The following is a 57,671-nucleotide window of genomic DNA, read 5'->3' on the forward strand; positions in this document are numbered from 1 at the left end:
GGCGGGCATTGTCCCATATCTTGCGGCGTTGGGGCGGGAGGCTTCGCCGCCGGCAAGCCGGCTCCTGGCAAACCACCGCGTAACGCTTTCGCTGGCTTGCCAGCGAAAGCGATCTGCCGCCAATAAAAAAGGGAGGCCTTTGCGGCCTCCCTCTTTCACACTGCGCGAATCGCCGTTACAGGCTGGAGATCCGTGCGTGCTGCTCCGCCAGCTTGCCCAGGGCCTGTTCGGCCTCGGCCAGTTTGGCGCGTTCCTTCTCGATCACTTCGGCCGGGGCCTTGTCGACGAAGGACGGGTTGGACAGCTTGCCGCCCACTCGCTGCACTTCGCCTTGCAGGCGCTGGATTTCCTTGTCCAGGCGCGCCAGTTCGGCGCCCTTGTCGATCAGGCCGGCCATGGGCACCAGCACTTCCATCTCGCCCACCAGGGCCGTGGCGGACAGCGGCGCTTCGTCGCCGGCAGCCAACACAGTGATGGACTCGAGACGGGCCAGCTTCTTCAGCAAGGCTTCGTTCTCGGTCAGGCGACGCTGGTCTTCGGCGCTGACGTTCTTCAGGAACAGGGCCAGGGGCTTGCCCGGGCCGATGTTCATTTCCGCGCGAATGTTGCGAGTGCCGAGCATCAGGCCCTTGAGCCATTCGATGTCGTCCTCGGCGCCTTGGTCGATGCGGGTTTCGTTAGCCACCGGCCAAGGTTGCAGCATGATGGTCTTGCCGGTGCTGCCTGCCAACGGCGCCAGGCGCTGCCAGATTTCCTCGGTGATGAACGGCATGAACGGATGCGCCAGGCGCAGCGCCACTTCCAGCACGCGCACCAGGGTGCGACGGGTGCCGCGCTGGCGTTCAACCGGCGAGTTCTCGTCCCACAGCACGGGCTTGGACAGCTCCAGGTACCAGTCGCAGTACTGGTTCCAGATGAACTCGTACAGGGCCTGGGCGGCCAGGTCGAAACGGAACTGGTCGAGTTGGCGGGTGACTTCGGCTTCAGTGCGCTGCAGCTGCGAGATGATCCAGCGGTCCGCCAGGGACAGCTCGTAAGCTTCGCCGTTCTGGCCGCAGTCTTCGCCCTTGTCCAGTACGTAGCGCGCGGCGTTCCAGATCTTGTTGCAGAAGTTGCGGTAACCCTCGACGCGGCCCATGTCGAACTTGATGTCGCGACCAGTGGTGGCCAGGGAGCAGAAGGTGAAGCGCAGGGCGTCGGTGCCGTAGCTGGCGATGCCGTCGGCGAATTCGGCGCGGGTCTGCTTCTCGATGGCTTTCTGCAGTTTGGGCTGCATCAGGCCGGTGGTGCGCTTCTGCACCAGGGTTTCGAGGTCGATACCGTCGATGATGTCCAGCGGGTCGAGGACATTGCCCTTGGACTTGGACATCTTCTGGCCCTGGCCGTCGCGGACCAAGCCGTGCACGTACACGGTCTTGAACGGAACCTGCGGCGTGCCGTCTTCGTTCTTCACCAGGTGCATGGTGAGCATGATCATCCGGGCGACCCAGAAGAAAATGATGTCGAAGCCGGTGACCAGCACGTCGGTGGGGTGGAAGGTCTTGAGGAAGTCGGTCTGCTCCGGCCAGCCCAGGGTGGAGAAGGTCCACAGGCCCGAACTGAACCAGGTGTCGAGCACGTCGTTGTCCTGCTGCAGGGCAACGTCCGGGCCGAGGTTGTGCTTGGCCCGTACTTCCGCTTCGTCGCGGCCGACATAGACTTTGCCCGACTCGTCGTACCAGGCCGGAATGCGGTGTCCCCACCACAGCTGGCGGCTGATGCACCAGTCCTGGATGTCACGCATCCAGGAGAAATACATGTTCTCGTACTGCTTGGGCACGAAGGCGATGCGGCCGTCTTCCACGGCGGCGATGGCAGGTTCTGCCAGCGGCTTGGTGGAGACATACCACTGGTCGGTCAGCCACGGCTCGATGACGGTGCCGGAACGGTCGCCCTTCGGCACTTTCAGCGCGTGGTCGTCGACGCTCACCAGCAGGCCGGCGGCGTCGAACGCGGCCACGATCTGCTTGCGTGCTTCGAAGCGGTCCAGGCCCACGTACTCGGCCGGGATCTTGCCGTCGATGCTGTCGTTCAGGCTGCCGTCCAGGTTGAACACTTGGCAGGCCGGCAGTACGGCGGCGTTCTTGTCGAAGATGTTGAGCAGCGGCAGGTTGTGGCGCTTGCCGACTTCATAGTCGTTGAAGTCGTGGGCCGGGGTGATCTTCACGCAGCCGGTGCCGAATTCGGGGTCGCAGTAATCGTCGGCGATGATCGGGATGCGGCGGCCCACCAGGGGCAGCTCGACGAATTTGCCGATCAGGGCCTTGTAGCGCTCGTCTTCAGGGTTCACCGCGACGGCGGAGTCACCGAGCATGGTTTCCGGACGGGTGGTGGCGACGATCAGGTAGTCGTTGCCTTCGGCTGTCTTGGCGCCGTCGGCCAGCGGGTACTTGAGGTTCCACAGGAAACCCTTCTCGTCGTGGTTTTCCACTTCGAGGTCGGAAATCGCCGTGTGCAGCTTGGTGTCCCAGTTGACCAGGCGCTTGCCGCGGTAGATCAGGCCGTCTTCGTGCAAGCGCACGAAGGCTTCCTTCACCGCTTCCGAGAGGCCGTCGTCCATGGTGAAGCGCTCGCGGCTCCAGTCCACGGAGGAGCCCAGGCGGCGGATCTGGCGGCTGATGTTGCCCCCGGACTGATCCTTCCATTCCCAGACTTTCTCGAGGAATTTTTCCCGGCCCAGGTCATGGCGATTCTGGCCCTGGGCTTCGATCTGGCGCTCCACCAGCATTTGCGTGGCGATACCGGCGTGGTCGGTGCCCGGCTGCCACAGGGTGTTGCGACCCTGCATGCGGCGGAAACGGATCAGGGCGTCCATGATCGCGTTGTTGAAGCCGTGGCCCATGTGCAGGCTGCCGGTGACGTTCGGCGGCGGGATCATGATGGTGTAGGAGTCGCCCGCGCCTTGCGGGGCGAAGTAGTTCTCGGACTCCCAGGTCTGGTACCAGGAAGTTTCAATGGCGTGCGGCTGGTAGGTCTTATCCATGCGCGGCGGGACCCTATTGGCATTTATTCAGGAAAAGCCGGGAAGTATAGCGGAGGGGGGCGGCAGCAAGCCACCAGCGGCAAGCGACAAGATGGCCCGGCCCGGCTTTTGCGTGTGGCTTATGGTTTGCCGCTGGTGGCCGCTGCGAGCAGGCGTTCCAGGCGGGCGTCGAGGCGACGCTTGATCTCGGTTTCGATATGCGGCGCGAAGTCGTCGATCACGTCCTGCATGATCAGTTGTGCGGCGGCGCGCAGTTCGCTGTCCAGGTGCAGCAAGGCATCGGCGTTGTTGCTGGCGGTGGCAGGCTTGGCGACGGGGGCCGCCGCTGCAGGTGCTAGAGCGGGTGTTGCCGCTTGAGCCGGCGCGGGGGTGGCCACTTGCGCCGGGGCTGGCGCGGGTTGCGCCTTGGCGGGTGCGGCAGGAGCGGCTTGGGCAGCGGCCGGCTGCTGGTTGCCCACCATATCGAACAGCAGGGGAATCTGTACTTCGCTGCTGACGGTCTCGGTCAGCAGTGGCGGTTGCAGGTTTTCATCGCCGAGCAGTTTACGGATCGACTCGAGGTCATCCAGCAGGTGCGCGGGCTTTTGCAGCGGATTGGGAGTGTCCATCGGGTGCTCAGAGTCGCTGTAAACGGTGATCTTGCAGAGGATAGCCCTGTTCGCGATAGAAACGGAAACTCTCGCGGGCCGCCTGACGAATAGCGGGGTCTTCCACCACCACCTCGGCAATCCGGGCAAAACGCGGGGCGAAGGCCGGCACTTTCAGGTCCAGGTTCACCAGCAGGTCATTGTGGGGGCCGGGGTCCTGGCCGAGGCCGAGGACGATCAGGCTTTCGGGTTCGCTTTCCGCCGGGCCGTGGGGGACGAAGGTTTCGCCCTTGAAGCGCCACAGGCGGGCATCGAGCTCGTCCCGTTGCTCTGCATCGCTGCAATGCAGGTAGATGCGGTGGCCCATGCGCCAGGCCTTGTCGGTGAGCTTGCAGGCAAAATCCAGGCGCGCCGCAGGGTCCGCGCTGGGAAGAATATAGAAGTCGACTTTGGTCATTGGGCTTCCTGAGCCGAGGAGGGCTCCGCCTTCATGCGGCGCCCCCTGCGGTCATGGTTTTCAGGCTTTGGCGCGGTCCAGCAGGTATTGGGTCAGCAGGGGGACCGGACGGCCAGTGGCGCCTTTGTCCTTGCCACCGCTGGTCCAGGCAGTGCCGGCGATGTCCAGGTGCGCCCAGTTGAGGTTCTTGGTGAAGCGCGAGAGGAAGCAGGCGGCGGTGATGGTGCCGGCCTTCGGCCCGCCGATGTTGGCGATGTCGGCGAACGGGCTGTCCAGTTGCTCCTGGTACTCGTCGAACAACGGCAGTTGCCAGGCGCGGTCGTCGGCTTGCTGGCCGGCGCTGAGCAGTTGGCCGATCAGTTCGTCGTTGTTGCCCAGCAGGCCCGAAGTATGGGCGCCCAGGGCGACCACGCAGGCGCCGGTGAGGGTGGCAATATCGATCACGGCCTGTGGCTTGAAGCGCTCGGAGTAGGTCAGGGCATCGCACAGCACCAGGCGGCCTTCGGCGTCGGTGTTGAGGATCTCCACGGTCTGCCCGCTCATGGTGGTGACGATGTCGCCAGGACGCGCGGCGCCACCGCTGGGCATGTTCTCGGCGCAGGCCAGGATGCACACCAGGTTGATCGGCAGCTTCAGCTCCAGCACGGCGCGCAGGGTGCCGAACACGCTGGCGGCGCCGCCCATGTCGTACTTCATTTCATCCATGCCGGCGCCCGGCTTGAGGCTGATGCCGCCGGTGTCGAAAGTGATGCCCTTGCCCACCAGGGCGAACGGCTTCTCGGACTTCTTGCCGCCGTTGTACTGCATGACGATCAGGCGTGGCGGCTGGTCGCTGCCCTGGCCCACGGCATAGAACGAGCCCATGCCCAGTTCCTTGATCTTCTTCTCGTCGAGGACCTCGACCTTCAGGCCCTTGAACTCCTTGCCCAGGGCCTTGGCCTGTTCGCCGAGGAAGGTCGGGTGGCAGACGTTCGGCGGCAGGTTGCCCAGGTCGCGGGTAAAGGCCATGCCGTTGGCGATGGCCTGGGCATGGGTTACGCCGCGCTGGACTTCGGCTTCGGCGGCCTTGATGGTCAGCAGGGTGATTTTCTTCAGGGCGCGGGGCTCGGCCTTCTGGCTTTTGTAGCGGTCGAAGACATAACCACCGTCCACCAGGGTTTCCGCCAGCAGGCGGGTCTTGCCGTAGCTGTCGCGGCCCTTGACCACGACTTCATCCAGCGCCAGCACGGCGTCGCTGCCGCCCAGGCCCTTGAGGGTGGTGAGCACGCCGCTGATGATCTTGCGGAACGGGCGGTCGCCCAGTTCGCCGTCCTTGCCGGTGCCTACCAGCAGCACCCGCTCGGCCTTGAGCTTGGCCACGCCGTGCAGCAGCAGGCTCTGGCCGACCTTGCCGGCCAGGTCGCCGCGCTTGAGTACGGCGCTGATGGCGCCGCCGCTGAGTTCGTCGAGTTGCTTGGCAACGTTGCCGAGTTTGCGGCCTTCGCCGACGGCGACCACCAGGGTGGCGGTCTTCAACGTTTCCGGGCTAACGCTTTTTACAACCAGTTCCATGTCTGGGTCCCTGAATAAATGGTCAAAGAGCGCAGGAGGCTGTCCTGCGCCGAGCTTATCTATATAGAAGAAGACGCCGCATGCTGCCGACGACAAAGCCGCCAGTTTGAACCTCGCCGGTCGCGGCTGACAACCCTCGCATGGGCCAGTTTCGGCGCATTAGAGCGCTGGGTGAGCATCCTCCGTGACAGGCGCGCGCAATCACAGGATAATGCGCCATCTTTTTTCGGCGGCCCTGCGTCTGGGGTCGGCTCGATACGTTTGCTTGTTCGGCCGCCTTAGCCTGACAACCCTGGAGTGTCTGGTTTGATCGTCTTTCGTTATCTGTCCCGCGAAATCCTGCTGACCCTGAGTGCCGTGAGCGCGGTATTGCTGGTCATCATCATGAGCGGGCGCTTCGTCAAGTTCCTCGCGCAAGCCGCCTCGGGGGCCCTGGATCCGGGCTCGCTGTTCCTGATCATGGGTTTTCGACTGCCGGGCTTCTTGCAACTGATCCTGCCCCTGGGGCTGTTCCTCGGCATTCTCCTGGCTTACGGCCGGCTCTATCTCGAAAGCGAGATGACCGTGCTGTCGGCCACCGGCATGAGCCAGCAACGCCTGTTGGGCATAACCATGATCCCGGCGGCCCTGGTGGCCCTGCTGGTGGCTTGGCTGAGCCTGAGCCTGGCGCCCCAGGGTGCCAACCAGTTCCAGCTGTTGCTGAACAAGCAGGATGCCCTGACCGAGTTCGACACGCTGGTGGCGGGGCGCTTCCAGGCGCTCAACGACGGTACCCGGGTCACCTACACCGAGCAGTTGTCCGAAGACCGAACCAACCTGGGCGGCGTGTTCATTTCCGAGAAGCGCCTGGGCCAGCAGAAAAAGGACGAGGGCATTTCGGTGCTGGTGGCCGAGAAGGGCCATCAGGACATTCGCCCCGACGGCAATCGTTACCTGATCCTGGAAAACGGCTATCGCTATGACGGCAACCCGGGCGAGGCCAACTACCGGGTGATCAAGTACGACACCTACGGTGTTTTGCTGGAGCGTCCGGACGTCAGCGACGAAGTCACCGATCGCGATGCCATGCCCACCGCTGACCTGATCGGCAAGGATGACCTGCGAGCCCGTGCCGAGCTGCAATGGCGCCTGTCCCTGCCATTGCTGGTGTTCATCGTGACACTGATGGCGGTGCCGCTGTCCCGGGTGAACCCGCGCCAGGGCCGCTTCCTCAAGCTGATCCCGGCGATCCTGCTGTACATGGCTTACCTGACCATCCTGATCGCCGTGCGCGGTGCACTGGAGAAGGGCAAGATTTCCCCGGCCCTGGGGCTGTGGTGGGTGCACCTACTGTTTCTGTTGATCGGCCTCGGCCTGATGTATTGGGAGCCGATGCGCTTGAAAATGGCGAGTCGTCGCAGCGTGAAGGAGATGGCTCGTGGTTAAGCTCGATCGCTACATCGGTAGCAGTGTGTTCATGGCTATCCTGGCGGTCCTGGGGATCATCCTCGGGCTGGCCTCGCTGTTTGCCTTCATCGATGAAATGGGGGCTGTCAACGAAACGTATACCGTGGTGGATGTAATGAGCTACGTGGCCCTCACTGCGCCGCGTCGGGTCTATGAAATGCTGCCGATGGCAGGCCTGATCGGCTGCCTGATCGGCCTTGGCAGCCTGGCCAGTAACAGCGAGTTGACCATCATGCGCGCGGCCGGTGTATCGGTGGGCCGTATTGTCTGGGCGGTCATGAAACCCATGCTGGTACTGATGCTGGTGGGCGTGCTGGTGGGTGAATACGTAGCGCCGGCCACCGAGACCCAGGCCCAGGCCAGCCGGGCCCTGGCCCAGGGTTCCGGCGATGCCCAGAGTTCCAAGCACGGCCTGTGGCACCGCCAGGGCGATGAATTCATCCATATCAACGCAGTGCAGCCCAATGGCCTGCTCTATGGCGTGACCCGCTACCACTTCGATGACCAGCGCCACATGCTGTCGTCGAGTTTTGCCCGCCAGGCCCGTTTCCACGAGGACTACTGGCAGTTGACGGATGTCACCACCACCTACTTCCGCGACGGTCATACCGAAGTCATCAGCGTGCCCGGCGAACGTTGGGATGTGGCCTTGAGCCCGCAACTGCTGAGCACTGTGGTGATGGCGCCGGAATCCCTGTCCATCAGCGGCCTGTGGGGCTACATCCACTACCTGGCCGACCAGGGCCTGAACAACGGTCGCTACTGGCTGGCGTTCTGGGTCAAGGTCCTGCAACCGATGGTGACGGCGGCGCTGGTATTGATGGCCATTTCCTTCATTTTCGGTCCGCTGCGTTCGGTGACCCTGGGTCAGCGGGTATTCACCGGCGTACTGGTGGGTTTCACCTTCCGCATCGCCCAGGATCTGCTGGGCCCTTCGAGCCTGGTATTTGGCTTTTCGCCGCTGTTCGCGGTGCTGGTGCCTGCGGGTATCTGCGCGGTGGCGGGCGTCTGGCTGTTGCGCCGGGCCGGCTGATTCCGCGGCTTTGCCAGGGTCTTGACGTAACGCCCCGGTCCTTGGATCGGGGCGTTTTTGCATTTGACAAACGCTGACAGGCGAGCGTGACGCTTGTGCCGAGTATCAGGTACAATTCCCGGCTATTTTTCGGCGGGCCATGCCTGCAGCCTTTTTGAGTGTTCATCCGTGAGTGATTTGAGTCATATCCGCAATTTCTCCATCATCGCCCACATTGACCATGGCAAGTCGACTCTGGCCGATCGCTTCATCCAGATGTGCGGCGGCCTGGCCGAGCGCGAAATGGAAGCCCAGGTTCTGGACTCCATGGACCTTGAGCGTGAGCGCGGGATCACCATCAAGGCCCACAGCGTCACCCTCTATTACAAGGCCCGCGACGGCATTACCTACCAGCTGAACTTCATTGACACCCCGGGCCACGTGGACTTCACCTACGAAGTCAGCCGTTCCCTGGCGGCCTGTGAAGGTGCATTGCTGGTGGTGGACGCCGGCCAGGGCGTCGAAGCCCAGTCGGTTGCCAACTGCTACACCGCCATCGAGCAAGGCCTGGAAGTGATGCCGGTGCTGAACAAGATCGACCTGCCACAGGCCGATCCGGAGCGGGTCAAGGAAGAGATCGAGAAGATCATCGGTATCGATGCCACCGACGCCGTGACCTGCAGCGCCAAGACCGGCCTGGGCGTGGACGAGGTGCTCGAGCGCCTGGTGACCACCATTCCGGCACCGACCGGCAACATCGAAGACCCGCTGCAAGCCCTGATCATCGACTCCTGGTTCGACAACTACCTGGGCGTCGTGTCCCTAGTACGTGTACGTCATGGCCGGGTGAAGAAGGGCGACAAGATCCTGGTCAAGTCCACCGGCAAGATCCATCTGGTGGACAGCGTTGGTGTATTCAACCCGAAACACACCGCCACCACCGACCTCAAGGCCGGTGAAGTGGGCTTCATCATCGCGGGCATCAAGGACATTCACGGCGCGCCCGTGGGTGACACCCTGACCCTGAGCTCGACCCCGGACGTTGAAGTGCTGCCGGGTTTCAAGCGCATCCAGCCCCAGGTCTACGCCGGCCTGTTCCCGGTCAGCTCCGACGACTTCGAGGATTTCCGCGAAGCCCTGCAGAAGCTCACCCTCAACGACTCTTCCCTGCAGTACACCCCGGAAAGCTCCGACGCCCTGGGCTTCGGCTTCCGCTGCGGGTTCCTCGGCATGCTGCACATGGAGATCATCCAGGAGCGCCTGGAGCGCGAGTACGACCTGGACCTGATCACCACCGCACCGACGGTAATCTTCGAGCTGCAACTGAAGAACGGTGAAACGATCTACGTCGACAACCCGTCCAAGCTTCCGGATCTGTCGGCGATCGAAGACATGCGCGAGCCGATCGTGCGGGCCAATATTCTTGTGCCGCAAGAGCACCTGGGCAACGTCATAACCCTGTGCATCGAGAAGCGCGGCGTGCAGCACGACATGCTGTTCCTCGGCAGCCAGGTCCAGGTGACCTACGATCTGCCGATGAACGAAGTGGTCCTGGACTTCTTCGACCGCCTGAAATCCACCAGCCGCGGCTATGCTTCGCTGGATTACCATTTCGATCGTTACCAGTCGGCTAATCTGGTGAAACTGGATGTGCTGATCAACGGTGAGAAGGTCGACGCCCTGGCGTTGATCGTGCACCGTGACAACGCCCACTACAAAGGGCGTGCGCTGACCGAAAAGATGAAAGAACTGATTCCTCGGCAGATGTTTGACGTGGCAATCCAGGCCGCCATTGGCGGGCAGATTGTGGCGCGGACAACCGTCAAGGCGCTCAGAAAGAACGTACTGGCCAAATGCTACGGCGGCGACGTTAGCCGTAAGCGCAAGCTGTTGGAAAAGCAGAAGGCCGGTAAGAAACGCATGAAGCAAGTGGGCAACGTGGAAATTCCACAAGAAGCCTTCCTTGCCGTGCTCAGGTTGGATAGTTAGGTCCTATGTCACTAAATTTCCCGCTGTTGCTGGTCATCGCTGTCTTCGTTTGCGGTCTCTTGGCGTTGCTCGACCTGGTGTTCCTGGCACCGCGCCGGCGTGCCGCCATTGCCAACTATCAGGGCAGCGTCAGCCAGCCGGACGGGGTGGTGGTCGAGAAGCTGAGCAAAGAGCCGCTGCTGGTTGAATACGGCAAGTCGTTCTTTCCGGTGCTGTTCATCGTCCTGGTGCTGCGTTCGTTCCTGGTGGAGCCGTTCCAAATTCCATCGGGCTCGATGAAGCCGACCCTGGATGTGGGCGACTTCATCCTGGTGAACAAGTTTTCCTACGGGATCCGCTTGCCGGTGATCGACAAGAAGGTCATCGAAGTCGGTGATCCGCAGCGCGGCGATGTGATGGTGTTCCGCTACCCAAGCGATCCGAACGTCAACTACATCAAGCGTGTGGTCGGCCTGCCGGGTGATGAAGTGCGCTACACCAGCGACAAGCACCTGTTCGTCAACGGTCAGCCGGTGGCGGAGCAACTGGTGGGGGCTGAACCCGGCACCTTGGGCAGCGCCGAGCTGTACAAGGAAAAACTGGGCGCCGCCGAGCACTTGATCCGCAAGGAAATGAGCCGTTACCGGGCAACCCCGGACGGTCGCTGGGTGGTGCCGGCCGGGCACTACTTCATGATGGGCGACAACCGCGACAACTCTAACGACAGTCGCTACTGGGACGATCCAAGTATTCCCAAGGACCTGCTGGGCATGGTTCCCGACAAGAATATCGTCGGCAAGGCCTTCGCAGTCTGGATGAGCTGGCCCGAACCGAAACTCAGCCACCTGCCGAATTTCTCGCGGGTTGGCCTGATCAAGTAATCACACGCGGCGCTGTTGAACACAGCGCCGAATGCTTTTCTGGCTCTTGTATAAAACGGCCTTGCCCTTGGGCGACCCGTAACAGCCTTATCGCCAGAAGCATGCAGTCAACGATATTCAGGATGTAAATTTGAACACAGCGTTAATTGCCACCCGCACCTCGTGCGCGGCCCCTGGGATGGCGAGTTTCGGCAACGAAACCAGCGTGGGTAAACCGTGAGCGTTTCTTTGAGCCGTCTCGAGCGTCAGCTCGGTTATTCCTTCAAGGACCAGGAGCTGATGCTGCTGGCCCTCACTCACCGCAGCTTTGCCGGGCGCAACAACGAACGCCTGGAGTTTCTCGGTGACGCCATTCTCAACTTCGTTGCCGGCGAGGCGCTGTTCGAGCGCTTTCCCCAGGCCCGCGAAGGCCAGCTGTCGCGTTTGCGCGCGCGTCTGGTAAAAGGTGAAACACTGGCGGTGCTGGCCCGTGGTTTCGACCTGGGCGAGTACCTGCGCCTGGGCTCCGGCGAATTGAAGAGCGGCGGTTTCCGTCGTGAGTCGATCCTTGCCGATGCCCTGGAGGCCCTGATTGGTGCGATCTACCTGGACGCCGGCATGGAGACTGCCCGTGACCGCGTGCTGTCCTGGCTGGCCTCGGAGTTCGAGAGCCTGACCCTGGTGGACACCAACAAGGACCCCAAGACCCGGCTGCAGGAGTTCCTCCAGTCCCGCGCCTGCGAATTGCCACGTTACGAAGTGGTGGATATCCAGGGCGAACCGCATTGCCGGACATTCTTCGTTGAATGTGAAGTCACCTTATTGAATGAAAAAAGCCGAGGTCAGGGTGTGAGCCGCCGTATTGCCGAACAGGTAGCGGCCGCCGCAGCACTGATTGCCCTGGGCGTGGAGAATGGCCATGACTGATTCAACTGCAACACGCTGTGGCTATGTCGCCATCGTCGGCCGCCCCAACGTGGGCAAGTCGACGCTGCTCAACCACATCCTCGGTCAGAAGCTGGCGATCACCTCGCGCAAGCCCCAGACCACTCGTCACAACATGCTCGGGATCAAGACCGAAGGCGCCATCCAGGCGATCTACGTCGATACCCCCGGTATGCACAAGAGCAACGAGAAGGCGCTGAACCGCTACATGAACAAGACCGCTTCGGCGGCGTTGAAAGACGTCGACGTGGTGATCTTCGTGGTCGATCGCACCAAGTGGACCGACGAAGACCAACTGGTACTGGAGCGTGTGCAGTACGTGCAGGGCCCGGTAATCCTGGCGATCAACAAGACCGATCGCATCGAGGATAAGGCCGAGCTGATGCCGCACCTGACCTGGCTGCAGGAGCAACTGCCGAACGCCGAGATCGTGCCGGTCTCCGCCCAGCAGGGCCACAACCTCGAAGCCCTGGAAGGCCTGATCGCCAAGCACCTGCCGGAGAACGACCACTTCTTCCCGGAAGACCAGATCACCGACCGCAGCAGCCGCTTCCTCGCCGCCGAACTGGTGCGGGAAAAGATCATGCGCCAGCTCGGTGCCGAGCTGCCCTACCAGATCACCGTGGAAATCGAAGAGTTCAAGCAGCAGGGCAAGACCCTGCATATCCATGCCTTGATCCTCGTCGAGCGCGACGGCCAGAAGAAAATCATCATTGGCGACAAGGGTGAGCGGATCAAGCGCATCGGCATGGAGGCGCGCAAGGACATGGAGCTGCTGTTCGATTCCAAGGTCATGCTCAACCTCTGGGTCAAGGTCAAGGGCGGCTGGTCCGACGACGAACGCGCCCTGCGCTCGCTGGGCTACGGCGACCTCTGATGCACTTCGCCGGCAAGCCGGCTCCTGCACCTTCCTGTAGGAGCCGGCTTGCCGGCGAACAGCTGCAACCCCTTCTCCGGACCCGGTTCCCTCTCTTCCCCTGAGATCCCTCGCAACCATGTCCAGCAACGCCCCAGTCGGCCAACTCGCCTACGTCCTGCACAGCCGCGCCTACCGCGAAAGCAGTGCCCTGGTGGATTTTCTTACCCCCCAAGGTCGCCTGCGAGCGGTGCTGCGCAATGCCCGGGGCAAGGCCGGGACCCTGGCGCGGCCCTTCGTGCCCCTGGAGGTCGAGTTTCGCGGCCGTGGCGAACTGAAGAACGTCGGGCGCATGGAAAGTGCCGGCATTGCCGCCTGGCTCAATGGCGAGGCGTTGTTCAGCGGCCTCTATCTGAACGAGCTGTTGATTCGCCTGCTGCCGGCGGAAGATCCCCATCCTGCGGTATTCGACCACTACGCTGCCACGCTGCTGGCCCTGGCCGAAGGCCGTCCCCTGGAGCCTCTGCTGCGGGCCTTTGAGTGGCGCCTGCTGGATGACCTGGGCTACGGCTTTGCCCTGGACAGCGACATCCATGGCGCGCCCATTGCTGCCGACGGCCTGTATCGCTTACAGGTGGATGCCGGGCTGGAGCAGGTGTTCCTGCTGCAGCCGGGGCTGTTCAACGGCACCGAGTTGCTGGCCATGGCCGATGCCGACTGGAGCGCTCCCGGCGCGCTGTCGGCGGCCAAGCGCCTGATGCGCCAGGCCCTGGCGGTGCACCTGGGCGGCCGGCCCCTGGTCAGTCGCGAGTTGTTTCGCAAGCCTTAGTCTCCCCGTATGCTGTGCGCCGAATCTTCATTTATTCAGGAGCGCTTCCGTGACCACCAGCAATCGCATTCTTCTTGGCGTGAACATCGACCACGTTGCCACCCTGCGCCAGGCACGGGGCACCCGTTACCCGGACCCGGTCAAGGCAGCGCTGGACGCGGAAGAGGCGGGCGCCGACGGCATCACCGTGCACCTGCGCGAAGATCGCCGGCATATCCAGGAGCGCGACGTGCTGCTGCTCAAGGACGTGCTGCAGACCCGCATGAACTTCGAAATGGGCGTCACCGAAGAGATGATGGCTTTTGCCGAGCGTATCCGTCCGGCACATATCTGCCTGGTGCCGGAAACCCGCCAGGAGCTCACCACCGAAGGCGGCCTGGATGTGGCGGGGCAGGAGGCGCGGATCAAGGCGGCGGTAGAGCGGCTGTCGAAAATCGGTTCCGAAGTGTCCCTTTTCATCGACGCCGACGAGCGCCAGATCGAGGCCTCCAAGCGGGTCGGCGCGCCGGCCATCGAGTTGCACACCGGGCGTTATGCCGATGCCCAGACGCCCAGTGAAGTGGCCGAGGAGCTGCAGCGTATCGTCGACGGCGTTGCTGTTGGCCTGGCCCAGGGGCTGATCGTCAACGCCGGCCATGGCCTGCATTACCACAACGTCGAGGCGGTGGCGGCGATCAAGGGCATCAACGAGCTGAACATCGGCCATGCCCTGGTGGCACACGCTCTGTTTGTCGGTTTCAAAGGTGCGGTGGCTGAGATGAAGGCCTTGATCCTGGCGGCTGCGGCCAAGGCCTGAATCGCCTTCGCCGGCCAGCCGGCTCCTGCACAACCTGCGTAGGAGCCGGCTGGCCGGCGAATGCTTTTAAAGCGGCGGATTCTCTTCCGGCGGCTTGGTCTTGTTGACCCCGGGTACGTGCAGGTTGCCTTCGGCAACCTGGTCGCCTTCCAGCTGCGGCTGGGTCACCCAGGTGAGAATGTCGTAGTAGCGACGGATGTTGGCGACGAAATGCACGGGCTCGCCGCCCCGGGCATAGCCGTAGCGGGTCTTGCTGTACCACTGCTTCTGCGACAGGCGCGGCAGCATCTTCTTCACATCCAGCCACTTGTTCGGGTTCAGGCCCTCTTTCTCGGCCAGCTTGCGCGCATCGTCCAGGTGGCCGGTGCCGACGTTATAGGCGGCCAGGGCGAACCAGGTGCGGTCCGGTTCCTCGATCTTGTCGTCCAGCTGTTCCTTGATATAGGCCAGGTACTTGGCCCCGCCGCTGATGCTCTGCTTGGGGTCCAGGCGGTTGGAAACGCCCATGGCCTGGGCCGTGTTCTGGGTCAGCATCATCAGCCCGCGCACCCCGGTCTTGGAGGTGACCTCGGCCTGCCACATCGATTCCTGATAGCCCACCGCCGCCAGCAGGCGCCAGTCGAGCTTTTCCTGCTTGGCCGACGCCTTGAAGTGCTTCTCGTACTTGGGCAGGCGTTGCTGCAGGTGCTGGGCAAAGGTGTAGGCGCCGACATAGCCGAGCACGTCCACATGGCCGTAGTAGCGGTCCTTCAGGCGTTGCAGGGTGCCGTTCTTCTCGACCTTGTCGAGGAAACTGTTGATCTCGTTGAGCAGGCTGTTGTCGTCGCCTGCGGCCACGGCCCAGCTCTGGCTGCGGGCGTCGCCCAGGTCAAAGGCCACTCGCACATTGGGGAAGTAGACCTGGTTCATCGCCAGTTCGTTGGAGTCCACCAGGGTCAGGTCGATCTGCCCTTCGTCCACCATGCGCAGCAGGTCCACCACTTCCACGGCGTCCGACTCTTCGTATTCGATGCCGGGGTACTTGAGCTTGAGTTCCGCCAGTTGTTCGGCGTGGGTGCTGCCCTTGAGCACCATGATGTGCTTGCCCACCAGGTCTTGCGCGGTGGTGGGGCGGGAACGGCCATTGCGATAGATGACCTGGGGCGTGACTTCCAGATAGGGGTGGGAGAACCGCACCTGCTGCTTGCGCTGCTCGCTGCTCACCAGGCCGGCGGCGGCCAGTACCGGGCCCTTGGGCTGGCCCAGCTGGTCGAATAGGTCGTCGAGGTTGTCGGCGGTCTCGATCTTGAGCTCCACCCCCAGATCGTCGGCAAAGCGTTTCACCAGCTCGTATTCGAAGCCGGTTTCACCGTTACGATCCTGAAAGTAGGTGGCAGGGCTGTTACGGGTGACCACCCGCAGCACACCATCCTCCTTTACGCGCTCGAGCGTGCTGGGTTTCTCAACACAGGCGCCGAGCATCAGGAAGAGTCCGGTAACGATGAGCCACTTGGCGCAGCGCGGACGTAAAGCCATAGGGGAAAACATTGGCGCAGTATACGCAAAGGATAACGGCCGCCATATCTCGACAGCGAAGGGCTTGTCTGCTAGCGATGGTCGAGCCGGGCTGAAGGCCTCAGGAATGGGGCCTGGGCGCTGAATGTGACGTTTAAAATAACCACCGGCAATGACCCTGATGAGGCTTTGTTATAGGGGGCTGGCCCCGGGCCGACGTCCGGAGGCGCCCGGGGGTTGCGTTTCGAGTGCCGATGCCAGCGGTTTACGTTAGAATGCACGGCCTCAAAGCACACCCCCTTCCCGAGGCTGTCCCGAAGATGTTGATCCTGCGCGGCGCTCCTGCCCTTTCTGCCTTTCGCCACAGCAAACTCCTTGAGCAACTGAGCCAGAAAGTACCGGCTGTCAGTGGCTTGTATGCTGAATTCGCTCACTTCGCCGAAGTCACCGGCGTCCTGACCGGCGACGAACAGCAGGTGCTTGCGCGCCTTCTGAAGTACGGCCCCAGCGTTCCGGTACAAGAGCCGACCGGCCGTCTGTTCCTGGTCCTGCCACGTTTCGGCACCATTTCGCCGTGGTCGAGCAAGGCCAGCGACATCGCCCGCAACTGTGGCCTGGCGAAGATCCAGCGCCTGGAGCGCGGCATCGCCTTCTATGTGGCAGGTGAGTTCAGCGAGGCCGAGGCCCAGCTGATCGCCGACGCCCTGCACGACCGCATGACCCAGATCGTGGTGGCCAACCTGGAACAGGCCGCCGGCCTGTTCAGCCACGCCGAACCCAAGCCGCTGACCGCCATCGACATCCTCGGCGGTGGCCGTGCTGCGCTGGAGCAGGCCAACAGCGAGCTGGGCCTGGCCCTGGCCGAAGACGAAATCGATTACCTGATGAACGCCTTCCAGGGCCTCAAGCGTAATCCCCACGACATCGAACTGATGATGTTCGCCCAGGCCAACTCCGAGCACTGCCGCCACAAGATCTTCAACGCCAGTTGGGATATCGACGGCCAGAGCCAGGAAAAAAGCCTGTTCGGCATGATCAAGAACACCTATCAGATGCACAACGAAGGTGTGCTCTCCGCCTATAAGGACAACGCCGCGGTCATCGTCGGTTCGGTTGCCGGGCGTTTCTATCCGAACCCTGAGACCCGCCAGTACGGTGCGGTGCAGGAGCCGGTGCACATCCTGATGAAGGTCGAGACCCACAACCACCCGACCGCCATCGCGCCGTTCCCGGGGGCCTCCACCGGTTCCGGCGGTGAAATCCGCGACGAAGGCGCCACCGGGCGCGGCGCCAAGCCCAAGGCCGGCCTCACCGGTTTCACCGTGTCCAACCTGCAGATCCCGGGCTTCGAACAGCCGTGGGAAGTGCCGTACGGCAAGCCAGAGCGCATCGTCACCGCCCTCGACATCATGATCGAAGGCCCACTGGGTGGCGCGGCGTTCAACAACGAATTCGGCCGTCCGGCCCTGACCGGTTATTTCCGCACCTTCGAGCAATCCATTACCACGCCTCGTGGCGATGAAGTTCGCGGTTACCACAAGCCGATCATGCTGGCAGGCGGCATGGGCAACATCCGTGACGAGCACGTGCAGAAAGGCGAGATCACCGTCGGCTCCAAGCTGATCGTGCTCGGCGGCCCGGCGATGCTCATCGGCCTGGGCGGCGGCGCCGCTTCCTCCATGGCCACCGGCACCAGCTCGGCGGACCTGGATTTCGCTTCGGTACAGCGTGAAAACCCTGAGATGGAACGCCGTTGCCAGGAAGTCATCGACCGTTGCTGGCAACTGGGGGATAACAACCCCATCAGCTTCATCCACGACGTGGGCGCCGGTGGCCTGTCCAACGCCTTCCCGGAACTGGTCAACGATGGCGGCCGTGGCGGTCGCTTCGAACTGCGCAACATCCCCAACGACGAGCCGGGCATGGCCCCGCACGAAATCTGGTCCAACGAATCCCAGGAGCGTTATGTCCTGGCGGTGGGCGCTGCGGATTTCGAACGTTTCAAGGCCATCTGCGAGCGTGAGCGCTGCCCGTTCGCGGTGGTCGGCGAAGCCACTGCCGAACCACAGTTGACCGTGACCGACAGCCACTTCGGCAACAGCCCGGTGGACATGCCGCTGGAAGTGCTGCTGGGCAAGGCCCCGCGCATGCACCGTTCGGCCGTACGGGAAAACGAGTTGGGTGACGATTTCGATCCAAGCACCCTGGATATCGCCGAGAGCATCGAGCGCGTCCTGCACCACCCGGCCGTGGCCAGCAAGAGCTTCCTGATCACCATCGGCGACCGCACCATCACCGGCCTCGTGGCCCGCGACCAGATGGTCGGCCCATGGCAGGTGCCGGTGGCCGACGTGGCCGTGACCGCCACCAGCTTCGACGTCTACACCGGTGAGGCCATGGCCATGGGCGAGCGCACGCCGCTGGCCCTGCTGGATGCCCCGGCGTCCGGCCGCATGGCGATCGGCGAGACCCTGACCAACATCGCGGCCTCGCGCATCAACAAGATCAGCGACATCAAGCTCTCCGCCAACTGGATGTCCGCAGCCGGCCACCCGGGCGAAGACGCGCGCCTGTACGACACCGTCAAGGCAGTGGGCATGGAGCTGTGCCCAGAGCTGGGCATCACCATCCCGGTGGGCAAGGACTCCATGTCCATGGCCACCCGCTGGAACGAAGAGGGCGTGGACAAGAGCGTCACCTCGCCGCTGTCGCTGATCGTCACTGGCTTCGCACCCGTAGCGGACATTCGCCAGACCCTGACCCCGCAACTGCGCATGGACAAGGGCACCACCGACCTGATCCTGATCGACCTCGGTCGCGGGCAGAACCGCATGGGCGCCTCGATCCTCGCCCAGACCCACGGCAAGCTCGGCAGCCAGGCACCGGACGTGGATGATGCGGAAGACCTCAAGGCCTTCTTCGCGGTGATCCAGGGCCTCAACGCCGACGGTCACCTGCTGGCCTACCACGACCGTTCCGATGGCGGCCTGCTGGTCAGCGCCGTGGAAATGGCCTTCGCCGGCCATTGCGGCTTGAACCTGAGCCTCGACGCCGTGGCGGAAAACACCGCCGAAATCGCCGCCATCCTGTTCAACGAAGAGCTGGGTGCGGTAATCCAGGTGCGCCAGGACGCTACTCCGGACGTGCTGGCCCAGTTCAGCGCCGCCGGCCTGGGCGATTGCGTGGCCGTGATCGGCCAGCCGATCAACAACGGTGAAGTGAGCATCTCCTACAACGGCGAAAGCGTGTTCACCGGCCAGCGTCGCCTGCTGCAGCGTCAGTGGGCTGAGACCAGCTACCAGATCCAGCGCCTGCGGGACAACGCCGACTGCGCCGAGCAGGAATTCGACGTGGTACTGGAAGAAGACAACCCGGGCCTGAGCGTCAAGCTGGGCTTCGACGTCAACCAGGACATCGCCGCGCCTTACATCAAGAAAGGCGTGCGTCCACAGGTGGCGGTACTGCGTGAGCAGGGCGTCAACGGCCAGGTGGAAATGGCAGCGGCCTTTGACCGCGCCGGCTTCAACGCCATCGACGTGCACATGAGCGATATCCTCGCCGGTCGTGTCGACCTCAACGACTTCAAGGGCATGGTTGCCTGCGGTGGCTTCTCCTACGGCGACGTACTGGGCGCTGGTGAAGGCTGGGCCAAGTCGGCGCTGTTCAACAGCCGTGCGCGGGATGCCTTCCAGGGCTTCTTCGAACGTACCGACAGCTTCACCCTGGGTGTGTGCAACGGTTGCCAGATGATGTCCAACCTGCACGAGCTGATCCCGGGCAGCGAGTTCTGGCCGCACTTCGTGCGCAACCGCTCCGAGCAGTTCGAAGCGCGGGTGGCCATGGTCCAGGTGCAGGAGTCGAACTCGATCTTCCTGCAGGGCATGGCCGGTTCGCGGATGCCGATCGCCATCGCCCACGGTGAAGGCCATGCGGAGTTCGAAAGCGAAGAGGCATTGCTGGAAGCCGACCTGTCCGGTTGCGTGGCCCTGCGTTTCGTCGACAACCACGGCAAGGTTACCGAGCGTTACCCGGCCAACCCCAACGGTTCGCCGCGCGGGATCACCGGTCTCACCAGCCGCGACGGTCGCGTCACCATCATGATGCCGCACCCTGAGCGGGTGTTCCGTGCCGTGCAGAACTCCTGGCGCCCGGATGAGTGGAACGAAGATGGGGCGTGGATGCGCATGTTCCGTAACGCTCGGGTCTGGGTGAACTGAGGCTGATGTACAAGCTCAGCTTCTTCGTGCCCCCCAGCCATGTGGAGTCGGTCAAGAGCGCTGTGTTCGCCGCGGGCGGCGGACGCATCGGCGCCTATGACCAGTGCGCCTGGCAGGTGCTTGGCCAGGGCCAGTTTCGCCCGTTGGACGGCAGCCAGCCGTTTCTCGGGCAGACCGGCCAGGTGGAGCGGGTGGAGGAGTGGAAGGTCGAGCTGGTGGTGGCCGACGAACTGATTCGCGACGTGGTACTGGCCCTCAAGCAGAGCCATCCCTACGAAACGCCGGCTTATGAAGTCTGGCGCCTCGAAGCGTTCTGAGGTTATCCACAGACACAAAGCCCGCTGAACCGGCAACGGTCAGCGGGCTTTTTTGTGGGCCTTCGCCGGCCAGCCGGCTCCTACAGGAGCCTTGTAGGAGCCGGCTTGCCGGCGAAAGTGCCTTCAAGCACCTGCGCCGACCTCTTGGTGCAGCAAGCCCGTCAGCGCCACCTGCAAGCCCCCGGCCTTTTCGCCAATCAGCACGTGCCAGACGTCCCCTTCCATGCGCCGCATGCCCTGGCAGCCCAGCCCCTTGAGCGCCGGCTCCGACAGGCTGCGGCTATTGTTCACTCGCACTCGCAACCGGGTCAGGGCCACACAGTCCATCTGCACCAGATTGTCCCGACCGCCGAGGGCGTTGAGCCACTGCTGGGCTTCGTGGATGGAAATGTCGACCTGCGGGGTTTCTTCAACAGGCGCCTGTGCCACCGCAGCCCTGGCCGAAACGGGTGACGCCAGGCGGATCTCGTCGGCGATGCTGTCTGCCAGCGGCCCCACCACCACCTGCAAGCTGCCGCCCTTGCCGGGGCGCACCACGGCCATGGCGCCCAGAGCCTTGAGCTCGCTGTCCGAAGCCAGGTTGCGGTCTGCCAGTTCCAGGCGCAGGCGCGTAGTGCAGGCACCGACGGTAAGCAGGTTGCCGGCGCCACCCAGGGCCTTGATGTAGGCCGCGGCGCGCTGATCGACGCTCAGTTCAGTCTTTTCGCTGGAGGGGCTGTCTTCACGGCCCGGGGTCTTGAGGTTGAAGCGACGGATGCAGAAATCGAACACCAGGTAGTACACCACCGCGTACAGCAGGCCCACCGGAAACACCTTCCAGCCGTTGGTGGAGCGGCCCCAGCCCAGGGCCATGTCGATGGCGCCGCCGGAAAAGGTAAAACCCAGGTGGATGTTCAGCAGGTTGGTCAGGGCCATGGCCAGCCCGGTGAGCAGGGCATGCACCAGGTACAGCAGGGGGGCAAGGAACATGAAGGCGAATTCGATCGGTTCGGTGACCCCGGTCAGGAAGGATGTCAGGGCCATGGACAGGAAGATCCCGCCCATTACCTTGCGCCGTTCCGGCGGTGTGTTGCGGTACATCGCCAGGCAGGCGGCGGGCAGGCCGAACAGCATCATCGGGAACATCCCGGTCATGAACTGGCCGCCCTTGGGGTCGCCGGCAAAGTAGCGGGTCAGGTCGCCGGTGACCACGGCGCCGGTGCTCGGGTCGGTGAAGCTGCCGAAGATGAACCAGGCCATGTTGTTGAGGATGTGGTGCAGGCCGGTGACGATCAGCAGCCGGTTGAACACGCCGAAGACAAAGGCGCCGAAGCTGCCGCTCTCCAGCAGCAACTGGCCGAAGCTGTTGATGCCGTGCTGGATCGGCGGCCAGATCAGGCCGAACACCACCCCCAGGCCCACGGCGGTGAAACCGGTGGCGATGGGCACGAAGCGCCGGCCGCCGAAGAACGCCAGGTACTCCGGCAGCTTGATGTCCTTGAAGCGGTTGTACAGCGCGCCGGCCATCAGCCCGCTGATGATCCCGGCGAGCATGCCCATGTTGATGCTGGCGTCCAGCACCTTGAGGGTCGAGATCATTACCAGGTAGCCAATGGCCCCGGCCAGCCCGGCGGTGCCATTGTTGTCCTTGGCAAAGCCGACGGCGATACCGATGGCGAAGATCAGCGCCAGGTTGCCGAAGATCGACTGCCCGGCATCGTGGATGATCGCGATGTTCAGCAGGTCGGTGTCGCCCAGGCGCAGCAGCAGACCGGCGATGGGCAAGATAGCGATGGGCAGCATCAGCGCCCGGCCGAGGCGTTGCAGGCCCTCGATGAAATACTGGTACATGGCGTCTCTCCTGGAATTCTTGTTATGAGTGCAGAGGCCAAAGCCGTTCGCAGGCCTGACGGACTGTGGCGGCACCGGGCAGGTTGAGCAGCGGTTGGCTGAGCTGGCGGCACTGGCTGGCGTCCAGCTGGCGCACCCGGTCCTTGATCTCGCCCACCTGTGGGGGGCTGACCGACAGCTCGCTGACGCCCAGGCCAATGAGTACTGGTGTGGCCAGGGGATCGGAGGCCAGGGCGCCACAGACCCCGACCCAGCGACCATGGCGCTGGGCGCCGGCGCAGGTCTGGGCGATCAGCCGCAGCAGGGCGGGGTGCAGGGCGTCGACCCGTGCCGCCAGCCCGGCGTGGTCACGGTCCATGGCCAGGGTGTACTGGGAGAGGTCGTTGGTGCCGATGGACAGGAAGTCGGCGTGTTCGGCCAGTTGCTCGGCCATCAGGGCGGCGGCGGGGACTTCGATCATGACCCCCAGTTCCGGGCGCTGGCTCAGGCCCAGTTCGGCAGCGAACAGGTCCAGGCGCTGGCGAATGTGCAGCAGCTCGGCGACTTCGGTGACCATCGGCAGCATCACCCGGCAGCGTTGCACGGGGCTGACCTGGAGCAGCGCCCGCAGTTGTTGGTCCAGCAGTTCAGGGCGCGCCTGGGCCAGGCGGATGCCGCGCAGCCCAAGTACCGGGTTGGCTTCCACCGGCAGGGGCAGGTAATCCAGCTGTTTGTCGCCGCCGACGTCGATGGTGCGAATGATCACCGGCTTGTCGCCCATGGCGTTGAGCACTGCCTGATAGGCCTGGCGCTGTTCTTCTTGATCCGGGGCGGTCTGGCGGTCAACGAAGAGAAACTCGGTGCGCAGCAGGCCGACGCCGTCGGCGCCACCCTGGTGGGCGTCTCGGGCTTCATCGCTGGACGCCACATTGGCCGCCACCTCGATCTGCTGGCCGTCCTGGGTCAGGGCGGGCTCATGGGCTTTTTGCTGTTGCAGCGCATGGCGCTGGCGCTGGGTTTCACCGGCCCGTTGCACCTGTGCGATGCGCTGCGGGTCGGGCTCCAGTTCCAGGCGCCCGCCGTTGGCATCCAGCACCACCTGGCGGCCACTGTCGATGCGCAGCACTTGCGGGCCCAGGGCCACCAGGCAAGGCAGGCCTTTGCCCCGGGCGAGGATCGCCACGTGGGAAGTGGCACCGCCGGCGGCCATGCACAACCCGGCCACGCCCTGGGCGCTGAGTTGCAGAAGGTCGGAAGGGGTCAACTCCTCGGCGGCAACGATCGCCCCGGCTGGCAGATCGTAGTGCCAGGCCTCCCCCAGCAGGGCGCGCAGAACGCGCTGCTGCAGGTCCCGCAGGTCGTTGGCGCGTTCAGCCAGCAGCGTACTGCCCAGTTGCTGCAGGATCTGGCATTGCTCGGTAATCGCCGCGCTCCAGGCATGGGTGGCGGCGCGGCCCTGGGCAATGGAGGCTTCGGCGGCGTCCAGCAGGGTCGGGTCTTCGAGCAGCGCCAGGTGGGCGCTGAAGATGTCCTGTTCCTGCTGGTCGCGGCGTTGTTGAGCCTGCTCCAGGGTGTGGCGGATTTCCCCGCGCACCTGGTTCAGTGCGGTGCTCAATGCTTGCCGTTGAGGCTCGGGTGCATGCTGGCCATGATCCTCCGCCAAGACCATGGCGTTAAGCCGCACCAGGGGTCCGCACACCAGGCCCGGCGCGGCGCAGACGCCCGGCAGCACGCCGTCTTCCACGGGGCCTTGGGCGGCCGGGGCCGGTACCGGGGTTTCGCCATGGGCATCTGCGGCCATCGCGGTGCCGAGGGTCTGCAGCACCGCCTGCAGGGCATCCTGGCAATCGTCGCCCTGGCAACTGACCAGCACTTCTTCCTGTTCACCGATGCCCAGGCTCATCAGGGCAATCAGGCTGGTGCAGGGGGCGCTCTTGTCCTTGAAGATCAACTGCGAATGGCTGTTGAAGCTCAGGGCGGTCTGGCGCACCAGGGCGGCGGGGCGGGCATGCAGGCCGCCGCGATGGGCGACCTTGATCCGGGCGCTGGCCTGCTGCCCGGATTGCTCTTGCGCCAGCGGCTGCGGGCCCGCGTTGGCGCGCCGGCTGATGTGCAGCAATGGCTCGCCCACCTGGACTGTCGACAGGGTCAGCGGGCGCAGGTCGAAACCCTCGCCATTGGTCAGGATCAGCAGGCTGATCAGGCTTCGGCAATGCTGTGCCACGTGGTCCAGATCAACCCGCATCAAGGGCTGGCCGGCACGCACCTGCTGGCCTTCCTTCACCAGCAGGGCAAACCCCTCGCCCTGCAGTTCGACAGTGTCCAGGCCCAGGTGCAGCAGCAGTTCGGCCCCATTGGCGGCGCGCAGGGTGATTGCGTGCCCGGTACGTGCGACCTGGATCACCTGGCCGGCGCAGGGCGCATGCAGGGTGTCGTTGAGGGGATCGATGGCGATGCCGTCGCCCATGGCACCGCTGGCGAACACCGGGTCGGGCACGCTGCGTAGTGCTAGCACTGGCCCGCTTAACGGGGCACCGAGCGTCAGTTCGTTATTGTTGTTGTGCATGGCGCAGTACTCGTTGGCGATGGGGCTTAGTGAGTGCGGGTCACTTTGCTCAGGTGGCGCGGTTGGTCGGGGTCCATGCTGCGGGCTTGGGCGAGGCCGGCGGCCATGACGTAGAAACTCTGGATCGCCAGGATCGGGTCGAGTGCCGGGTGTTCGGCACGACTCAGGGTCAGGTCCCGTTCACCGATGTCGTCCGGAGCGGCCAGCAGCACCTTGGCGCCGCGCTGGCGCATGTCGGCGGCCAGGCTCAGCAGGCCGCCCTGCTCGGCGCCGCGGGGGGCGAACACCAGCAGCGGATAGTCGTGGTCGATCAGCGCCATGGGGCCGTGGCGGACTTCGGCACTGCTGAAGGCTTCGGCCTGGATGGCCGAGGTTTCCTTGAGCTTGAGCGCGGCTTCCTGGGCAATGGCGAATCCCGCCCCACGGCCGATCACCATCAGGCGCTGGCAATCGCGCAGCGCATTGACGGCCAGGCTCCAATCCTGGGTCGCGGCCTGGCGCAGGCCTTCGGGCAGGGCCAGGCCGGCTTCGAGCAAGCGTCCGTCATCATTCCAGTGGCCGATCAGTCGCGCGCTGGCACTGAGGGTGGCAATAAAGCTCTTGGTGGCGGCCACGCTCTGCTCGGCGCCGGCGTGCAATGGCAGGAAGAATTCGCTGGCCGCTTCCAGCGGGCTGTTTTCCGCGTTGACCATGGCCACGCTGAGGGCCCCGCGCTTGCGCAGCAGGCGCACGCTGTTTACCAGGTCCGGGCTTTGCCCCGATTGCGAAAAGGCGAACACCGCCTGGCCGCTGACCCGCAGGGGCGCCTGCTGCATGGTCACCACCGACATCGGCAGCGAGGCCACGGGAATACCCACTTGCTGCATGGTCAGGTAGGCGAAGTAGCTGGCGGCGTGGTCGGAGCTGCCCCGGGCCACGGTCATTGCCACTTGTGGCGGCTGGCGGCGCAGGCGGCCGGCGACCTCGATCAGCGCCGGGTCCAGGTGCTGCAACTGGTTGCTCGCGGCCAGGTGCGAGGACAGCGCCTCTTCAAGCATTTTTGAAGTCAATGTCTTCTCCTTCGACCATGACGGCGGTCAGTGTGAGTGCCCGGTCCAGGCGCACGCTGTCGGCCCAGCTGCCAGGTTGCAGGCGGCCGCGTTCAGGGATGCCGAGGTAGTCGGCGGGAAATTGCGACAGGCGCTGCGAGGCTTCGGCCAGGGGCAGGCCGATCTTCACCAGATTGCGCAGGGCCTGGTCCATGGTCAGGGTGCTGCCGGCCAGCGTGCCGTCGGCCAGGCGCACACCACCCAGGCACTTGGTCACGGTGTGGCTGCCCAGCTTGTATTCACCGTCGGGCATGCCGGCAGCTGCGGTGGAGTCGGTAACGCAGTACAGGCATGGGATCGAGCGCAGGGCCACGCGCATGGCACCGGGGTGCACGTGCAGCAGGTCCGGGATCAGCTCGGCGTACTGGGCGTGGGCCAGGGCCGCGCCGACGATCCCCGGCTCGCGGTGATGCAGCGGGCTCATGGCGTTGTACAGGTGGGTGAAACTGGTGGCGCCAGCGGCGAGGGCCGCCACGCCTTCCTCGTAGCTGCCCAGGGTGTGGCCGATCTGCATGCGCACGCCGCGGGCGCTGAGTTCGCGGATCAGGCCGTCGTGGCCGGCGACTTCCGGGGCGATGGTGATCACGCGGATCGGCGCCAGCGCCAGGTACTGCTCCACTTCCGCCAGCAGTGCGGTGTGGGCGAAGTTGGGCTGGGCGCCAAGTTTGCCGGGGTTGATGTAGGGGCCTTCCAGGTGCACGCCGAGCACTCGGGCGCAGCCTTTGGGGCGCTGTTCGGCATAGCTGCCCAGTTGCTCCAGGACCTGGCGGATTTCCTCGCTGGGGGCCGTCATGGTGGTGGCCAGCAACGAGGTGGTGCCGAAGCGCAGATGGGTGCGGGTGATGGTCTGGAAGGCATCGCGGCCTTGCATGATGTCCTTGCCGCCGCCGCCGTGCACATGCAGGTCGATAAAGCCGGGCAGCAGGTAGGGCAGGTCGTTGTCCGCCGGATTGCAGGGGCTGCCTTCGATGGCGATCACCTTGCCGTCCTGATGCAGCAGACGGCCGCGGACCCAGCCTTGGGGCGTGAGGATATTGTCTTCGGACATGGCGTTTCTCTGGCTCCGGAAGCGGGTTCAGCGTCGCAGTTCAGCGACGAAGTCGTAGTAGTCGTTGCGGCAGTAGGTGTCGGTGACCTCGATCGGCGTGTTGTCTTCCAGGTAGCCGACCCGGGTCATCAGCAACATGGCGGTGCCGGGGGCGATGCCCACCAGGGCGGCGAATTCGTCCGAGGCATTGATCGCCTGGATGTGCTGCAGCGCCCGCACCACGGGCTTGCCGATGCCATCGAGGTATTCATAGAGCGAATCCCCGACCGCTTCCGGCTGGGCGATGATGCTGGCCGGCAGGGTGCTCATCTCGATGGCCATCACTGTGTCATCGGCTTTGCGCAGGCGCTTGAGCCGCGCCACCTTGTCGTTAGGCGACAGGCCGAGGCGGATCAGTTCTTCATGGGTGGGCGGGGTGAGGGTGCGTTCCAGCCATTGGGAGCCGGGCACGAAACCCTTCAGGCGGAGCATTTCGCTGAAGCCGGAGAGCCGCGACAGCGGTTGCTCCAGGCGCGGGGTGATGAAGGTCCCCGAGCCCTGGCTGCGGCGGATCAAGCCCTGTTCGAAGAGCACTTCCAAGGCCTTGCGCGCGGTGACCCGGGAGATCCCCAGCAATTCGCTGAGGTTGCGTTCCGACGGCAGTGCCTGCTCGGCTTTCCACTGGCCGGCATGGATTGCCGCTTCCAGGTTGCGAGCCAGTTGCAGGTACAGCGGAGTGGGTTGGGAGTCGTCGGGGCGCAGGGCCAGGAGGTGATTCATCTGTAGGTTTTCCGATGCGGTTATTAGGTTGTTGTCGCCCGGTAGTGCCGAAAAACTAATACCACTTAGATACCATGTCAACGCCACTGGTCTGCTGAAGGTGGCGTAAATCCAGCGTTTACGGGGTGCTTTGAAGGGTAAATGATTAAAGTGGTATTAGGCAGGTCTGACTGCCATCGCCATGGCGTCGAGTGGCGACCCCTTGCGGGTCGCCAAGTGGTATGGGCGCAGTGGAAGAGCTGGCGGGGGTAAAAATATTTTTTGCGGAAGGGAAATTAAGGGCGGATCTCGATCATGGTGCCGTCCTTGACCAGGCCCCAGACCTCGCGCATGTCGACGTTGCGCATGGCGATGCACCCGTCTGTCCAGTCCAGGGTGTGGAAATACTGCTCCGGGAATTCTTCGGTGTCCGGGGTGCCGTGGATCATGATCATGCCGCCCGGGTCCACCCCTTCGCGCCGCGAGCGGGCGGCATCGGTGATGTTCGGATAGGAGATGTGCATGGCCAGGTTGTAGCGGTCGCTGGTCTTGCGCCAGTCGAGCCAGTAGAGGCCTTCAGGGGTGCGCTTGTCGCCCTCCATGAGCTTGGGACCCTTGGGTTTCTTGCCCAGGGATATGCGGTAGGTCTTCAGTGGCTTGCCACCGTTGATCAGTTGCAGTTGATGGGCGGACTTGAGCACCAGGACCTTTTCGATGACCTTGCCGTCCAGGGTTTCCACGGTGGAGGCCTGGCACACAGCAACGACGGAACAGCACAGCAGGGCAAGCAACCAGCGCATTGACACGATATCCCCAGGCGCACACAGATCCCGTGCACGTTTTATTGTTTAACTGATGGCAGGCTGAGAGAGCGGCGGAATGGATTCGGAGCGCACTTCAAAGGCTGCGGCCCGCCGGTCAGCGAAGAAGCATTCTAAGGTACGGCCGACGGTGCGGAAAGCCAGCTCGGACCAAGGGATATCGGCTTCGTCGAACAACTGCACTTCCAGGCTCTCGGGGCCAGCGGCAAAGTCCAGGTCGGCGAGCTCCGCGCGAAAGAACACATGCACCTGGCTGATGTGCGGCACGTCGATCAGGGTGTAGATGCTCAGGCCGCGCACCCGGGCGCAGGCTTCCTCGTAGGTTTCGCGAATGGCCGCCTGTTCGATGGTCTCGCCGTTTTCCATGAAGCCTGCGGGCAGGGTCCAGTAGCCCAGGCGCGGCTCGATGGCGCGACGGCACAGCAGCACCTTGCCCTCCCAGGTGGCAAGGCAGCCGGCGACGATATTGGGGTTCTGGTAATGGATGGTCTGGCAGTGGTCGCAGACATAGCGCAGGCGCGAATCGCCTTCGGGAATGCGCTGGGTCACCGGGTTGCCGCACTGGCTGCAAAATTTCATGTGGGGTATCCGAAAAGGCTGGGGCTATCTTGGCGCGCCAGCCCCGTTGTCGGCAAGTTGTCGTTAAGCGACATGCCCGGGGGCGGGGGTTGGGCCGAAGATTGGATTGGTGCATGATGCACGGTAGCCAACAGATCGAGATGCCTCATGCTGGACGAGCTACTTCATCGGGTAAGCCACTACACGCCGCGTACGCTGGAGACCGACCGACGTTTTCCCGAGGCTGCGGTGCTGGTGCCCATCACCCGCAGCGAAGAACCGGAACTGGTATTGACCTTGCGTGCCAGCGGGCTGTCGACCCATGGCGGCGAGGTGGCTTTCCCTGGTGGCCGGCGCGATCCGGAAGACCCGGACCTGATCTTTACCGCGCTGCGCGAGGCCAAGGAGGAAATCGGCCTGCCGCCGGGGCTGGTGGAGGTCATCGGGCCTTTGAGCCCGCTGATTTCCCTGCACGGAATCAAGGTCACGCCTTACGTCGGGGTGATTCCCGACTATGTCGAATACCAGGCCAATGACGCCGAGATCGCCGCCGTTTTCAGCGTGCCCCTGGAGTTCTTTCGCCAGGACCCCCGTGAACATACCCATCGCATCGATTACCAGGGGCGCAGCTGGTACGTCCCCAGCTACCGCTTTGGCGAGTACAAGATCTGGGGCCTGACCGCGATCATGATCGTCGAGCTGGTCAACCTGTTGTACGACGCCGGAATCAGCCTGCATCGCCCGCCAAAAAACTATATCGATACCTGAAGCCATCACTTCGCATGGCATAAACCCGCGGCTGCCTGAGCCATGAGGACAATAAGATGAAATACCGCCTGGGCGACGCCCGAGTCGAGACCCATCCACAGAGCTGGGTTGCCCCGAATGCCACGCTGGTGGGCAAGGTCAAATTGGAGGAGGGAGCCAGCGTCTGGTTCAACGCCGTGCTGCGCGGGGACAACGAACTGATCCTGATCGGCAAGCACAGCAACGTCCAGGATGGCACGGTGATGCACACCGACATGGGCTTTCCACTGACCATCGGTACCGGCGTGACCATCGGCCACAACGCCATGCTGCACGGCTGCACCGTGGGCGACTACAGCCTGATCGGCATCAACGCGGTGATCCTCAATGGCGCGAAGATCGGCAAGAACTGCATCATCGGCGCCAACTCGCTGATCGGCGAGGGCAAGGAAATCCCCGACGGTTCGCTGGTCATGGGCTCGCCAGGCAAGGTGGTACGGGAGTTGACCGAGCCGCAGAAGAAAATGCTCGAAGCCAGCGCCGCGCACTACGTTCATAATGCCCAGCGTTATGCCCGAGACCTGGTTGAGCAAGAACAATGACAGCCCCTGAAAGACCCGTCGCTTCGCCCTGCGTGAGCATCTGTGCCCTGGACGAGCAGGATATCTGCACCGGTTGCCAGCGCACGGTGGACGAGATCACCCGCTGGAGCCGCATGGACAACGCCGAGCGGCGTGCGGTCCTGGCCCTGTGCCATGAGCGGGCCAAGTCCAGCGGCTTGCTGTGGATGATCGGCTCCAGCTCGGCAAGTTGATCCGCTCGTTTCGCCAGCAAGCCGGCTCCTGCAATCTTGTGCAGGTGCCAGCGTGCTGGCGAAAGGGCTTCTTGGCCCAGCCCCGGGCCTGCAGTAACCTGTGCACCTTCCTGACAGGTACCCTTCGCCCCCATGTTCTTCCTGATCGCCTATATCAGCAGTGTCGTGCTGATCAACTACGCCTTTTCGTCTGCCCCGCATCTGGACATCATCTGGTCGGCCTGGGGCGGGTTGGTGTTTGTCCTGCGGGACATGGTGCAGACTCGTTTCGGCCACGGCGCCATCGTCGCGATGCTGGCGGCCCTGGTGCTGTCCTATGTGACCTCCGATCCGACCATCGCCCTGGCCAGTGCCACGGCATTCGCCGTCTCGGAATGCATCGACTGGCTGGTGTTCAGTATCACCAAGCGGCCCCTGCATGATCGTCTGTGGATCAGCTCGGCCCTGAGCATTCCCCTGGATACCTTCATCTTCTTCGGCATGATCGATGCCTTGACCCCTGGGGTGATCCTGACCGCCCTGGGTTCGAAGTTCGCCGGTGTCACCGTGGTCTGGCTGGCCATGGCCTGGCGTTTGCGCAAAGCGGCGTGCGCCGGCTGAGCCAAAGCCCGCGCTTCATGTAAAATGCCGCTCCCCATGGGTCGCCCGCCTGGCGCTCGGCCCTCGATGATCCGCTCCTTTGAGGACCTTCAGATGACTCGTATCGGAACTCCACTGTCGCCAACCGCGACCCGCGTCTTGCTTTGTGGCTGTGGTGAGTTGGGCAAGGAGGTGGTGATCGAGCTGCAACGCCTGGGTGTCGAGGTGATTGCCGTGGACCGCTACGCCAACGCTCCGGCGATGCAGGTGGCCCATCGCAGCCACGTGATCAACATGCTTGATGGCGCGGCGCTGCGGGCCGTGATCGAAGCCGAGAAGCCGCACTTCATCGTGCCGGAAATCGAAGCCATCGCTACCGCGACCCTGGTGGAACTGGAAGCCGAGGGCTTCACCGTGATCCCCACCGCGCGGGCCACCTCCTTGACCATGAACCGCGAAGGCATCCGGCGCCTGGCCGCTGAAGAGCTGGACCTGCCGACCTCGCCGTACCATTTCGCCGACACCTTCGAAGACTATTCCAAGGCCGTGCAAGACCTGGGCTTCCCGTGCGTGGTCAAGCCGGTGATGAGTTCCTCGGGCAAGGGCCAGAGCCTGCTGCGCAGCGTCGACGACGTGCAGAAAGCCTGGGATTACGCCCAGGAAGGCGGCCGTGCCGGCAAGGGCCGGGTGATCATCGAAGGCTTTATCGACTTCGACTACGAAATCACCCTGTTGACCGTGCGTCATGTGGGCGGCACCACCTTCTGTGCGCCGGTCGGCCATCGTCAGGAAAAGGGCGACTACCAGGAATCCTGGCAGCCTCAGGCCATGAGTCCCAAAGCCCTGGCCGAATCCGAGCGGGTGGCCAAGGCAGTCACCGAGGCCCTGGGGGGCCGCGGTCTGTTTGGCGTGGAACTGTTCATCAAGGGCGACCAGGTGTGGTTCAGCGAAGTTTCGCCGCGCCCACACGACACTGGCCTGGTGACCCTGATTTCCCAGGACCTGTCCCAGTTCGCCCTGCATGCGCGGGCCATTCTCGGCTTGCCGATTCCGCTGATCCGCCAGTTCGGCCCTTCGGCTTCGGCGGTGATCCTGGTAGAAGGCACATCCACCCAGACCGCCTTCGCCAACCTCGGTGCCGCCCTGAGCGAGCCGGACACTGCGCTGCGCCTGTTCGGCAAGCCGGAAGTCAATGGCCAGCGCCGCATGGGCGTAGCCCTGGCGCGTGACGAGTCGATCGAAGCCGCCCGGGCCAAGGCGACCCGCGCTGCGCAAGCGGTGGTGGTCGAACTGTAAAAAGCATCGCGAGCAAGCTCGCTCCTACAGCGTCCGGATTGAACCTGTAGGAGCGAGCTTGCTCGTGAAGCGGTCGCTCAAGCGACCCGATTCAAATCGTTATTGCGCGTTTCCTTCAGGCACAGCACCGCGATCAGGCTCAGGATCGCCGCCCCTGAAACATACCCCCCAACCCAGCTCAAACCGCCCATCGCTACCAGTTTCTGGGCGAAGAACGGCGCGGCCGAAGCTCCGACGATGCCCCCCAGGTTGTACGCCGCCGAAGCGCCGGTATAACGCACGTGGGTCGGGAACAGTTCCGGCAGCAGGGCGCCCATCGGGGCGAAGGTGACCCCCATCAGGAACAGTTCGATGCACAGGAACAGCGCCACGCCGGCGGTGGAACCCTGGGTCAGCAGGGGTTCCATGGTGAAGCCGGACAGAATCGCCAGCACGCCGCCGACAATCAGCACCGGCTTGCGCCCGAAGCGGTCGCTGGCCCAGGCCGATAGAGGCGTGGCCGCGGCCATGAACAGCACGGCGAAGCACAGCAGGCCGAGGAAGGTTTCCCGGCTGTAGCCCAGGGTAGCGACGCCGTAGCTCAGGGAAAACACCGTGGAGATGTAGAACAGGGCGTAGCACACCACCATCGACGCGGCGCCCAGCAGTACCGGCAGCCAGTACTGGCTGAAGAGTTCCACCAGTGGCATCTTCACCCGTTCCTGGCGTGCCACGGCGTTGGCAAAGACCGGGGTTTCGTGCAGCTTCAGGCGCACGTACAGGCCCACCATCACCAGGGCGGCGCTGAGCAGGAAGGGAATGCGCCAGCCCCAGGAGCGGAACTGTTCGTCATCCAGGCCCATGGCCAGGGCCAGGAACAGGCCGTTGGCAGCGAGAAAACCGATGGAGGGGCCCAACTGCGGGAACATGCCGAACCAGGCGCGCTTGCCTTCTGGTGCGTTCTCCGTGGCCAGCAGCGCGGCGCCGCCCCATTCGCCACCCAACCCCAGGCCCTGGCCGAAGCGCAGCACGCAAAGCAGGATGGGCGCCCAGGCGCCGATGCTGGCGTAGCCTGGCAGTACGCCGATCAGGGTGGTGCACACGCCCATCAGCAGCAGCGAGGCAACCAGGGTCGACTTGCGTCCGATACGGTCGCCGAAGTGGCCGAACAGTGCCGAGCCCAGGGGGCGGGCAAGGAAGGCGATGCCGAAGGTCAGGAACGCCGAGAGCATCTGGGCGGTGCCGGAGGTCTGGGGAAAGAATACCGGGCCTATCACCAGTGCGGCGGCGGTGGCGTAGACGTAGAAGTCGTAGAACTCGATGGCGGTGCCGATAAAGCTGGCAGTGGCCACCCGCGAGGCGGAATTGCTCGGTTGGGCAGGCGTGGTGGCGCTGTAGGCGGTGCTGGTCGTCATATGGTTATCCCTGACAGTCTGTGCTCCGGTGGAGCGAATTATTATGGTCGAGCACCCAGGGATGTGGGTTTGGCGCGGTCGTCCCTCGGGATGGGAGTGACGTCGAACAGAAGGGCTGGTTATCGGCAGGTTTGCGCTGGGTGCGGGTAGCACGCGGGTCTGCACAGGGCTTGGGTAAGCGGATCGATTATAGAAAGGCGGCTAACGATTCAACAAGGGGCTTGGCGGCTGCCGGGCTGGCGAGAAGGTTTTCGACCTTCAGGGGCGCCATTGGCTGCGGCGGCAGGCGATCAGATGCGGGCGGGGACGCTGCTGGTGTGCCAGATCAGTACGCGGCTGACGCGGTTTTCCTCGGTTTCGAGGATTTCCAGGCGGTAGCGGCCGATTTTCAGGCACACCGCGCTGTCGGGGATGGTTTCCAAGGCTTCGGTGACCAGGCCGTTGAGGGTCTTGGGACCGTCGCTGGGCAGGTGCCAGCCCAGGCTCTTGTTCAGCTCGCGGATCGATGCCGCACCTTCCACCACATAGCGGCCATCGGCCTGGGGGTGGATGTGCGGGTTGTCCAGGCTGTGCTCGCTTTCGAACTCGCCGACGATTTCTTCGAGGATATCTTCCAGGGTGACGATGCCCAGCACTTCGCCGTATTCGTCCACCACCATGCCCAGGCGCCGTTGCTGTTTGTGGAAGTTGAGCAGTTGCAACTGCAACGGGGTGCTTTCCGGGACGAAGTAGGGCTCGTGGCAGGCCGCCAGCAGGGCCTCCTTGGTCAGGCTGGCGTCCGGCAGCAGGTGACGGATCTGTCGGGTGTTGAGCACCGCTTCGACCTGGTTGATATCGCTGTGGAACACCGGCAGCCGTGTGCGTCGGTTCAGGCGCAGTTGGGCGATGATGTCCTCGATCGGGTCGTCCAGGTTGATACCGTCCACTTCGCTGCGGGGCACCAGGATGTCATTGACGGTGATGTTGTCCAGGGCGTGGATGCCGGACAGGGCATGTGGCTCCTGTGGCGTGGGCTCGTCGTCCAGCAGCGCCGGGTCGTCGTCACTGTGCTTGACCGCGCTGGCCTTGCGGGCAAACGGGCGCAGCAGCAACTGGCTGAGGGTGTCGAGCAGCCAGGCCAGGGGATAGACGATTTTCATCGGGATGAACAGCAGGCTGTTGCCAAAGCCCAAGGTACCTTCCGGGTAGCGCATGGCCAGAGCCCGCGGCAGGTATTCGGCCAGCACCAGCAGGGCGCAGGTGCTGATCAGGCAGGCCAGCCAGGGGCCATTTTCCGCCCAGTAGAACAGCGCTAGCAGGGTGCTGATGATTACGGCCAGGACCCGGCACAGGGTATTGCACAGGATCAGGCTTTCCTTGGGGAAGGCCAGGCGTGCCTGGGACTTGTCGCCATTGCGCGAGTTGCTGCGCAGGGTCAGCAGGTGCTGCTGGGCGGCATCGATAGCGGTGAACAGGCCCGACCAGACGATGAGCAGGGCGATTACCGCGAGCATGGGCCCGGTGGGCAGGGAGTCGGTCATGGCCGGTCGTCAGATGTGCAGGATGTATTCACGAACCAGCTTGCTGCCAAAGTAGGCCAGCATCAGCAGGCAGAAACCTGCCAGGGTCCAGCGAATTGCCTTGTGCCCGCGCCAGCCGAGGCGATTGCGGCCCCATAGCAGCACGCTGAACACTACCCAGGCCAGGCAGGCCAGCAGTGTCTTGTGCACCAGGTGCTGGGCGAACAGGTTCTCGACGAACAGCCAGCCGGAGATCAGCGACAGCGACAGCAGGGTCCAGCCGGCCCAGAGAAAACCGAACAGCAGGCTTTCCATGGTTTGCAGCGGCGGGAAGTTCCTGATCAGCCCGGACGGGTGCTTGTTCTTCAGCTGATGGTCCTGCACCAGCAGCAACAAGGCCTGGAACACCGCGATGGTGAACATGCCGTAGGCCAGGATCGACAACAGGATGTGGGCGAGGATCCCGGGCTCCTCATCGATCACCGGCACTGTGCCTGTGGGGACGAATTGCGCCAGTAGCGCGGTCAGGGCGCCGAGCGGGAATAGCAGTACCAGCAGGTTTTCCACCGGGATGCGCCAGCAGGCCAGCAGGGTCAGGGCGATGACTGCAGCGGCGATCAGGCTGGCGGCGCTGAAGAAGTCCAGGCCCAGGCCGACCGGAGTCAGCAAGTGGGTCAGCAGGCTGGCGGCATGGGCCAGCAAGGCCAGGATGCCGAGCGTAACCAGCAGGCGCTTGTTCGCCTTGGCGCCTGTGGCCAGGCGGGAGCCTTGGTAGAAGGTCGCAGCGGCATAAAGGACGGCGGCGGCGAGGGTGGGTAGCAAACTGGGTGACAAGGGGAGCATAAATCCTGTTAGGCAGGCCCGAAAGTCGCTGAGTTTGGCATAGAACCCAGAGCCCTGAAAGACCAGGCAAGCAGACGGCGAGGTGTCCGCCACGCACAGTCTTCGCTATAATCCGCGACCTGCCCACGCCGCAGGCTCATCGAGCACCTGTTTATTACGCTCTGGGCCGCCATTACCCCCGGTCTACCTTGGGCCTGAAAGGATCGAGCATGTTTGAAAACCTAACCGACCGTCTCTCGCAGACGCTGCGCCATGTCACCGGCAAGGCCAAGCTGACCGAGGACAACATCAAAGACACCCTGCGCGAAGTGCGCATGGCGCTGCTCGAAGCCGACGTTGCGTTGCCGGTGGTCAAGGACTTCGTCAACTCCGTGAAGGAGCGTGCGGTCGGCACCGAAGTGTCTCGCAGCCTGACGCCGGGCCAGGCTTTTGTGAAGATCGTCCAGGCCGAGCTGGAAAGCCTGATGGGCGCGGCCAACGAAGATTTGAACCTCAGCGCAGTGCCACCGGCCGTGGTGCTGATGGCCGGTCTGCAGGGGGCGGGTAAGACCACCACCGCCGGCAAGCTTGCGCGCTTCCTTAAAGAGCGCAAGAAAAAGAGCGTGATGGTGGTCTCCGCGGACGTCTACCGTCCGGCGGCTATCAAACAGCTGGAAACCCTGGCCAATGATATTGGCGTGACCTTCTTCCCATCGGACCTGAGCCAGAAGCCGGTAGCTATCGCCGAAGCGGCTATTAAGGAAGCGAAGCTCAAGTTCATCGATGTCGTGATTGTCGACACCGCCGGTCGCCTGCACATCGACAGCGAGATGATGGACGAGATCCAGGCGCTGCACGCGGCCATCAAGCCGGTGGAAACCCTGTTCGTGGTCGACGCCATGACCGGTCAGGACGCCGCCAACACCGCCAAGGCCTTTGGCGACGCGCTGCCGCTGACCGGTGTGATCCTGACCAAGGTCGACGGCGATGCCCGTGGTGGTGCCGCGCTGTCGGTGCGAGCCATTACCGGCAAGCCGATCAAGTTCATCGGTATGGGCGAGAAGAGCGAAGCCCTGGAGCCGTTCCACCCTGAGCGCATCGCTTCGCGCATCCTCGGCATGGGCGACGTGCTCAGCCTGATCGAACAGGCTGAAGCGACCCTCGACAAGGACAAGGCCGACAAGCTTGCTAAAAAACTGAAGAAGGGCAAGGGCTTCGACCTCGAAGACTTCCGCGATCAGTTGCAGCAGATGAAGAACATGGGCGGTCTCGGCGGCCTGATGGACAAGCTGCCGAACATCGGTGGCGTGAACCTGGCGCAGATGGGCAATGCCCAGGGCGCGGCAGAGAAGCAGTTCAAGCAGATGGAAGCCATCATCAACTCCATGACCCCGGCCGAGCGCCGCGACCCCGAGCTGATCAGCGGTTCGCGCAAGCGCCGGATCGCCCTGGGTTCCGGCACCCAGGTGCAGGACATCGGTCGCTTGATCAAGCAGCACAAGCAGATGCAGAAGATGATGAAGAAGTTCTCCGCCAAGGGCGGTATGGCCAAGATGATGCGCGGCATGGGCGGTATGTTGCCCGGCGGCGGCATGCCGAAGATCTGAAGAATCCGCGCCGGCCGTCATGCCGGCGCTTTTTTCCACGGGGACGTGGAATCCCGGGCAAACCCTCGATTGGGGTGCGCTCACTCGCTGTCGCTTGCGGCAGCTCCATGGCAAATCTGAATGGCAGCCGACGGGCGCCGGAAAAAGTCATTTGCAAAAGTCCGGATATTCCTTAGAATATGCGGCCTTTCGGGCACCCATGCCCGCTGTGCATTTAGATTTGCAGCACCGACTACAGGAACGATGTTCACATGCTAACAATCCGTCTTGCCCTTGGCGGCTCCAAAAAGCGCCCGTTTTACCACTTGACCGTGACCGACAGCCGCAACCCACGCGACGGTTCGCACAAAGAACAAGTTGGCTTCTTCAACCCGATCGCTCGTGGTCAAGAAGTCCGCCTGTCCGTGAACCAAGAGCGCGTAGCCTACTGGCTGAGCGTTGGTGCACAGCCTTCTGAGCGTGTTGCTCAGTTGCTGAAGGAATCGGCTAAGGCTGCAGCCTGAACCCTATGAACGCGACGCCAGCTCCTGCTGATGATTTGATCGTTATCGGCAAAATCTACTCTGTTCATGGCGTTCGCGGCGAAGTGAAGGTCTTTTCCTTTACTGATCCGATTAAAAACCTGTTGGACTACAAAACCTGGACGCTCAAGCGCGAAGGTAGCGTGAAGCAGGTTGAGCTGGTCAGCGGACGCGGGAACGACAAGTTCCTGGTCGCAAAGCTCAAGGGTCTTGATGATCGCGAGGAAGCTCGTCTTCTGGCCGGTTACGAGATCTGCGTGCCGCGCAGCCTGTTCCCTGAACTGACCGACGGCGAGTACTACTGGTACCAGCTGCAAGGTCTCAAGGTTATCGACGGCCTCGGGCAACTGCTCGGGAAGATCGATCACCTGCTGGAGACCGGCTCGAACGATGTAATGGTGGTCAAGCCTTGCGCTGGCAGCCTGGATGATCGCGAACGCCTGTTGCCCTATACCGAGCAATGTGTGTTGGCCGTCGACCTGGCCGCGGGCGAGATGAAGGTGGAATGGGATGCGGACTTCTAAGCGTGGCTAACTTGCGCGTAGAAGTGATCAGTTTGTTTCCCGAGATGTTCTCCGCCATCAGCGAGTACGGCATAACCAGCCGCGCGGTGAAACAGGGGCTGTTGCAGCTGACCTGTTGGAATCCGCGAGACTACACCACGGATCGACATCACACTGTGGACGATCGCCCGTTTGGCGGTGGTCCGGGCATGGTGATGAAGATCAAGCCCCTGGAAGATGCACTGGTTCAGGCCAGAAACGCAGCCGGGGAGGGCGCGAAGGTGATCTACCTGTCGCCCCAAGGCCGCCAACTGAATCAGTCGGCGGTGCGCGAGTTGGCGAATGAGGATGCATTGATCCTGATTGCTGGTCGTTATGAAGGCATTGACGAGCGTTTTATTGATGCTCATGTCGATGAAGAGTGGTCGATTGGCGACTATGTACTCTCCGGTGGCGAGCTGCCGGCGATGGTCCTGATTGATGCGGTTACGCGACTGCTGCCCGGAGCTTTAGGGCATGTGGATTCCGCGGAGGAAGATTCCTTCACGGACGGTCTGCTGGATTGCCCGCACTACACCCGACCGGAGGTGTATGCGGATCAGCGTGTTCCCGACGTGTTGCTAAGTGGCAACCACGCACACATCCGGCGTTGGCGTTTACAGCAGTCCCTTGGTCGGACCTATGAACGACGCGCCGATCTTCTGGAAAGCCGCTCGCTTTCTGGAGAAGAGAAGAAGCTGCTCGAGGAATATCTCCGCGAGCGGGACGATAGTTAACAACGTATCGATGGTAGATCCGACGATTTACCTTAGGAGCACAGCATGACCAACAAAATCATCCTTGCACTCGAAGCAGAGCAGATGACCAAAGAGATCCCAGCCTTTGCCCCGGGCGACACCATTGTCGTTCAGGTGAAAGTGAAGGAAGGTGATCGTTCCCGTCTGCAGGCGTTCGAAGGCGTAGTTATCGCCAAGCGCAACCGCGGTGTGAACAGCGCGTTCACCGTACGTAAAATCTCCAACGGCGTTGGCGTAGAGCGTACTTTCCAGACCTACAGCCCGCAGATCGACAGCATGGCTGTCAAGCGTCGCGGTGACGTGCGTAAAGCCAAGCTGTACTACCTGCGCGACCTGTCGGGTAAAGCAGCTCGCATCAAGGAAAAACTGGCTTAAGTCCAGCTTCCGATGCAGAAAAAAGCAGCCTACGGGCTGCTTTTTTGTTGCCTGTCATTTAATGCCCGGAGCGGTTCAGCAGGGCGCAGACCGTGTTGGCGATCCGTTCCAGCAGTACCTCGTCATAAGGCAGCCAGGGCAGGGCGGTCAATTTGCCGCTTTGCGCCGCCAGGGCCATCTCCACGGGTTCGCCATCGCGTGTCACGCGCCCGGTGGCCAGATGCACCGCATGGTCGCCGATGCGGACATGGCGCCCCTCCATCGACAACATTCCCTGCTCGATAAGTGGGGCGAAAGCCCTGCCCAGCACGTGCTGGCGCATCAGAGCCATCTGGGTGAGGTTGTGCCCGGCCAGCAGGTTCAGGCGTTGCTCGCGCCTGGCGGCCGGCATTTGCGGCAGGGGCTGGCCGGTGGCGCTCTGTACCAGCTCTTCGATGGCGAAACTGCTGACGCTCACCAGCAGGTCGATGGCCCGGCAGGCTTCTGAAAACACCTGCGGCGGCACATCCTGCAGCAGCATCGGCTGCCAGTGTTTATCGGTGCGCCGAGCGAAGCTTGCACTGCCGGACAGGCAGTGCCCCTGCAGCCCCGGATAGAGTGCCGCGTCCACCGCAAAGCTCACCCGGATATCCCCCAGGTTCCGGCTCAGGCCGCTGTCCCTGTCGATCTTCCAGCCTTCGCGGCGGGCCAGGCCGATCAGGGGGCGGATGGACAGGCTGTATCCGGCGAATGCCTGGCAGGTGTGGCTTTCCAGCTCTTGCTGAGAGGGCAGGTAGTACTCGCGAAACACTTGGCGCAGCGGTTGTTTGATCCGGCGTTCGCTGATCAGGGCCTGCCAGGCGTGGCGCTCTGCGGCGTTGGCTGACAGCGGGTGCCATAGCGAAATCCTGCACCCGGCATCCAGGCTCAGCGGTTGGCCCCGGGAGTCTAGCGCTTGCGCATCTGCGTCCAGCAGGAAGCTGCGGCGTTGGCCATCTGTGCAATGGGCAACCCAAACCAGTGAGCGGGCAAAGGGCGAGCCCACGGCGGAGTCCGCCAGTTGCGCTCGCCAGTCGCGCAAAGACAACTCAAAGGCTTGCCACAGCCCGGATTCCAGGCAACTGGCCAGAAGCCCGTGCTGGGCCTTGCCGGGCGTGCTGGTGGGGGCCAGGCGCAGGGCGATCTCGGGGCGTTGGGCCAGGCCGCGTTCGGCAGGTTTGAGGTTGCGGGCGAGTTTTTTCTGGATGCTGGCATGGCGCACCAGGCCCAGGGCGCTGCGCAGTGCCTGCACGCTTTCCGGGGTTGGCACCTGCTCGATGCAATGCCCCAGGGCGATGGCCAGGGACTGCGACGGCGCAGTCTTGGCCTGGGTCGGGGCGACGCAGGCCTTGGGCAGCAAAATGTCCATCAGTGGCGGCAGCCAGGAGGCATCGCGCAGCAGGGCGACCCGCGCGGCGCGGGCGATCACCGGAGTGTCATCGGTGGTAAAGGCGCCATCGGCCACATAGGGCGTGGCGCCGCTGTGGATGGCGTCCAGGCGCTGGGCTGCGGTACTGAGGATCTGCTGTGAGAATTCGACGTACGCCGCGTCATCCATCAGCACCCTGGCCGGATCGGCGCTCAGGTGATGATGGCCGGTCCAGTACTCGCTGCCGGCCAGGGCCTGCCGTGAGCGAGGCTCCAGTTGCCCAAGCAGTTCGAACTCCTGCCGGGCGTAGGGCGCATCGGCGTAGTGTTGTTCCACACAGCGCCGCAGCGCCGTGCGGGTTTCTTCATCCACCCATTGCGCCAGCACGTACGCCTGGTGGTAGTACAGCGCCCACTGTGGGCCCGGCTCCGCAAGGATCCTGCGCAGTTCCTCGGTCAAGGCGGGACTCGGTGTTCCGCTGAAACAGGCCAGTTGTTCCAGCGCTTCCTGCCAGTTCACGCAACTGCGCAGCGCCTCCAGCAGGGTGGTTTGATCGAGGGCCGGGCTCAGTTCCAGTTGCGTGGCCTGCTGCACGATCGCGGTCGCCAGTTGCTGCGCCGCCGGGTTGGCATGGTCGCGCAGGGCCCGGCGGATGGCCGGCCACAGGCTGCCCAATTGAGCGGGCGTCAATGGGCTGATGTCGGGCGGCGGGCCGATGAAGTTCGGATGATCCACTCGGTCGATGTTCAGGCGTTGTTGCAGGTGCGCGATGAGCGAAGGCGCGAGCGGGGCATCCATGGCGGCGGGTCTCCTTTTTCAGTGCGCGGATAATCGCATTTTTTATCGCCGGTTGTGGCCTTTGGCCCCTGGCGGGTTCTTTCGACCCCTGCCGGGCGGCGATATACTCGCCGGCCCAATAAAGTGTGATCGCCCGATCCGTGCAGCCTGCACGGACGCCCAGGGTGCGTCGCATCCTCCCGGCAATCCTGGCCTGGTTCTATCCACAGGCAGGCCGCCCCCGATTATTCCCATCAAGCCTTGGGTCGCTGCCCTGCAGTGCTCATGGGCGTTCCATGCCCGCAGCGTGCCCGTGCGCGGATCCATCCATTCAGGCAGTAGTCCGATGACCCTTCGTGAGCAAGAAATCCAGCGCCGTACCGAACTCTCGGTGACCCGCGTGACCAAGGCGGTATTCCCGTCCACCACCAATCATCACAACACCCTGTTCGGCGGCACTGCCCTGGCCTGGATGGACGAGGTTTCGTTTATCGCCGCGACCCGTTTCTGCCGGCTGCCGTTGGTGACGGTGTCCACCGACCGCATTGATTTCAACCATCCGATTGCCGCAGGTTCGATCGTCGAATTGGTGGGGCGAGTGGTGAAGGTGGGTAACACCAGCCTCAAGGTCGAAGTCGAGGTGTTTGTAGAGAGCATGAGCTGTGATGGTCGGGAAAAGGCCATCCATGGCTTGTTCAGCTTTGTCGCCATCGACGATGACAAGCGCCCGGTGCCGGTGCTTCCAGGGTTTGCGACGTAGGAGCCGGCGTGCCGGCGAATAAGCCATCGGGCCTCTTCGCTGGCAAACCAGTTAGCGTTACAGGGACTCGGGCTGGATCAGGGCCAGCAGCGTCCAGCCTGCCGCCGGCTTGAGGCTGCTGTCTGGGGTGACGACATGCACCCAGCCGCTACTGTCGCGGGCAAACAGCAGAGTGGCGCGTTCGCCGTGCAGGGCCTGGTAATCGTCCCAGCCAAAGGCTTCGGTCAGATTGGTGCTGTACAGCTCCGCGCCCTGGCCCAGCAGGCTGGCCAGCTTGGTGTAGGTCAAGGCCTCGCTGCCCAGCAACTGGCCGCGGTGTTCGTGGCTGGCCCGGTGCTTGTCGGTGCGCCGGCTTTCCTGGCTGTTGGCCAGGGCGAACAGGCGCTGGTGGCCGAAGTCGTGGCGAAAGCGCATGGCGGCCAGGGTGTTCAGCTCTCCTGAGGGCGAGAGTGCAAGCAAGTGGCCCAGGCCCACCAGGTCCAGATGGGCATCGGCGTGCTGCGAGGCCGGGTTGCCGAAATAGGTGGGCAGCCCTTCCATGCGCGCCGCGCGAATGTTTTCCCAGCTGGAGTCGGTCAACAGCACCCGGCTGCCCAGTTGCTGCAAGGCTTTGCCAAGGGTCCGTGCCGGGCCGTTGGCGCCGACGATGAGAAAGCCGCTGGGCGCCGGCTCGGCGACTTTCAACAGGCGCGCCAGGGGGCGAGCCGTGGCGCTTTGCAGGACCACGGTGCCGATGATCACGGCAAAGGTCAGTGGCACCAGCAGCAATGCCCCCTCATGACCGGCTTCATCCAGGCGGATGGCGAAGATCGCTGACACTGCTGCCGCAACAATCCCCCGTGGGGCAATCCACGCCAGCAAGGCGCGTTCACGCCAGTTGAGGCTGGAGCCGGCCGTGGACAGCAGCACGTTCAGTGGCCGGGCGATAAACTGGATCACCAGCAGCAGGATCAGCACCAGCGGGCCCAGGGCAATCAGCGCCTTGAGGTCCAGGCGTGCCGCCAGGAGGATGAACAGCCCGGAAATCAGCAGCACGCTGAGGTTTTCCTTGAAGTGCAGGATGTGCCGCACATCCACGCCCTTCATGTTGGCCATCCACATGCCCATCAGGGTCACCGCCAGCAGTCCGGATTCGTGCATCACCTGGTTGGAAGCGATGAAGATTCCCAGCACTGCCGCCAGGGTTGCCAGGTTGTGTAGGTATTCCGGCAGCCACTGGCGGCGCATGATGCTGCCCAGGACCCAGCCGCCGGCGATGCCGAACAGGCTGCCGCACAGAATCACCCCGCCAAAGGTCAGCAGGCTCTGGCTCAGACCGGCGCCCTCGGCGCTGGCGATGATGAAGCTGTAGACCACCACCGCCAGCAGGGCGCCGATAGGGTCGATGACGATGCCTTCCCAGCGCAGGATATTGGCGATCGAGGCCTTGGGCCGCACTACCCGCAGCATGGGCACGATCACCGTCGGTCCGGTGACCAGGGTCAGGGTGCCGAACAGCAGGGCCAGCATCCAGTCGAAGCCCAGCAGCCAGTGGGTGGCCAGGGTGATCACGGCCCAGGTGGACAGCGCGCCGATGGTCACCAGGCGGTGCACCACACTGCCGATCTCGCGCCACTCGGAGAGGTGCAGGGTCAGGCTGCCTTCGAACAGGATCAGCGCCACCGCCAGCGAAACCAGGGGCATCAGCAGCGGGCCGAACATCTCCTGCGGGTCGAGCCAGCCCAGTATCGGCCCGGCCAGAATGCCGCTGAGCAACAGAAAGAGAATGGCCGGCAGTTTCAGCCTCCAGGCCAGCCACTGGCAGCCCAGCGCGGCCACGCCGATGCCGCCGAAGGCCAGCAGAATCTGTTGTTCACTCATCAATGCACCCTGTTCCTGAAAATGGCTGGCTATGAAAGACTAGCGACCCTGCGCGCAGTTCACTATTTTTTTACGCCTGGCCTCTGGGCCGCGCCTTTCGAGTCTTTATGCCTGCCATCGACCACCCCCTGATCGACCGTTTTCTCGACGCCCTGTGGTTGGAGAAAGGCCTGTCCGACAACACGCGCGACGCCTATCGCAGTGACCTGGCGTTGTTCAACGGCTGGTTGCAGGAGCAGGGGCTGGAGTTGCCGCGGGCCGGGCGCGAGCTGATCCTCGATCACCTGGCCTGGCGCGTGGAGCAAGCCTACAAGCCCCGCTCGACAGCGCGATTCCTCTCGGGCGTGCGTGGTTTCTATCGCTATCTGCTGCGGGAAAAGCTGATTGAAATCGATCCAACCTTGCAGATCGACATGCCGCAACTGGGGCGTCCGTTGCCCAAGTCGCTGTCGGAGGCGGATGTGGAAGCGCTGCTGGCCGCGCCGGACCTGAGCGAGGCCATCGGCCAGCGCGACCGGGCCATGCTCGAAGTGCTCTATGCCTGCGGCCTGCGGGTTACCGAGCTGATCAGCCTGACCCTGGAGCAGGTCAACCTGCGCCAGGGCGTGCTGCGGGTCATGGGCAAGGGCAGCAAGGAGCGCCTGGTGCCCATGGGCGAGGAGGCGATTGTCTGGGTCGAGCGCTACATGCGTGATGCCCGTGCCGAGCTGCTGGGCGGGCGTCCCAGCGACGTGCTGTTCCCCAGCCTGCGTGGCGAGCAGATGACTCGCCAGACCTTCTGGCATCGGATCAAGCACCAGGCCAAGGTCGCCGGGATCGGCAAGGCGCTGTCGCCCCACACCTTGCGCCATGCCTTCGCTACCCATCTGCTCAATCACGGCGCCGACCTGCGAGTGGTGCAGATGCTGTTGGGCCATAGCGACCTGTCCACCACCCAGATCTATACCCATGTGGCCCGCGCCCGGCTGCAGGATCTGCACGCCAAGCACCATCCGCGCGGTTGATTTGCCTTCCGGGCCGCGCTTTGCGTCGCCCGTAGTCGGTGCCGGCAAACAGATGTGATAGGCTTTGCCGGTTTGCAAAACGGCTGTTTGCGAGCGGTTGCCATGGTGATCGCTGCGAGTGGCCCATTTGCCCGCCTTCAGGAGTTCCCATGCGCTTGACCCAGATTTTTGCCGCCGCCTCCCTGGCGCTGCTCAGCACTTTTGCCATGGCCGATGACAGTGCCGAGAAAGCCATCCGCAAGAGCCTCGAGACCCTGCAGCTCGAAACGCCTGTGGAAAGCATTACCGCCAGCCCCATGGGTGGCCTGTACGAAGTCAAGCTCAAGGGCAGCCGTGTGCTGTACGCCAGCGCCGACGGCCAGTTCGTGGTCCAGGGCTACCTGTTCCAGCTCAAGGATGGCAAGCCGGTCAACCTCACCGAAAAAACCGAGCGCCTGGGCATTTCCAAGTTGATCAACGGCATTCCGGTCGCGGAAACTGTGGTCTATCCAGCCATTGGCGAAACCAAGACCCACATCACCGTGTTCACCGACACCACCTGCCCGTACTGCCACAAGCTGCACGCCGAAGTGCCCGAGCTGAACAAGCTGGGTGTGGAAGTGCGCTACGTGGCGTTCCCGCGCCAGGGCCTGGGCTCGCCGGGTGACGAACAGCTGCAGGCGGTCTGGTGCTCGGCGGACAAGAAAGCCGCGATGGACAAGATGGTCGACGGCAAGGAAATCAAGGCCGCCAAGTGCGCCAACCCGGTGTCCAAGCAATTCGCCCTGGGCCAGTCGATCGGTGTCAACGGCACCCCGGCCATCGTTCTGGCCGATGGCCAGGTGATTCCCGGCTACCAGCCGGCACCGCAGATCGCCAAACTGGCCCTGGGTGCGAAATAATCCTGCATCGTCACGCTAGCCTTTGACGATCATGGCCCGCCGGCCAAGCCGGCGGGCCATTAATAGAGAGCCGCGCAGTTTGCGGCTGTATTCCACGGCCGGCCTAGAGTCGGCCGTTTTATGGGGAGTTCAGAGTGAATCCGGTCAAAGTAGGCATCTGTGGGCTGGGTACTGTCGGTGGCGGTACCCTAAACGTACTTCAGCGCAACGCCGAGGAGATTGCCCGCCGTGCCGGGCGTGGAATCGAAGTAGCGCAGATTGCTACCCGTACGCCAAAGCCGCAGTTCCAAACGACCGGTATTGCGATTACCAACGATGTCTTCGCCGTGGCCACCAACCCTGAAATCGATATCGTCATCGAGCTGGTGGGCGGCTACACCGTGGCCCGTGACCTGGTGCTCAAGGCCATCGAGAACGGCAAGCACGTGGTCACCGCGAACAAGGCGCTGATCGCCGTGCACGGCAACGAGATCTTCGCCAAGGCCCAGGAGAAGGGCGTGATCGTGGCCTTCGAAGCCGCCGTTGCCGGTGGCATCCCGGTGATCAAGGCGATCCGCGAAGGCCTCTCGGCCAACCGTATCAACTGGCTGGCGGGGATCATCAACGGCACTGGCAACTTCATCCTCTCGGAAATGCGCGAGAAGGGCCGCACCTTTGAAGACGTGCTGGCCGAAGCGCAGGCCCTGGGCTACGCCGAAGCCGATCCGACCTTCGACGTCGAAGGCATCGATGCCGCGCACAAGCTGACCATCCTGGCCTCCATCGCCTTTGGTATCCCGCTGCAGTTCGACAAGGCCTACACCGAAGGCATCACCAAGCTCACCACCGCCGACGTGAACTACGCCGAGGCCCTGGGCTACCGCATCAAGCACCTGGGTGTGGCGCGCCGCACCGAGGCCGGTATCGAGCTGCGGGTGCACCCGACCCTGATTCCGGCCGATCGCCTGATCGCCAACGTCAACGGTGTGATGAACGCGGTCATGGTCAATGGCGATGCTGCCGGTTCGACCCTGTTCTACGGCGCCGGCGCGGGCATGGAGCCGACCGCTTCCTCGGTGGTGGCCGACCTGGTGGACGTGGTTCGCGCCATGACCAGTGATCCGGAAAACCGCGTGCCGCACCTGGCGTTCCAGCCTGACTCGCTGTCGGATCATCCGATCCTGCCGATCGAGTCCTGCGAGAGCGCCTACTACCTGCGCATCCAGGCCAAGGATCACCCGGGCGTACTGGCCCAGGTGGCGAGCATCCTCTCGGAGCGCGGCATCAACATCGAATCGATCATGCAGAAGGAAGTGGAAGAGCAGGACGGCCTGGTGCCGATGATCCTGCTGACCCACCGTGTTCTGGAGCAGCACATCAACGATGCGATCACCGCCCTGGAGGCCCTGCAGGGCGTCGTTGGCCCGGTGGTGCGTATCCGCGTCGAACATTTGAATTAATGAAGCAGCCGCAAGTGGCAAGCGGCAAGCGCCAAGTCAGAAGCTGATCGGCTTTGACTTGAGGCTTGAAGCTTGCGGCTTGAGGCTCAAACCGAAGGTTTGTCCCCATGCGCTATATCAGTACTCGTGGCCAGGCACCGGCCCTGAATTTCGAAGATGTGCTGCTGGCAGGTCTGGCCAGCGACGGCGGTCTCTATGTGCCAGAGAACCTGCCGCGTTTCACTCAGGAAGAAATCGCTTCCTGGACTGGCCTGCCGTATCACGAGCTGGCGTTCCGGGTCATGCGCCCGTTCGTCAGCGGCAGCATTCCGGACGCCGATTTCAAGAAGATCCTTGAAGAAACCTACGGCGCCTTCTCCCACAACGCCATTGCGCCGCTGCGCCAGCTCAACGGCAACGAGTGGGTGCTGGAGCTGTTCCATGGCCCGACCCTGGCATTCAAGGACTTCGCCCTGCAGCTGCTGGGTCGCCTGCTGGACTACGTGCTGGAGAAGCGCGGCGAGCGCGTGGTGATCATCGGTGCCACCTCCGGTGACACCGGCTCGGCGGCCATCGAAGGCTGCAAGCGTTGCGACAACGTCGACATCTTCATCCTGCATCCGCACAACCGTGTATCGGAAGTGCAGCGCCGGCAGATGACCACCATCCTCGGCGAGAACATCCACAACATCGCCATCGAAGGCAACTTCGACGACTGCCAGGAAATGGTCAAGGCCAGCTTCGCCGACCAAGGCTTCCTCAAGGGCACTCGCCTGGTGGCGGTGAACTCGATCAACTGGGCGCGGATCATGGCCCAGATCGTCTACTACTTCCACGCGGCCCTGCAGTTGGGCGGCCCGGCACGTTCCATCGCGTTCTCGGTGCCCACCGGCAACTTCGGCGACATCTTCGCCGGCTACCTGGCGCGCAACATGGGCCTGCCGATCAGCCAGCTGATCGTCGCCACCAACCGCAACGACATCCTGCACCGCTTCATGAGCGGCAATCAGTACGTCAAGGAAACCCTGCACGCGACCCTGTCGCCGTCCATGGACATCATGGTCTCGTCGAACTTCGAGCGTCTGCTGTTCGACTTGCACGGTCGCAACGGCGCGGCCCTGGCGGCCTTGATGGACAGCTTCAAGCAGGGCGGCGGTTTCAGCGTCGAACAGGATCGCTGGACCGAAGCGCGCAAGCTGTTCGACTCCCTGGCGGTGAACGACGAGCAGACCTGCGAAACCATCGCCGAAGTCTTCGCCCAGACCGGCGAAGTGCTGGACCCGCACACCGCGATCGGGGTCAAGGCCGCTCGTGAATGTCGGCGCAGCCTGGATACACCCATGGTGGTCCTGGGCACCGCGCACCCGGTCAAGTTCCCGGATGCGGTGGAAAAGGCCGGTGTCGGCAAGGCTCTGGAGCTGCCGGCGCACCTGTCCGACCTGTTCCAGCGTGAAGAGCGCTGCACGGTCCTGGCCAACGACCTGAAAGCGGTGCAGGCTTTCGTCAGCCAGCACGGCAATCGTGGCAAGCCGCTCTGATTCATTGGCTTTGCCGACTAACAAGCCCGTCTTCTGACGGGCTTTGTTTTTTCTTGCCCCAGTGGCATGAGTGTGGCTCGCAAGACGCCGGGAGGCCCGGATGATTCGCCGTCGAACCTATCGGAAACTGCCCGTCCAGCGCTGGCTGTACGGGCCTGTGCTGGTCTGTGCAATATTCGCTTGGGCGGCACCTGCCTACGCCGCTCAGAACCTGTCTTTCAAGTTGGTGCCGGCCTTTGTCGATCTCGACCCCTTGCCCCTGGCTCCCGCCGAGCAGCGATGGCTGAAAAGCCACCGGACCCTAAGGGTGGGGATTTCCATCGATGACTACCAGCCCATCGACATCACTCGCGACCGTAACCGTTACCAGGGCATCAGCGCCGATTACCTGAGCCTGGTGGGCGAGCGCCTGGGGACGTCCATGGAGGTCCTGGGCTTTTCCGAGCGCGAGCAGGCGGTGGAAGCGCTGCGCAACGGCACCATCGATGTGCTGACCAGTGCCAACGGCTATGAGCGCGGAGCGCCGGGGCTGCGTTTTACCAGTGACTACATGCCGGACCTGGCGGTGGTCGTGGTGCGTCGGGACGAGCCGCAGCCCAGTGACGACCTGGCGGGCAAGAAGGTGGTGCTGCTGGACGGCTACGCCAATGCCGCCCAGGTCCATGCGGCCTATCCCGACAGCCAGATCATGCTTTCACCGAACCTCTACAGCGGCCTGGAAGCGGTGAAGCAGGGGGATGCCGACGCCTTCATCGGCAACGAGGTGATCGTTCGCGCCTACAAGGCCCTGCGTCCCTACCTGGGGTTGCAGATCCACGTGGAAAGCCGCCTGCCGCCCACCGGCTTCGCCTTCGCCACCCGCGACAGCAATGTGCTGCTGGCACAGTTGCTGGAAAAGGCCCTGCAAAGCATCGATGAATCCATACGCCGGGAAATCCAGGCACGCTGGACCACTGGCCTTGGGGCGAGCAACTTCGCCGAGCCGATCGAGCTCAGCGCCCAGGAACAGGCCTGGATCCTCCAGCACCAGCATGTGGTGGTGGCCTCCCAGCAATACCCGCCCCATGTGTTCAAGGACAAGGAAGGCCAGTGGACCGGCCTCAATATCGACCTGCTCAACCGTATCTCGCGCATGACCGGGCTGCATTTCGTGCAGAAGGAAAGCCAGACTACTGCCCAGACTCTGGAACTGCTGGAAAGCGGGGAGGCGCAGATGAACACCACCCTCACGGCCAGCGATGACCGGCGGCTGTTCCTGAACTTCTCCCATGCCTTCGGCGGCGCGGCCTGGGTGTTCGTGGTGCGTCCCGAGGACCGGCGCCTGAGCAGCCTGAAGCAGATGGCGGGGGAGGTGCTGGTGCTTCCGGCCCGGCACACCCTGGAGAGTTTTATCCGGCGCAACTACCCGGACATTCGCCTGCGCAGCGTTGCCAGCTATGAAGAGGCCCGGGCCCTGGTCAGCAATGGCGAGGCCATGGCGACTATCCAGAGCGAGGTGCAAGCCCTGGGGCCGGCCGAGACCGGGGTGATGGTAGGGCGCAGTGTCGAGGGCACCTGGTCGGCCGACGAGTTTTCCGTGCGCAAGGACCAGCCCGAGCTGCTGAGCATTCTCAACAAGGCACTGGAAGCCTTGCCGGTAGCGGAGCTCAGCGCTCTGCGCCTGAAATGGCTGGGGGCTACGCCAGTGCCGGTGCCTGCCTGGCAGCGCGTGCCGAACTGGGTGTATTGGGCGATTGCCACAGCGCTGCTGTTCGGCCTGATTTCCCTGGCCTGGAACAGTCGCCTCAAGCGCCAGATCCAGCAGCGATTGCTGGCTGAACAGCGGCTCAATGATCAACTGGTGTTCAAGCGGGCCTTGCTCGACGGTATTCCCAACCCGATTTTCGTGCGCGACCTGCAGGGGCGTTTGATGACCTGCAACAAGAGTTATGAACAGCAATTGGGCACCAGCCTGGCGCAGATCCAGGGGCGGCAACTGACCGAACTGGACATCCTGCCGCCGGCCACCGCCCAGCAGTTGCATGGTGAGTTCATGCAGTTGCTGGCCTCCGGTGAGTCGGTGTTCGCCGACCGACAGGTGGAGTCCAGGGATGGCCCTATCGATGTCTATCAGTGGGCGGTGCCCTTCTACAGTGCAGAAGGGCAGTTGCAGGGCTTGCTGGGCGGCTGGATCGACATCACCGAGCGCAAGCGCCTGGAGAACCAACTGGTGGAGGCGCGCCAGGCGGCCGATCAGGCCAACGCGGCGAAGACGGCTTTCCTGTCCACCATGAGCCACGAGATCCGCACACCGATGACCGCCATCCTTGGCCTGCTGGAGCTGGAGAAAGAGCAGGCGCGGCTGCGCGGCGTGCCCTTTTCCGAAGCCCTGCGGGTGGCTTACCAGTCTGCCCAGGAATTGATCGGCCTGATGGGCGATAGCCTGGACCTGGCCAAGATCGAGGCCGGGTATATGCACCTGGTGCCCCAGGTCACCGCCCTCAAGCCGTTTTTCGAGAGTATCCGGCAGTTGTTCGAGGTCACGGCGCGCAACCAGGGCGTGCAGTTGCAGCTGGTGTTCAGTGAGCGGGCCAAGGGCCGTTATCTGTTCGACCCGGCGCGCCTGCGCCAGGTAGTGCACAACCTGTTGAGCAACGCGCTGAAATTCACCGCCCAGGGCGAGGTGCGGATGACGGTGGAGTGCCAGCCTGACGAGTCCGGCCTTGAGTGCCTGCGCATCAGTGTTGCGGACACCGGCCGCGGTATCAGCGCCGAGCAGCAGGCCAAGCTGTTCACGCCTTTTGTCCAGGCCGATGCCATGACCTCGTCAGCCTACGGCGGCACCGGGCTGGGGTTGAGTATCTGCCGGCAACTGGTGGAACTGATGGGCGGGCGGATTCACCTGCTCAGCGAGCCCGGGGTAGGTACCGTGGTGTCGCTGGAGTTGTACCTGGAGCGGGTCAGTGACGATTTCGAGTCTGGGCCGGCGTCGACGCAGGAACGTCCGCCGAGCCGGAGCATGGAGGTGCTGGTGGTGGATGACTTGAGCGCCAACCGCATGGTCCTGTGCCAGCAACTGATGTTCCTCGGGCACCGGGTGGTGGCCTGTGACAATGCCCGGGAGGCGTTGCAGCAATGGCGTAGCGGCACCTTCGACGTGGTGATGACTGACTGCAACATGCCGGACATGAGCGGCTACGCCCTGGCCGAGGCGATACGCCAGGCCGAGGCACAGGAAGGGCGCGGGCGTTGTCCGGTGATCGGCTGCACCGCCAATGCCTTTGAAGACGAACGCGAGCGCTGCGAGGAGGCCGGAATGGATCAACTGCTGGTCAAGCCGGTAACCCTGGATCAGTTGGCCCAGGCCCTGGCGCGCTTCCTGCCGCCGCCATCCTTCAACATCCAGACCTTGCGCAGCATGACCCAGGCCGACGACCAGGTGCTGCAACGCATGCTGCACGAGTTGTTGCGCAACCTCGCCGAGGAGCAGCAGGCGCTGGAAGCGGCGCACCAGGCCCGCGACCGGGAACGCCTAGGGGGTACCCTGCATCGGCTCAAGGGCGTGTGCTGCCTGATCGATGCCCTGCCCCTGGCCAGGGCCTGTATCGAGCTCGAGGGGCTGGTCAAGGGGCGGCAGGACGAGGCCATCGATCGTCATTGGCCATTGTTGCTGGAGGTCATCGCCAGCTTGCGCAGTGATATCCAGGCTGTCCTGGATGATTAAGACTTGTCCTATGTGTGCGTAGGAATTGTCTTATTAACCTGCCGGCTCGTTGTGGATACTTGCCACGCACGTCGTACCGGAGGTTGCCCCATGCATTCGCTTAAAGTGCTGATTCTCGAAGATAACTCGTTCCAATTGATGGCCCTGCACCAGATGCTCAACGCCAATGGCGTGTTCAATGTGCTGACCGCCGAGAGTGTCGAGGCCGCGCGGCGTTCGCTGGACAGCAAGGGGCCGGTGGATATCGCCATCTGCGACCTGTACCTGGAGCAGGCCGACGGGCTGGAGTTGATCCGTGACCTGGCCCGCCAGGAGCGGGCCCGGGCGCTGATCATCCTCAGCGATGCTGAAGAGGATGTGCTGGAGGGGGCGGCCGGCATGGCCCGGGAGCTGAGCCTGAAAGTGCTGGGCTGCCTGCCCAAGCCGGCCTCGGTGGCGGTGATCGGCGACTTGCTCACGGCCTACCAGCAGCACTCCAGGCAGGGGGCGCCTGCGCCGGACCAGGCGTTGCTGCGGGACTTGCTCGGGCTGGAGCCGTTTTCCCTCGACAGCGTCACCCAGGAGGAAGGGCTGGCGGCGATCCTGGGCCACGGCGTGGCGCATTTCCAGCCGGTCATCCAGCCCCACGGCGAGCTCCAGGGGGTCGAGGCCCTGGCCCGCTGGCAGCACCCCGAGCGCGGGCTGCTGATGCCCGGGGAGTTTTTGCCATTGATCGAGTTCGCCGGCCTGCAGGAGATCTTTACCTGGCACATGCTGGAACAGGCCCTGGAGCTGGCGGCCGGGGTGAAGCTGGTGATGGGCCATTCGTTGCCGGTGGCAGTGAACATTCCCATCGGCATCCTTGAACGGCCGCTGTTTCCCCGTCAGCTGGAGGCCTTGCTCAGGCGTTTCGAAGTGCCCGCCCGGCTGCTGACCCTGGAAATCATCGACACCACCCGGCTACAGACCGATACCGCCCATGTGGAGGCGCTGCTGCGCCTGCGGATGATCGGCTGCAAATTGTCCATCGGCGACTTCGGCATCGGCGGCACCAGCCTGCAGCGTCTGTTGGAACTGCCCTTTACCGAGTTGAAGATTCCCCCGGTGTTCGTGGCGGGCATGGCGGCCGACGAGCGCAAGGTGGCCCTGGTCGGTGGGGCGATGAACATGGCCCGGCGCATGTCCCTGGGAGTGGTGGTGGCCGGGATCGAGAGCGAGGCCGACTATAAGGCGGCCAAGGCCCTGGGGGCGGCCCATCTGCAGGGCTGCTTCCTGGCCGGGCCGATGAGCGCCGCCCAGATGCGCCAGTGGCTGGCGCAGGCGCTGGACCGGGGTGCTGAGGGGGCTGGCGCTGAGGGCCTGTGTGCCTAGGACAGCCCGTGCTCCTGCACGTAGATGTACAGCGCGGCTTCGCTGGACAGGCCGAGCTTGCGCATGGCACTGACCTTCTGCGCACTGACGGTCTGCTTGCTGCGGTTGAGTTGCGCGGCAATTTCCCCGACCGCATGGCCAGCGGCCAACAGGCGGATCACTTCCAGCTCCCGCGGCGACAACTGATCGCTGGAAACCAGGCGGTCCGGCCCCACTTCGCCGGCCAGGCTCAGGGCCTGCTTGATGGCCTGGGCGATGTAGGGCTTGTGTTGCCGCGCCCGGGCGATGGCGGTCGGCAGCTCGTCCGCCAGGCTGGCCTTGCTCAGCAGGCCCGTTACTCCCAGATCGAGGATCGAGCGGAACAGCCCGGGGTGGTTGAGCATGGTCACCACCACGATGGGCAGGTCGGGGTGGCGGCGGCGCAGCTGTTCGATCAGGCGCAGGCCGTCGTTCTGCTGTTCGGCTGGCATCATGAAATCCGTCACCAGCACATCGCATTCGATCTCCTGCATCAGTTGCGCCAGGGCGGAGGGCGAGCTGGCCTCGCCGACGATGGCCAGGCTGTCGTCCTGTTCCAGGACGGCGCGCAGGCCAATGAGGAAGATCGGGTGGTCGTCGGCAAGGATGATGCGCAATTTGTTGTTCGTCGTTGCTTTCAAAGCTGAGCTCCAATGCAAAGGCGGCGTTGTTTGCGCCTGGTCGGCCGTTTTTCAGCTGTCATATTACCCGTGCATGCTCGATTGACTCAGGTCGGCAGCAGTAGGTGTGGCGAACTTTCTTCTCTGAGCGATGGTCACTTGAATGTCAGAAAGCTACCGGCATTTTTGTTTTCGAACCTTTAATTCGAGCTATTGAGTGGTGATCTAGATGGAAAGTATCAGTCTTTTATTGAGTGAGGCCCTGAGCCCTTACCAGGTTGCTCTGACGCCTTGCGGGGCTCGGGGCGAATGCCTGGTGACCTTGAAGAATGCTGCCGGCGCCATCGTGGTGGAGCGTGAGGTCAATCGGGCCCAGCTCACTGACAAGCGCCTGCTCACTGATGTGGTGGACGGCCTGCACCGTGATGTGCTGATCGCCGAAGGCCGGCTCGAGCCCTGCGTGATCGCCGCTCTGCGCCATGCCGCCGAAGACAAGGCGTTCGCCCGGCGCAATTGATCTGAAATTTTACGGAACCTTCCGCCAGGCCCGTCAGTCAGACTCAGTATCAGCAGGATCAGGCATTGTGCTCCGGTGCTTGTGGCCTGCTGGTACGGGTCTGCAAAGACCACGTTTAACCCCGAGTCGTCTCCCCACTTCTCGGGGTTTCTTTTTGCCCGGCGTTTGTCAGTGGTCCTTCAAGTCCTGGAAGTAGGCCCGGGCATCGGCGCGGTATTCATCGCGCATTCCGGGGTCCAGCCAGGCGGCATACAACTCCACCAGTCGCTCCTCGCGCAGCTTGAGCAGGGCCTGGTTGATCCGGGTGATGGCTTTGCGGCCCTGCGGGGTATCGGAGCAGCCGACGTGGATTTCCTGATACTTGCTGGTGCCTTCGACCGGGTAGAACTCCAGATCCTGCGGGTCCATGCCCTGCTGCACGGCCTGGTAGCGGATTTCCGGCCAGTAGCCCAACAGCAGTTGCAGGCGCCCCAGGCGCTGCATCTGCAGCAGGCTGCCCAGGGCGTCGTTGCCGTAGTGGGCGCGGATCTGCTGCGGAGCAACCTGCTGCAGCAGATTGTCGAGCTGTTGCCCGTAGCTGCGCTCGGCCACCACCCCGATCAGTTCCTTGCCGCTGTCGAGCAGGCCATGCAGGTCGACCTTGCCGTCATGGATGAAGTGCGCGATCTGTTCACGGTCGGCACGGCGGATCGCCAGGCCATTGCTCAGCACTCGAAAGCTGGTGATGGAAAAGGCCACCCATTGCGCACGCTCCTTGTTCCAGATCAGCGCCGGATCACAGGTGAAGCTGGGGTCGCGCAACATCTGCATGCCCCGGGCGCGATTGACCCGTACCAGTTCGTGCTGGTACTCCGGCAGGCTGGCAATCAATTGCGGCATCAGCAGGTCGACCACTCCTCGATCTTTTTGCTGGCCCTCGAAAATATTCAGCGGCGGCAGGTCGCGCAGCAGCCAGGTGAGCATTTCGCCGGCGTGGCCGGGGGCGCAGGGCAGCCACAGCAGGCAGGTCGCGAGCGCCATCGTCAACCGGCCAAGGCCTGGCCTCGGGCGTCGCTGGGCCCGTTGCGGGGGGGCAGTGTGAGACGGCTGTTTCAGCTTAGATTGCCCCAGAGTTGCGCAGGTCCTGGATCTGCTCGCTGCTGTAGCCCAGGCCGGCCAGAACTTCGCTGGAGTGTTCGCCGAGCTCGGGGCCGACCCAGTCGGCCGAGCCCGGAGTCTGCGAGAGCTTTGGCACGATGCCGGGCATCTTGAAGGCCTTGCCGTCCGGCAGCCTGGCCTGGAGGAACATTTCCCGGGCGAGGAATTGCGGGTCGTGGAACATGTCCTCGGCGCTGAAGATCCGGCTCGCCGGGACTTCGGCCTGGTTCAACTGCTCCAGCACCTGCTCCAGGGGCAGGGACGCCACCCAGCGATCGATCACCCCATAGAGTTCGTCGCGGCGGGTGTCGCGCCCGTCGTTGCTGGCCAGGGCCGGGTCATTGGCCAGGTCCTCACGGCCGATCAGGAGCATGAAGCGCTTGAAGATCGCATCGCCGTTGGCGCCGATCTGCACGTGCTTGCCGTCGGCACTGGTGTGGATCGACGAAGGGGTGATGCCGGGCATGATGTTGCCACTGCGTTCGCGGATGAAGCCGAATACATCGAACTCCGGAACCATGCTTTCCATCATGGCGAAGATCGCCTCGTACAGCGCCACGTCCACCACCTGCCCCTGGCCGCCGTTGACCTCGCGGTGACGCAGCGCCATCAGCGCGCCGATCACCCCCCACAGGGCAGCGATGGAGTCGCCGATGGAAATTCCGGTGCGCACCGGTGGGCGGTCCTCGAAACCGGTGATGTAGCGCAGGCCGCCCATGGATTCGCCCACCGCGCCGAAGCCCGGTTGGTCCTTCATCGGCC

The 57,671-nt window shown here is 63.6% G+C and carries 48 protein-coding genes (1 of these 48 running past the window's edge); 28 read left to right on the top strand and 20 right to left on the bottom strand.

The window, feature by feature from the left end; all coding sequences use genetic code 11:
• Positions 1-175 precede the first annotated feature (175 nt).
• The 4 genes from A9971_RS07735 to A9971_RS07750 all read right to left on the bottom strand — a co-directional run bounded on the left by A9971_RS07735 (position 176) and on the right by A9971_RS07750 (position 5,617).
• Positions 176-3,022, bottom strand: a complete 2,847-nt coding sequence (locus A9971_RS07735; protein WP_053156478.1) for a valine--tRNA ligase — start codon at positions 3,020-3,022, stop codon at positions 176-178.
• 119 nt (positions 3,023-3,141) lie between these two features.
• Positions 3,142-3,630 carry a DNA polymerase III subunit chi gene (locus tag A9971_RS07740; RefSeq protein WP_183001364.1) on the bottom strand — a complete coding sequence of 163 codons (489 nt, stop codon included), beginning with the start codon at positions 3,628-3,630 and terminating at the stop codon, positions 3,142-3,144.
• A gap of 7 nt (positions 3,631-3,637) precedes the next feature.
• On the bottom strand, positions 3,638-4,066 hold the full coding sequence (locus A9971_RS07745; RefSeq protein WP_015634262.1) for a DNA polymerase III subunit chi: 429 nt from the start codon (positions 4,064-4,066) through the stop codon (positions 3,638-3,640).
• A 60-nt stretch (positions 4,067-4,126) separates the two neighbouring features.
• Positions 4,127-5,617 (bottom strand): leucyl aminopeptidase, encoded by a 1,491-nt coding sequence (locus A9971_RS07750; protein ID WP_011059416.1) that lies wholly within the window; start codon positions 5,615-5,617, stop codon positions 4,127-4,129.
• A 306-nt stretch (positions 5,618-5,923) separates the two neighbouring features.
• Between A9971_RS07750 and lptF the strand changes: the two genes are divergently transcribed.
• The 8 genes from lptF (at position 5,924) to pdxJ (ending at position 14,329) form a co-directional block, all read left to right on the top strand.
• Positions 5,924-7,042 carry an LPS export ABC transporter permease LptF gene (gene lptF / locus A9971_RS07755; protein ID WP_015634263.1) on the top strand — a complete coding sequence of 373 codons (1,119 nt, stop codon included), beginning with the start codon at positions 5,924-5,926 and terminating at the stop codon, positions 7,040-7,042.
• Positions 7,035-8,096 carry an LPS export ABC transporter permease LptG gene (gene lptG / locus A9971_RS07760; RefSeq protein ID WP_183001365.1) on the top strand — a complete coding sequence of 354 codons (1,062 nt, stop codon included), beginning with the start codon at positions 7,035-7,037 and terminating at the stop codon, positions 8,094-8,096. The genes lptF and lptG overlap by 8 nt, the downstream gene beginning before the upstream one ends.
• 168 nt (positions 8,097-8,264) lie before the next feature.
• The gene (lepA, locus tag A9971_RS07765) at positions 8,265-10,064 is read left to right on the top strand and encodes a translation elongation factor 4 (protein WP_011059419.1); all 1,800 of its coding nucleotides are present in this window, start codon (positions 8,265-8,267) and stop codon (positions 10,062-10,064) included.
• Positions 10,065-10,069: 5 nt separating this feature from the next.
• The gene (lepB, locus tag A9971_RS07770) at positions 10,070-10,924 is read left to right on the top strand and encodes a signal peptidase I (protein WP_011059420.1); all 855 of its coding nucleotides are present in this window, start codon (positions 10,070-10,072) and stop codon (positions 10,922-10,924) included.
• A gap of 216 nt (positions 10,925-11,140) precedes the next feature.
• Positions 11,141-11,830 (top strand): ribonuclease III, encoded by a 690-nt coding sequence (rnc, locus tag A9971_RS07775; protein ID WP_011059421.1) that lies wholly within the window; start codon positions 11,141-11,143, stop codon positions 11,828-11,830.
• Positions 11,823-12,725: a GTPase Era gene (gene era / locus A9971_RS07780; RefSeq protein WP_019094760.1), complete on the top strand. Its 903-nt coding sequence runs from the start codon at positions 11,823-11,825 to the stop codon at positions 12,723-12,725. The genes rnc and era overlap by 8 nt, the downstream gene beginning before the upstream one ends.
• Before the next feature lie 118 nt (positions 12,726-12,843).
• Entirely contained in the window at positions 12,844-13,533 is a 690-nt protein-coding gene (gene recO / locus A9971_RS07785; RefSeq protein WP_011059423.1) for a DNA repair protein RecO, read from the top strand.
• A gap of 49 nt (positions 13,534-13,582) precedes the next feature.
• The gene (gene pdxJ, locus A9971_RS07790) at positions 13,583-14,329 is read left to right on the top strand and encodes a pyridoxine 5'-phosphate synthase (RefSeq protein WP_011059424.1); all 747 of its coding nucleotides are present in this window, start codon (positions 13,583-13,585) and stop codon (positions 14,327-14,329) included.
• Positions 14,330-14,395: 66 nt separating this feature from the next.
• Here the strand turns inward: pdxJ and mltF are convergent, their stop codons facing one another.
• Complete coding sequence (mltF, locus tag A9971_RS07795; protein WP_011059425.1) at positions 14,396-15,856, bottom strand: membrane-bound lytic murein transglycosylase MltF; 1,461 nt, start codon at positions 15,854-15,856, stop codon at positions 14,396-14,398.
• 287 nt (positions 15,857-16,143) lie between these two features.
• Between mltF and purL the strand changes: the two genes are divergently transcribed.
• The gene (gene purL / locus A9971_RS07800) at positions 16,144-20,040 is read left to right on the top strand and encodes a phosphoribosylformylglycinamidine synthase (protein WP_011059426.1); all 3,897 of its coding nucleotides are present in this window, start codon (positions 16,144-16,146) and stop codon (positions 20,038-20,040) included.
• A 5-nt stretch (positions 20,041-20,045) separates the two neighbouring features.
• Positions 20,046-20,357 (top strand): YqfO family protein, encoded by a 312-nt coding sequence (locus tag A9971_RS07805; protein ID WP_015634269.1) that lies wholly within the window; start codon positions 20,046-20,048, stop codon positions 20,355-20,357.
• A 123-nt stretch (positions 20,358-20,480) separates the two neighbouring features.
• Here A9971_RS07805 and nagE read toward each other — a convergent pair whose 3' ends face one another.
• From nagE to A9971_RS07840, 7 genes are all read right to left on the bottom strand, one after another.
• Positions 20,481-22,187 (bottom strand): N-acetylglucosamine-specific PTS transporter subunit IIBC, encoded by a 1,707-nt coding sequence (nagE, locus tag A9971_RS07810; RefSeq protein WP_123430105.1) that lies wholly within the window; start codon positions 22,185-22,187, stop codon positions 20,481-20,483.
• A 22-nt stretch (positions 22,188-22,209) separates the two neighbouring features.
• Positions 22,210-24,732, bottom strand: coding sequence for a phosphoenolpyruvate--protein phosphotransferase (ptsP, locus tag A9971_RS07815; RefSeq protein WP_123430106.1), 2,523 nt, complete (start codon positions 24,730-24,732; stop codon positions 22,210-22,212).
• 26 nt (positions 24,733-24,758) lie between these two features.
• A complete protein-coding gene (locus A9971_RS07820; protein ID WP_103289925.1) occupies positions 24,759-25,781 on the bottom strand; it encodes an SIS domain-containing protein in 1,023 nt (340 codons plus the stop codon).
• The gene (nagA, locus tag A9971_RS07825; protein ID WP_123430107.1) at positions 25,762-26,868 is read right to left on the bottom strand and encodes an N-acetylglucosamine-6-phosphate deacetylase; all 1,107 of its coding nucleotides are present in this window, start codon (positions 26,866-26,868) and stop codon (positions 25,762-25,764) included. Before nagA ends, A9971_RS07820 begins: the two co-directional genes overlap by 20 nt.
• 27 nt (positions 26,869-26,895) lie before the next feature.
• Positions 26,896-27,627: a GntR family transcriptional regulator gene (locus A9971_RS07830; protein ID WP_011059432.1), complete on the bottom strand. Its 732-nt coding sequence runs from the start codon at positions 27,625-27,627 to the stop codon at positions 26,896-26,898.
• A 275-nt stretch (positions 27,628-27,902) separates the two neighbouring features.
• Positions 27,903-28,406, bottom strand: a complete 504-nt coding sequence (locus A9971_RS07835; protein ID WP_011059433.1) for a murein L,D-transpeptidase family protein — start codon at positions 28,404-28,406, stop codon at positions 27,903-27,905.
• A 48-nt stretch (positions 28,407-28,454) separates the two neighbouring features.
• Positions 28,455-29,006, bottom strand: a complete 552-nt coding sequence (locus A9971_RS07840) for an NUDIX hydrolase (RefSeq protein WP_011059434.1) — start codon at positions 29,004-29,006, stop codon at positions 28,455-28,457.
• A gap of 147 nt (positions 29,007-29,153) precedes the next feature.
• Here A9971_RS07840 and A9971_RS07845 point away from each other — a divergent pair, with 147 nt between their 5' ends.
• From A9971_RS07845 to purT, 5 genes are all read left to right on the top strand, one after another.
• A complete protein-coding gene (locus tag A9971_RS07845) occupies positions 29,154-29,753 on the top strand; it encodes a CoA pyrophosphatase (RefSeq protein ID WP_011059435.1) in 600 nt (199 codons plus the stop codon).
• Between the two features lie 56 nt (positions 29,754-29,809).
• Positions 29,810-30,334 (top strand): gamma carbonic anhydrase family protein, encoded by a 525-nt coding sequence (locus A9971_RS07850; protein WP_011059436.1) that lies wholly within the window; start codon positions 29,810-29,812, stop codon positions 30,332-30,334.
• Positions 30,331-30,546 (top strand): DUF1289 domain-containing protein, encoded by a 216-nt coding sequence (locus A9971_RS07855; protein WP_011059437.1) that lies wholly within the window; start codon positions 30,331-30,333, stop codon positions 30,544-30,546. The genes A9971_RS07850 and A9971_RS07855 overlap by 4 nt, the downstream gene beginning before the upstream one ends.
• Before the next feature lie 132 nt (positions 30,547-30,678).
• On the top strand, positions 30,679-31,146 hold the full coding sequence (locus A9971_RS07860) for a hypothetical protein (protein ID WP_015634275.1): 468 nt from the start codon (positions 30,679-30,681) through the stop codon (positions 31,144-31,146).
• Between the two features lie 93 nt (positions 31,147-31,239).
• Positions 31,240-32,421 carry a formate-dependent phosphoribosylglycinamide formyltransferase gene (purT, locus tag A9971_RS07865; RefSeq protein ID WP_015634276.1) on the top strand — a complete coding sequence of 394 codons (1,182 nt, stop codon included), beginning with the start codon at positions 31,240-31,242 and terminating at the stop codon, positions 32,419-32,421.
• 77 nt (positions 32,422-32,498) lie between these two features.
• Here the strand turns inward: purT and A9971_RS07870 are convergent, their stop codons facing one another.
• The 3 genes from A9971_RS07870 to A9971_RS07880 form a co-directional block, all read right to left on the bottom strand.
• Positions 32,499-33,815 carry an MFS transporter gene (locus tag A9971_RS07870; protein ID WP_015634277.1) on the bottom strand — a complete coding sequence of 439 codons (1,317 nt, stop codon included), beginning with the start codon at positions 33,813-33,815 and terminating at the stop codon, positions 32,499-32,501.
• A gap of 290 nt (positions 33,816-34,105) precedes the next feature.
• Entirely contained in the window at positions 34,106-35,335 is a 1,230-nt protein-coding gene (locus A9971_RS07875; RefSeq protein ID WP_183001366.1) for a transporter associated domain-containing protein, read from the bottom strand.
• Between the two features lie 9 nt (positions 35,336-35,344).
• Positions 35,345-36,157 carry an inner membrane protein YpjD gene (locus A9971_RS07880; protein ID WP_011059442.1) on the bottom strand — a complete coding sequence of 271 codons (813 nt, stop codon included), beginning with the start codon at positions 36,155-36,157 and terminating at the stop codon, positions 35,345-35,347.
• A 209-nt stretch (positions 36,158-36,366) separates the two neighbouring features.
• Here A9971_RS07880 and ffh point away from each other — a divergent pair, with 209 nt between their 5' ends.
• The 5 genes from ffh to rplS all read left to right on the top strand — a co-directional run bounded on the left by ffh (position 36,367) and on the right by rplS (position 39,939).
• A complete protein-coding gene (ffh, locus tag A9971_RS07885; RefSeq protein ID WP_011059443.1) occupies positions 36,367-37,743 on the top strand; it encodes a signal recognition particle protein in 1,377 nt (458 codons plus the stop codon).
• A gap of 251 nt (positions 37,744-37,994) precedes the next feature.
• Complete coding sequence (gene rpsP, locus A9971_RS07890; RefSeq protein WP_007927680.1) at positions 37,995-38,246, top strand: 30S ribosomal protein S16; 252 nt, start codon at positions 37,995-37,997, stop codon at positions 38,244-38,246.
• Positions 38,247-38,251: 5 nt separating this feature from the next.
• Complete coding sequence (gene rimM, locus A9971_RS07895) at positions 38,252-38,788, top strand: ribosome maturation factor RimM (RefSeq protein WP_011059444.1); 537 nt, start codon at positions 38,252-38,254, stop codon at positions 38,786-38,788.
• A complete protein-coding gene (trmD, locus tag A9971_RS07900) occupies positions 38,770-39,543 on the top strand; it encodes a tRNA (guanosine(37)-N1)-methyltransferase TrmD (protein ID WP_019094770.1) in 774 nt (257 codons plus the stop codon). Before rimM ends, trmD begins: the two co-directional genes overlap by 19 nt.
• Positions 39,544-39,588: 45 nt before the next feature.
• Positions 39,589-39,939, top strand: coding sequence for a 50S ribosomal protein L19 (gene rplS / locus A9971_RS07905; RefSeq protein WP_009047143.1), 351 nt, complete (start codon positions 39,589-39,591; stop codon positions 39,937-39,939).
• A gap of 58 nt (positions 39,940-39,997) precedes the next feature.
• On the opposite strand, the gene A9971_RS07910 is transcribed toward rplS, so the two are convergent.
• Entirely contained in the window at positions 39,998-42,124 is a 2,127-nt protein-coding gene (locus A9971_RS07910; protein WP_183001367.1) for a DUF4132 domain-containing protein, read from the bottom strand.
• 325 nt (positions 42,125-42,449) lie between these two features.
• Between A9971_RS07910 and A9971_RS07915 the strand changes: the two genes are divergently transcribed.
• Positions 42,450-42,863 carry an acyl-CoA thioesterase gene (locus A9971_RS07915; protein ID WP_019094772.1) on the top strand — a complete coding sequence of 138 codons (414 nt, stop codon included), beginning with the start codon at positions 42,450-42,452 and terminating at the stop codon, positions 42,861-42,863.
• Between the two features lie 57 nt (positions 42,864-42,920).
• Here A9971_RS07915 and A9971_RS07920 read toward each other — a convergent pair whose 3' ends face one another.
• The gene (locus tag A9971_RS07920) at positions 42,921-44,723 is read right to left on the bottom strand and encodes a sodium:proton antiporter (protein WP_065364573.1); all 1,803 of its coding nucleotides are present in this window, start codon (positions 44,721-44,723) and stop codon (positions 42,921-42,923) included.
• A 107-nt stretch (positions 44,724-44,830) separates the two neighbouring features.
• Between A9971_RS07920 and xerD the strand changes: the two genes are divergently transcribed.
• From xerD to A9971_RS07950, 6 genes are all read left to right on the top strand, one after another.
• A complete protein-coding gene (gene xerD / locus A9971_RS07925) occupies positions 44,831-45,727 on the top strand; it encodes a site-specific tyrosine recombinase XerD (RefSeq protein WP_011059449.1) in 897 nt (298 codons plus the stop codon).
• 149 nt (positions 45,728-45,876) lie between these two features.
• A complete protein-coding gene (locus tag A9971_RS07930; RefSeq protein WP_011059450.1) occupies positions 45,877-46,608 on the top strand; it encodes a thioredoxin fold domain-containing protein in 732 nt (243 codons plus the stop codon).
• 134 nt (positions 46,609-46,742) lie between these two features.
• Positions 46,743-48,047, top strand: a complete 1,305-nt coding sequence (locus A9971_RS07935) for a homoserine dehydrogenase (RefSeq protein WP_011059451.1) — start codon at positions 46,743-46,745, stop codon at positions 48,045-48,047.
• A 107-nt stretch (positions 48,048-48,154) separates the two neighbouring features.
• Entirely contained in the window at positions 48,155-49,564 is a 1,410-nt protein-coding gene (gene thrC, locus A9971_RS07940; RefSeq protein ID WP_183001368.1) for a threonine synthase, read from the top strand.
• Positions 49,565-49,664: 100 nt separating this feature from the next.
• Positions 49,665-53,267 carry an ATP-binding protein gene (locus A9971_RS07945; protein ID WP_183001369.1) on the top strand — a complete coding sequence of 1,201 codons (3,603 nt, stop codon included), beginning with the start codon at positions 49,665-49,667 and terminating at the stop codon, positions 53,265-53,267.
• A gap of 90 nt (positions 53,268-53,357) precedes the next feature.
• The gene (locus A9971_RS07950; RefSeq protein WP_183001370.1) at positions 53,358-54,617 is read left to right on the top strand and encodes an EAL domain-containing protein; all 1,260 of its coding nucleotides are present in this window, start codon (positions 53,358-53,360) and stop codon (positions 54,615-54,617) included.
• Here A9971_RS07950 and A9971_RS07955 read toward each other — a convergent pair.
• On the bottom strand, positions 54,614-55,276 hold the full coding sequence (locus A9971_RS07955; protein WP_011059455.1) for a response regulator transcription factor: 663 nt from the start codon (positions 55,274-55,276) through the stop codon (positions 54,614-54,616). The two genes, A9971_RS07950 and A9971_RS07955, sit on opposite strands and share 4 nt — an antisense overlap.
• Positions 55,277-55,484: 208 nt before the next feature.
• Here A9971_RS07955 and A9971_RS07960 point away from each other — a divergent pair, with 208 nt between their 5' ends.
• Positions 55,485-55,772, top strand: coding sequence for a DUF3509 domain-containing protein (locus A9971_RS07960; protein WP_011059456.1), 288 nt, complete (start codon positions 55,485-55,487; stop codon positions 55,770-55,772).
• Positions 55,773-55,940: 168 nt separating this feature from the next.
• Here A9971_RS07960 and A9971_RS07965 read toward each other — a convergent pair whose 3' ends face one another.
• On the bottom strand, positions 55,941-56,792 hold the full coding sequence (locus A9971_RS07965; RefSeq protein WP_065364568.1) for a TIGR02285 family protein: 852 nt from the start codon (positions 56,790-56,792) through the stop codon (positions 55,941-55,943).
• Between the two features lie 76 nt (positions 56,793-56,868).
• Positions 56,869-57,671, bottom strand: the 3' portion of a protein-coding gene (locus A9971_RS07970; RefSeq protein WP_011059458.1) for a CaiB/BaiF CoA-transferase family protein. It continues 397 nt past the right edge of the window; the window shows 803 of its 1,200 coding nt (coding positions 398-1,200); its start codon lies off the right edge, out of view; it ends in the stop codon at positions 56,869-56,871.

The organism is Pseudomonas sp. UME65 (genome assembly GCF_014170225.1).
GTDB lineage: Bacteria > Pseudomonadota > Gammaproteobacteria > Pseudomonadales > Pseudomonadaceae > Aquipseudomonas > Aquipseudomonas protegens.

Excerpts from the sequence above, each read along its gene's own strand:
- A9971_RS07750 (WP_011059416.1), bottom strand. The coding sequence starts at position 5,617 with ATGGAACTGGTTGTAAAAAGCGTTAGCCCGGAAACGTTGAAGACCGCC.
- A9971_RS07930 (WP_011059450.1), top strand. The coding sequence starts at position 45,877 with ATGCGCTTGACCCAGATTTTTGCCGCCGCCTCCCTGGCGCTGCTCAGC.
- purT (WP_015634276.1), top strand. The coding sequence starts at position 31,240 with ATGACTCGTATCGGAACTCCACTGTCGCCAACCGCGACCCGCGTCTTG.
- rplS (WP_009047143.1), top strand. The coding sequence starts at position 39,589 with ATGACCAACAAAATCATCCTTGCACTCGAAGCAGAGCAGATGACCAAA.
- xerD (WP_011059449.1), top strand. The coding sequence starts at position 44,831 with ATGCCTGCCATCGACCACCCCCTGATCGACCGTTTTCTCGACGCCCTG.
- purL (WP_011059426.1), top strand. The coding sequence starts at position 16,144 with ATGTTGATCCTGCGCGGCGCTCCTGCCCTTTCTGCCTTTCGCCACAGC.
- lepB (WP_011059420.1), top strand. The coding sequence starts at position 10,070 with ATGTCACTAAATTTCCCGCTGTTGCTGGTCATCGCTGTCTTCGTTTGC.
- A9971_RS07950 (WP_183001370.1), top strand. The coding sequence starts at position 53,358 with ATGCATTCGCTTAAAGTGCTGATTCTCGAAGATAACTCGTTCCAATTG.
- A9971_RS07845 (WP_011059435.1), top strand. The coding sequence starts at position 29,154 with ATGCTGGACGAGCTACTTCATCGGGTAAGCCACTACACGCCGCGTACG.
- trmD (WP_019094770.1), top strand. The coding sequence starts at position 38,770 with ATGGGATGCGGACTTCTAAGCGTGGCTAACTTGCGCGTAGAAGTGATC.
- A9971_RS07965 (WP_065364568.1), bottom strand. The coding sequence starts at position 56,792 with ATGGCGCTCGCGACCTGCCTGCTGTGGCTGCCCTGCGCCCCCGGCCAC.
- A9971_RS07920 (WP_065364573.1), bottom strand. The coding sequence starts at position 44,723 with ATGAGTGAACAACAGATTCTGCTGGCCTTCGGCGGCATCGGCGTGGCC.
- A9971_RS07870 (WP_015634277.1), bottom strand. The coding sequence starts at position 33,815 with ATGACGACCAGCACCGCCTACAGCGCCACCACGCCTGCCCAACCGAGC.
- nagE (WP_123430105.1), bottom strand. The coding sequence starts at position 22,187 with ATGTACCAGTATTTCATCGAGGGCCTGCAACGCCTCGGCCGGGCGCTG.
- era (WP_019094760.1), top strand. The coding sequence starts at position 11,823 with ATGACTGATTCAACTGCAACACGCTGTGGCTATGTCGCCATCGTCGGC.
- A9971_RS07840 (WP_011059434.1), bottom strand. The coding sequence starts at position 29,006 with ATGAAATTTTGCAGCCAGTGCGGCAACCCGGTGACCCAGCGCATTCCC.
- mltF (WP_011059425.1), bottom strand. The coding sequence starts at position 15,856 with ATGTTTTCCCCTATGGCTTTACGTCCGCGCTGCGCCAAGTGGCTCATC.
- A9971_RS07860 (WP_015634275.1), top strand. The coding sequence starts at position 30,679 with ATGTTCTTCCTGATCGCCTATATCAGCAGTGTCGTGCTGATCAACTAC.
- A9971_RS07945 (WP_183001369.1), top strand. The coding sequence starts at position 49,665 with ATGATTCGCCGTCGAACCTATCGGAAACTGCCCGTCCAGCGCTGGCTG.
- ptsP (WP_123430106.1), bottom strand. The coding sequence starts at position 24,732 with ATGCACAACAACAATAACGAACTGACGCTCGGTGCCCCGTTAAGCGGG.
- recO (WP_011059423.1), top strand. The coding sequence starts at position 12,844 with ATGTCCAGCAACGCCCCAGTCGGCCAACTCGCCTACGTCCTGCACAGC.
- A9971_RS07735 (WP_053156478.1), bottom strand. The coding sequence starts at position 3,022 with ATGGATAAGACCTACCAGCCGCACGCCATTGAAACTTCCTGGTACCAG.
- A9971_RS07875 (WP_183001366.1), bottom strand. The coding sequence starts at position 35,335 with ATGACCGACTCCCTGCCCACCGGGCCCATGCTCGCGGTAATCGCCCTG.
- thrC (WP_183001368.1), top strand. The coding sequence starts at position 48,155 with ATGCGCTATATCAGTACTCGTGGCCAGGCACCGGCCCTGAATTTCGAA.
- nagA (WP_123430107.1), bottom strand. The coding sequence starts at position 26,868 with ATGTCCGAAGACAATATCCTCACGCCCCAAGGCTGGGTCCGCGGCCGT.
- A9971_RS07910 (WP_183001367.1), bottom strand. The coding sequence starts at position 42,124 with ATGGATGCCCCGCTCGCGCCTTCGCTCATCGCGCACCTGCAACAACGC.
- A9971_RS07805 (WP_015634269.1), top strand. The coding sequence starts at position 20,046 with ATGTACAAGCTCAGCTTCTTCGTGCCCCCCAGCCATGTGGAGTCGGTC.
- A9971_RS07740 (WP_183001364.1), bottom strand. The coding sequence starts at position 3,630 with ATGGACACTCCCAATCCGCTGCAAAAGCCCGCGCACCTGCTGGATGAC.
- A9971_RS07745 (WP_015634262.1), bottom strand. The coding sequence starts at position 4,066 with ATGACCAAAGTCGACTTCTATATTCTTCCCAGCGCGGACCCTGCGGCG.
- rimM (WP_011059444.1), top strand. The coding sequence starts at position 38,252 with ATGAACGCGACGCCAGCTCCTGCTGATGATTTGATCGTTATCGGCAAA.
- A9971_RS07855 (WP_011059437.1), top strand. The coding sequence starts at position 30,331 with ATGACAGCCCCTGAAAGACCCGTCGCTTCGCCCTGCGTGAGCATCTGT.
- A9971_RS07960 (WP_011059456.1), top strand. The coding sequence starts at position 55,485 with ATGGAAAGTATCAGTCTTTTATTGAGTGAGGCCCTGAGCCCTTACCAG.
- A9971_RS07830 (WP_011059432.1), bottom strand. The coding sequence starts at position 27,627 with ATGAATCACCTCCTGGCCCTGCGCCCCGACGACTCCCAACCCACTCCG.
- A9971_RS07835 (WP_011059433.1), bottom strand. The coding sequence starts at position 28,406 with ATGCGCTGGTTGCTTGCCCTGCTGTGCTGTTCCGTCGTTGCTGTGTGC.
- A9971_RS07880 (WP_011059442.1), bottom strand. The coding sequence starts at position 36,157 with ATGCTCCCCTTGTCACCCAGTTTGCTACCCACCCTCGCCGCCGCCGTC.
- A9971_RS07850 (WP_011059436.1), top strand. The coding sequence starts at position 29,810 with ATGAAATACCGCCTGGGCGACGCCCGAGTCGAGACCCATCCACAGAGC.
- rpsP (WP_007927680.1), top strand. The coding sequence starts at position 37,995 with ATGCTAACAATCCGTCTTGCCCTTGGCGGCTCCAAAAAGCGCCCGTTT.
- A9971_RS07915 (WP_019094772.1), top strand. The coding sequence starts at position 42,450 with ATGACCCTTCGTGAGCAAGAAATCCAGCGCCGTACCGAACTCTCGGTG.
- ffh (WP_011059443.1), top strand. The coding sequence starts at position 36,367 with ATGTTTGAAAACCTAACCGACCGTCTCTCGCAGACGCTGCGCCATGTC.